44 protein-coding genes and 6 tRNA genes (2 of these 50 cut by a window edge) are annotated in these 57,671 nt (G+C 50.2%); 37 read left to right on the top strand and 13 right to left on the bottom strand.

What is annotated here, in order from left to right; genetic code table 11:
- From alaS to BZG80_RS03665, 19 genes are all read left to right on the top strand, one after another.
- A protein-coding gene (gene alaS / locus BZG80_RS03755; protein ID WP_077678769.1) for an alanine--tRNA ligase crosses the window boundary here: on the top strand, positions 1-2,328 show its 3' portion. 255 nt of this gene lie to the left of the window's left edge; only the last 2,328 of its 2,583 coding nucleotides appear in the window; the start codon falls outside the window, past its left edge; the stop codon is at positions 2,326-2,328.
- Positions 2,329-2,769: 441 nt separating this feature from the next.
- Positions 2,770-2,967, top strand: a complete 198-nt coding sequence (gene csrA, locus BZG80_RS03750) for a carbon storage regulator CsrA (RefSeq protein ID WP_021022078.1) — start codon at positions 2,770-2,772, stop codon at positions 2,965-2,967.
- 197 nt (positions 2,968-3,164) lie between these two features.
- A tRNA-Ser gene (locus BZG80_RS03745) sits at positions 3,165-3,257 on the top strand.
- A gap of 24 nt (positions 3,258-3,281) precedes the next feature.
- Positions 3,282-3,358, top strand: a tRNA-Arg gene (locus BZG80_RS03740).
- 8 nt (positions 3,359-3,366) lie between these two features.
- Positions 3,367-3,459 (top strand) — tRNA-Ser (locus BZG80_RS03735).
- Between the two features lie 42 nt (positions 3,460-3,501).
- Positions 3,502-3,578, top strand: a tRNA-Arg gene (locus tag BZG80_RS03730).
- Positions 3,579-3,634: 56 nt separating this feature from the next.
- Positions 3,635-3,711: transfer RNA gene (locus tag BZG80_RS03725), tRNA-Arg, on the top strand.
- A gap of 26 nt (positions 3,712-3,737) precedes the next feature.
- A tRNA-Arg gene (locus tag BZG80_RS03720) sits at positions 3,738-3,814 on the top strand.
- Positions 3,815-4,272: 458 nt separating this feature from the next.
- Positions 4,273-4,521 carry an oxaloacetate decarboxylase subunit gamma gene (locus BZG80_RS03715; protein WP_021022076.1) on the top strand — a complete coding sequence of 83 codons (249 nt, stop codon included), beginning with the start codon at positions 4,273-4,275 and terminating at the stop codon, positions 4,519-4,521.
- Positions 4,522-4,552: 31 nt separating this feature from the next.
- Positions 4,553-6,355, top strand: coding sequence for a sodium-extruding oxaloacetate decarboxylase subunit alpha (gene oadA / locus BZG80_RS03710; RefSeq protein ID WP_077678768.1), 1,803 nt, complete (start codon positions 4,553-4,555; stop codon positions 6,353-6,355).
- 9 nt (positions 6,356-6,364) lie between these two features.
- Positions 6,365-7,495: a sodium ion-translocating decarboxylase subunit beta gene (locus BZG80_RS03705; RefSeq protein WP_021022074.1), complete on the top strand. Its 1,131-nt coding sequence runs from the start codon at positions 6,365-6,367 to the stop codon at positions 7,493-7,495.
- Positions 7,496-7,703: 208 nt separating this feature from the next.
- Positions 7,704-8,660, top strand: a complete 957-nt coding sequence (locus tag BZG80_RS03700) for an NADP-dependent oxidoreductase (RefSeq protein WP_077459773.1) — start codon at positions 7,704-7,706, stop codon at positions 8,658-8,660.
- A gap of 5 nt (positions 8,661-8,665) precedes the next feature.
- On the top strand, positions 8,666-9,088 hold the full coding sequence (locus BZG80_RS03695) for a YqaA family protein (protein WP_021022072.1): 423 nt from the start codon (positions 8,666-8,668) through the stop codon (positions 9,086-9,088).
- A gap of 10 nt (positions 9,089-9,098) precedes the next feature.
- Complete coding sequence (locus BZG80_RS03690; protein ID WP_077678767.1) at positions 9,099-11,948, top strand: M16 family metallopeptidase; 2,850 nt, start codon at positions 9,099-9,101, stop codon at positions 11,946-11,948.
- A gap of 95 nt (positions 11,949-12,043) precedes the next feature.
- A complete protein-coding gene (gene gshA, locus BZG80_RS03685; protein WP_021022070.1) occupies positions 12,044-13,621 on the top strand; it encodes a glutamate--cysteine ligase in 1,578 nt (525 codons plus the stop codon).
- A 14-nt stretch (positions 13,622-13,635) separates the two neighbouring features.
- Positions 13,636-14,253 (top strand): transglycosylase SLT domain-containing protein, encoded by a 618-nt coding sequence (locus BZG80_RS03680; protein ID WP_077678788.1) that lies wholly within the window; start codon positions 13,636-13,638, stop codon positions 14,251-14,253.
- A gap of 28 nt (positions 14,254-14,281) precedes the next feature.
- Positions 14,282-14,800 (top strand): S-ribosylhomocysteine lyase, encoded by a 519-nt coding sequence (gene luxS / locus BZG80_RS03675; protein ID WP_021022068.1) that lies wholly within the window; start codon positions 14,282-14,284, stop codon positions 14,798-14,800.
- A gap of 281 nt (positions 14,801-15,081) precedes the next feature.
- Complete coding sequence (locus BZG80_RS03670) at positions 15,082-16,161, top strand: substrate-binding domain-containing protein (RefSeq protein WP_021022067.1); 1,080 nt, start codon at positions 15,082-15,084, stop codon at positions 16,159-16,161.
- Positions 16,162-16,164: 3 nt separating this feature from the next.
- Positions 16,165-18,798: a LuxQ periplasmic sensor domain-containing protein gene (locus BZG80_RS03665; protein WP_077678766.1), complete on the top strand. Its 2,634-nt coding sequence runs from the start codon at positions 16,165-16,167 to the stop codon at positions 18,796-18,798.
- A gap of 31 nt (positions 18,799-18,829) precedes the next feature.
- Here BZG80_RS03665 and BZG80_RS03660 read toward each other — a convergent pair whose 3' ends face one another.
- On the bottom strand, positions 18,830-20,116 hold the full coding sequence (locus BZG80_RS03660) for an HlyC/CorC family transporter (protein ID WP_077646079.1): 1,287 nt from the start codon (positions 20,114-20,116) through the stop codon (positions 18,830-18,832).
- A gap of 68 nt (positions 20,117-20,184) precedes the next feature.
- The gene (locus BZG80_RS03655) at positions 20,185-20,985 is read right to left on the bottom strand and encodes a cytochrome C assembly family protein (RefSeq protein WP_021022064.1); all 801 of its coding nucleotides are present in this window, start codon (positions 20,983-20,985) and stop codon (positions 20,185-20,187) included.
- Between the two features lie 181 nt (positions 20,986-21,166).
- Between BZG80_RS03655 and ffh the strand changes: the two genes are divergently transcribed.
- From ffh to BZG80_RS03620, 7 genes are all read left to right on the top strand, one after another.
- Complete coding sequence (ffh, locus tag BZG80_RS03650; RefSeq protein ID WP_077459766.1) at positions 21,167-22,549, top strand: signal recognition particle protein; 1,383 nt, start codon at positions 21,167-21,169, stop codon at positions 22,547-22,549.
- Between the two features lie 206 nt (positions 22,550-22,755).
- Positions 22,756-23,004 carry a 30S ribosomal protein S16 gene (gene rpsP / locus BZG80_RS03645; protein ID WP_021022062.1) on the top strand — a complete coding sequence of 83 codons (249 nt, stop codon included), beginning with the start codon at positions 22,756-22,758 and terminating at the stop codon, positions 23,002-23,004.
- A 28-nt stretch (positions 23,005-23,032) separates the two neighbouring features.
- Positions 23,033-23,560, top strand: coding sequence for a ribosome maturation factor RimM (gene rimM / locus BZG80_RS03640; RefSeq protein ID WP_021022061.1), 528 nt, complete (start codon positions 23,033-23,035; stop codon positions 23,558-23,560).
- Positions 23,561-23,585: 25 nt separating this feature from the next.
- Complete coding sequence (gene trmD / locus BZG80_RS03635; RefSeq protein WP_077576447.1) at positions 23,586-24,341, top strand: tRNA (guanosine(37)-N1)-methyltransferase TrmD; 756 nt, start codon at positions 23,586-23,588, stop codon at positions 24,339-24,341.
- Positions 24,342-24,369: 28 nt separating this feature from the next.
- On the top strand, positions 24,370-24,723 hold the full coding sequence (rplS, locus tag BZG80_RS03630) for a 50S ribosomal protein L19 (protein ID WP_021022059.1): 354 nt from the start codon (positions 24,370-24,372) through the stop codon (positions 24,721-24,723).
- A 244-nt stretch (positions 24,724-24,967) separates the two neighbouring features.
- Entirely contained in the window at positions 24,968-26,398 is a 1,431-nt protein-coding gene (locus BZG80_RS03625; protein ID WP_077678765.1) for a carbon starvation CstA family protein, read from the top strand.
- Positions 26,399-26,525: 127 nt separating this feature from the next.
- Positions 26,526-26,915, top strand: coding sequence for a DUF2799 domain-containing protein (locus BZG80_RS03620; RefSeq protein ID WP_077576449.1), 390 nt, complete (start codon positions 26,526-26,528; stop codon positions 26,913-26,915).
- Positions 26,916-26,936: 21 nt separating this feature from the next.
- Here the strand turns inward: BZG80_RS03620 and btsR are convergent, their stop codons facing one another.
- Together btsR and BZG80_RS03610 are read right to left on the bottom strand one after the other, a co-directional pair.
- Complete coding sequence (gene btsR, locus BZG80_RS03615; RefSeq protein ID WP_077646085.1) at positions 26,937-27,650, bottom strand: two-component system response regulator BtsR; 714 nt, start codon at positions 27,648-27,650, stop codon at positions 26,937-26,939.
- Entirely contained in the window at positions 27,647-29,344 is a 1,698-nt protein-coding gene (locus BZG80_RS03610; RefSeq protein WP_077459762.1) for a sensor histidine kinase, read from the bottom strand. The genes btsR and BZG80_RS03610 overlap by 4 nt, the downstream gene beginning before the upstream one ends.
- 178 nt (positions 29,345-29,522) lie before the next feature.
- Between BZG80_RS03610 and BZG80_RS03605 the strand changes: the two genes are divergently transcribed.
- Positions 29,523-30,599 (top strand): 3-deoxy-7-phosphoheptulonate synthase, encoded by a 1,077-nt coding sequence (locus BZG80_RS03605; RefSeq protein WP_021022054.1) that lies wholly within the window; start codon positions 29,523-29,525, stop codon positions 30,597-30,599.
- Positions 30,600-30,602: 3 nt separating this feature from the next.
- Positions 30,603-31,736, top strand: coding sequence for a bifunctional chorismate mutase/prephenate dehydrogenase (tyrA, locus tag BZG80_RS03600; protein WP_077678764.1), 1,134 nt, complete (start codon positions 30,603-30,605; stop codon positions 31,734-31,736).
- Positions 31,737-32,669: 933 nt separating this feature from the next.
- Here the strand turns inward: tyrA and pheA are convergent.
- From pheA to BZG80_RS03570, 4 genes are all read right to left on the bottom strand, one after another.
- Complete coding sequence (gene pheA / locus BZG80_RS03585) at positions 32,670-33,854, bottom strand: prephenate dehydratase (RefSeq protein WP_077678762.1); 1,185 nt, start codon at positions 33,852-33,854, stop codon at positions 32,670-32,672.
- 259 nt (positions 33,855-34,113) lie between these two features.
- A complete protein-coding gene (gene hpf / locus BZG80_RS03580; protein WP_021022049.1) occupies positions 34,114-34,464 on the bottom strand; it encodes a ribosome hibernation-promoting factor, HPF/YfiA family in 351 nt (116 codons plus the stop codon).
- 394 nt (positions 34,465-34,858) lie between these two features.
- Positions 34,859-35,890: a 2,3,4,5-tetrahydropyridine-2,6-dicarboxylate N-succinyltransferase gene (gene dapD, locus BZG80_RS03575; protein WP_077669410.1), complete on the bottom strand. Its 1,032-nt coding sequence runs from the start codon at positions 35,888-35,890 to the stop codon at positions 34,859-34,861.
- Between the two features lie 248 nt (positions 35,891-36,138).
- Positions 36,139-36,453 (bottom strand): YebG family protein, encoded by a 315-nt coding sequence (locus BZG80_RS03570; RefSeq protein ID WP_077660046.1) that lies wholly within the window; start codon positions 36,451-36,453, stop codon positions 36,139-36,141.
- 83 nt (positions 36,454-36,536) lie between these two features.
- Here BZG80_RS03570 and BZG80_RS03565 point away from each other — a divergent pair, with 83 nt between their 5' ends.
- From BZG80_RS03565 to recD, 5 genes are all read left to right on the top strand, one after another.
- Positions 36,537-37,220, top strand: a complete 684-nt coding sequence (locus BZG80_RS03565; RefSeq protein ID WP_021022046.1) for a DNA-3-methyladenine glycosylase I — start codon at positions 36,537-36,539, stop codon at positions 37,218-37,220.
- A gap of 134 nt (positions 37,221-37,354) precedes the next feature.
- Complete coding sequence (gene recC / locus BZG80_RS03560) at positions 37,355-40,735, top strand: exodeoxyribonuclease V subunit gamma (RefSeq protein WP_077678761.1); 3,381 nt, start codon at positions 37,355-37,357, stop codon at positions 40,733-40,735.
- Positions 40,736-41,225: 490 nt separating this feature from the next.
- Positions 41,226-43,472, top strand: coding sequence for a CehA/McbA family metallohydrolase (locus tag BZG80_RS03555; RefSeq protein ID WP_077678760.1), 2,247 nt, complete (start codon positions 41,226-41,228; stop codon positions 43,470-43,472).
- Positions 43,473-43,623: 151 nt separating this feature from the next.
- Entirely contained in the window at positions 43,624-47,223 is a 3,600-nt protein-coding gene (gene recB / locus BZG80_RS03550) for an exodeoxyribonuclease V subunit beta (protein WP_077678759.1), read from the top strand.
- Positions 47,220-49,061: an exodeoxyribonuclease V subunit alpha gene (gene recD / locus BZG80_RS03545; RefSeq protein ID WP_077678758.1), complete on the top strand. Its 1,842-nt coding sequence runs from the start codon at positions 47,220-47,222 to the stop codon at positions 49,059-49,061. Before recB ends, recD begins: the two co-directional genes overlap by 4 nt.
- Before the next feature lie 12 nt (positions 49,062-49,073).
- Here recD and argA read toward each other — a convergent pair whose 3' ends face one another.
- Positions 49,074-50,399, bottom strand: coding sequence for an amino-acid N-acetyltransferase (gene argA, locus BZG80_RS03540; RefSeq protein WP_198532916.1), 1,326 nt, complete (start codon positions 50,397-50,399; stop codon positions 49,074-49,076).
- Between the two features lie 218 nt (positions 50,400-50,617).
- On the opposite strand from argA, the gene BZG80_RS03535 reads away from it, so the two are divergent.
- Positions 50,618-50,968: a DUF2850 domain-containing protein gene (locus BZG80_RS03535; RefSeq protein ID WP_077459753.1), complete on the top strand. Its 351-nt coding sequence runs from the start codon at positions 50,618-50,620 to the stop codon at positions 50,966-50,968.
- Positions 50,969-51,068: 100 nt separating this feature from the next.
- Here BZG80_RS03535 and BZG80_RS03530 read toward each other — a convergent pair whose 3' ends face one another.
- Positions 51,069-51,293 carry a hypothetical protein gene (locus BZG80_RS03530; RefSeq protein WP_025744513.1) on the bottom strand — a complete coding sequence of 75 codons (225 nt, stop codon included), beginning with the start codon at positions 51,291-51,293 and terminating at the stop codon, positions 51,069-51,071.
- A gap of 236 nt (positions 51,294-51,529) precedes the next feature.
- On the opposite strand from BZG80_RS03530, the gene mltA reads away from it, so the two are divergent.
- Positions 51,530-52,609 carry a murein transglycosylase A gene (mltA, locus tag BZG80_RS03525; RefSeq protein ID WP_021022037.1) on the top strand — a complete coding sequence of 360 codons (1,080 nt, stop codon included), beginning with the start codon at positions 51,530-51,532 and terminating at the stop codon, positions 52,607-52,609.
- Positions 52,610-52,693: 84 nt separating this feature from the next.
- On the opposite strand, the gene BZG80_RS03520 is transcribed toward mltA, so the two are convergent.
- The 3 genes from BZG80_RS03520 to BZG80_RS03510 form a co-directional block, all read right to left on the bottom strand.
- Positions 52,694-53,665, bottom strand: coding sequence for a TAXI family TRAP transporter solute-binding subunit (locus tag BZG80_RS03520; protein ID WP_021022036.1), 972 nt, complete (start codon positions 53,663-53,665; stop codon positions 52,694-52,696).
- Between the two features lie 143 nt (positions 53,666-53,808).
- The gene (locus BZG80_RS03515) at positions 53,809-54,618 is read right to left on the bottom strand and encodes a 3-keto-5-aminohexanoate cleavage protein (RefSeq protein ID WP_158011524.1); all 810 of its coding nucleotides are present in this window, start codon (positions 54,616-54,618) and stop codon (positions 53,809-53,811) included.
- Positions 54,619-54,666: 48 nt separating this feature from the next.
- Complete coding sequence (locus tag BZG80_RS03510) at positions 54,667-55,995, bottom strand: aspartate aminotransferase family protein (protein ID WP_077678755.1); 1,329 nt, start codon at positions 55,993-55,995, stop codon at positions 54,667-54,669.
- Positions 55,996-56,093: 98 nt separating this feature from the next.
- Here BZG80_RS03510 and BZG80_RS03505 point away from each other — a divergent pair, with 98 nt between their 5' ends.
- Both BZG80_RS03505 and tcdA read left to right on the top strand, forming a co-directional pair.
- Positions 56,094-57,014, top strand: coding sequence for a LysR family transcriptional regulator (locus BZG80_RS03505; protein WP_198532915.1), 921 nt, complete (start codon positions 56,094-56,096; stop codon positions 57,012-57,014).
- 35 nt (positions 57,015-57,049) lie between these two features.
- Positions 57,050-57,671, top strand: partial view of a tRNA cyclic N6-threonylcarbamoyladenosine(37) synthase TcdA gene (gene tcdA / locus BZG80_RS03500; RefSeq protein WP_077678753.1) — the 5' portion only. It continues 188 nt past the right edge of the window; the window shows 622 of its 810 coding nt (coding positions 1-622); the start codon lies at positions 57,050-57,052; its stop codon lies off the right edge, out of view.

Below are 57,671 nucleotides of genomic sequence, written 5' to 3'. Positions count from 1 at the left end.
CGTCATCACACCTTTTTTGAAATGCTCGGTAACTTTAGTTTTGGTGACTACTTCAAAAAAGACGCGATTGCTTATGCGTGGGCGTTTTTGACCGAGACGATCGGTTTGCCAAAAGAAAAACTGTTGGTGACCATTTACCACACTGATGACGAAGCGTTTGATCTTTGGCATAACACCATCGGTGTACCGGCGGATCGCATTGTGCGTATCGGCGATAAAGAAGGCGGAAAGCCGTATGAGTCAGACAACTTCTGGCAAATGGGGGATACCGGACCTTGTGGGCCTTGCAGTGAAATTTTCTACGACCACGGTGAGCATATCTGGGGAGGACCTCCAGGTACGCCTGAAGAAGACGGTGATCGCTTCATTGAGATCTGGAACATCGTTTTCATGCAGTTCAATCGACAAGCTGATGGCACCATGGAGAACCTCCCTAAACCGTCAGTTGATACGGGAATGGGGATTGAGCGTATCGCCGCGATTAAGCAAGGCGTGCACTCCAACTATGAAATTGATGTTTTCCAGCAATTAATTAAGCAAGTGGCTGACATCATCGGAGTTGAAGACCTGACCAATCAGTCTTTGCGTGTGGTCGCTGATCATATCCGATCTTGTGCGTATTTGATTGTCGATGGTGTGATGCCTTCTAACGAAGGGCGCGGCTACGTGTTACGTCGAATTATTCGTCGTGCGGTGCGTCATGGTAATAAGTTAGGCAGCAAAGACACCTTCTTCTACAAGTTGGTGGGGCCGTTGGCCACCATCATGGGCACGGCCGGCGAAGATCTGCGTGCGCAGCAAACCATGGTTGAAAAAGTCCTAAAAATTGAAGAAGACAACTTTAGTCGTACTCTTGAACGCGGCATGTTAATGCTAGAAGAAGCGTTAGATAAAGTGGATGGCGATGAGTTGGATGGCGAGACCGTCTTCAAGCTTTACGATACCTACGGCTTTCCAGCGGACTTAACCAACGATGTCGCGCGTGAGCGCGGTTACCGCATTGATGAAGCCGGTTTTGAAGCGGCGATGGACGCTCAGCGTCAACGAGCGCGTGAAGCCGGTCAATTTGGCACCGATTATAACCAAACGATTAAAGTCGACCACGGCTCTGATTTCTGCGGTTACACAGGCACAGAGGCGAAAGGTCAGATCACTGAGATTTTCGTGGAGGGTGAATCGGTCGACCATCTGGCATCGGGCGATCACGCGGTGGTTATCCTCGACCACACCCCTTTCTATGCCGAAGCCGGTGGTCAGTGTGGTGATACAGGCATCATTGATACCGACCAAGGGCGTTTCACGGTAACGGATACCCAGAAGATCGGGCAGGCGATTGCTCATTATGGTGCTTTATCCGAAGGACAGCTAAGTGTTGGCGCGCAGGCAACCGCGCAAGTCGATGCCAAGCGTCGTCATGCGGTGGCCATGAACCACTCAGCCACGCACCTGTTACATGCAGCGCTCCGTGAGGTGCTCGGCGATCACATTGCGCAAAAAGGGTCCTTGGTGCGCGCTGATGGTTTGCGCTTTGATTTTTCTCACTTAGAGCCTGTGACTGCCGATGAGCTAAAAGCGGTAGAGCGTATCGTTAATGAGCAAATTCGCGCTAACAATGCAGTACAAACGGAAGTCATGGATATCGACGCTGCGAAACAAAAAGGCGCGATGGCATTGTTTGGTGAGAAATACGACGACGAAGTGCGCGTATTGAGTATGGGCGACTTCTCCATCGAGCTTTGCGGTGGCACGCATGCCAATCGTACCGGCGACATTGGTATGTTCAAAATCGTTTCAGAGGCAGGTATTGCAGCTGGAGTTCGTCGTATCGAGGCCATTACAGGTCAAGCGGCGATAGATAATGTGTACCAAACCCAAGCCGACTACGAGGCCAAATTGGATGAAGTGCATGGCAAAGCTAAAGGGTTGGAGAAGCAAATCCAACAACTGAAGCAAAAGCTCGCAGCACAAGAAAGCGCTGGATTGATTAACCAAGTGCGCGAAATCAATGGCACTAAGGTACTGATCAGCCAACTCGATGGGGCAGATAACAAGGCACTGCGTAGTATGGTTGATGATCTCAAAAACCAAATGGGGAGCGGGATTGTGCTTCTCGGCAATGTCGCCAATGATAAAGTAGGCTTGATTGCGGGTGTGACCAAAGATCTCACCGGTACAGTGAAAGCGGGTGAGCTGGTCAATGTTGTCGCGCAACAAGTCGGTGGTAAAGGCGGTGGTCGCCCTGATATGGCGCAAGCGGGTGGTAGCGATGTAAGCGCATTACCCAGCGCGTTAGCCGCTGTCGATGCTTGGCTTGCCGAACGGTTATAATTCGCTAAAAAGCATTTAAGAAAAGTCAAGAAGGTCGCCATGCGCGGCCTTTTTTTGTGATCTAGATTAATAATTGCACTTTTTTTTTGATTCTGTATAGTGCACGCCTTAGGCGATGTGTCGGTGCTGAGCGGTGATATCGCTTACATTTTATCGCTTTGCTGACCAGTGCAACACTGATTTCTCTTACTCTGTTGTCTCAGATCACGCGCCTTTATGGCTAACGGTATGATGATAAAACAGTAAATTTCTCTGCCCTTTTCTGGATATGGTGTGATAATTCGGCCATAGTGTGAAGTGCGGGTAACAAAACCTCCCGCATTGGCATCACGAGCAGGGAAATAATCCAACGATTGCAGATAGCGAGCCGATACGCTGGCGGGTTATCTGGCTCAGAAACTAATTGAATAAATAAAAGATTGATACTCAAGGAGTAGAAGCATGCTGATTTTGACTCGCCGTGTTGGCGAAACCTTGATGATTGGTGATGAAGTCACCGTCACTGTGTTGGGTGTAAAAGGTAACCAAGTACGTATTGGTGTGAATGCACCGAAAGATGTCTCTGTACACCGCGAAGAGATCTACATGCGTATTCAAGCCGAAAAAGGCGCGCCAGCCGGTAGTCAAAACGACTACTAACAAAGCAAAAGAGGTCGACCAGGGTCGGCCTTTTTTATGGTTGGTTTTCCCATAAAATCAAAATGAAACGGCGATAAAACCAACAATAAAAACACCTGGTGGGTGATAATTGTCCATTTGTTAGTAACAAGGCGACTTTTCCCCGAAAAGTGTTTGACATATATCTGGCTCAAAGTAATATGTGCACCCGCAGCGACGGTGAGGTGGCCGAGTGGCTGAAGGCGCTCCCCTGCTAAGGGAGTATACGGTTTGTAGCCGTATCGAGGGTTCGAATCCCTCCCTCACCGCCATGTTGTTGCAAGCAAGATAGATGCGCGTCCGTAGCTCAGCTGGATAGAGTACCTGGCTACGAACCAGGCGGTCGGAGGTTCGAATCCTCCCGGACGCGCCACTACTTGCGGTGAGGTGGCCGAGTGGCTGAAGGCGCTCCCCTGCTAAGGGAGTATACGGTTTGTAGCCGTATCGAGGGTTCGAATCCCTCCCTCACCGCCATTATCGACAAGCCTGCCTTGTGATAATTGCAGTAAAAGATGTGCGTCCGTAGCTCAGCTGGATAGAGTACCTGGCTACGAACCAGGCGGTCGGAGGTTCGAATCCTCCCGGACGCGCCATCACCTCCATGGAAGACCCGCAACACCGTTCAGGATGAACACAAGATTGACGACACGCGCTCGTAGCTCAGCTGGATAGAGTACCTGGCTACGAACCAGGCGGTCGGAGGTTCGAATCCTCCCGAGCGCGCCATCTTCAATCTATGCAAATCCGTCAGCGCGTCCGTAGCTCAGCTGGATAGAGTACCTGGCTACGAACCAGGCGGTCGGAGGTTCGAATCCTCCCGGACGCGCCATTTTGCATTACCTCTTCCTTCTCCTTATTTCCATTTCGCTATCTTTTCATTGTCACCCAAATCGACTTTTCTGTTTATTATTTTCGCTATCGCTATCGCTATCGCTATCGCTATTGGACAGCGTGTTGTGATACTGGAAAAACGCTTTTTCCAAAAATGGCATAGTGCGCCTCTATTAATAGCCAAACCGTCAAAACCCTCTATGTACCAGGACGTTTCATCGCGCGATTAACGGACTTGGACGAGATAAATACGCCCTTACGAGTGGCGGTTGTTCGCGTGCGATGAGTGCATCATGACCCGTGTTGTCAGGTAACAAAAACACAACACGAGATTGTCATTTATGCGAATTGTTAGTATTTTGAACGCCGATGATGAAATGGCCACCAAGATAAATGAATAATAACGGGCCATCCGCGCATCATTGCCAGTAAGAGTGAGTAACAAGGAAGACAACCATGGATTTAGGCCCGCTTTTAGAACAAGCACTGACGCTGATGCTGACCGGTATGGTTGTGGTGTTTGTGTTTCTTTCTACGTTGATTTTTTTGGTCCACCAACTAGAACGTTTTGGTGACCCGACCCCGCCAGCTGCTGCTAAGGCACCCGCTAAGCCTAACGCACAACCTGCATCGGAAAACGTATCGCCCGATGTCGTTGCCGCGATCACTGTCGCTGTCCAGCAGTACCGCCAACGCCATCGTTGAGTGGTAAGGCACATATAAAAAGGAGTTTGTTATGTCTACGCCGTTAGCTATTACCGATGTGGTATTGCGTGATGCCCATCAGTCGTTGTTTGCCACACGTCTGCGTTTGGACGATATGTTGCCGATTGCCGCCGAGCTCGATCAGATTGGGTTCTGGTCATTAGAAACATGGGGTGGCGCGACCTTTGATGCCTGTATTCGCTATTTGGGTGAAGACCCTTGGGTACGGTTGCGAGAGCTTAAAAAAGCCATGCCTAATACCCCGATGCAAATGCTTTTACGTGGGCAGAATCTCTTGGGTTACCGCCACTACGCCGATGATGTGGTATACAAGTTCGTTGAACGTGCTCATGCCAACGGTATGGATGTATTCCGCATCTTTGATGCCATGAATGATGTGCGTAACTTTCAAGCCGCTGTGGGTGCGGCAGTGGACGTAGGTGCCCACGCTCAGGGAACGATTTCTTACACCACTAGCCCTGTGCATACCATGGATACCTGGACCGATTTAGCCAAGCAGTTGGAAGATCTTGGCTGTCACTCTCTGTGCATCAAAGATATGTCCGGCCTGCTTAAACCTTATGAAGCGTATGAGCTCGTGAGCCGCATAAAATCGACCTGTGATATTCCCCTGTCGCTGCATTGTCATGCGACCACAGGGTTATCAACAGCAACGGCGGTTAAAGCAGTAGAAGCGGGGTTAGATGTCCTGGATACGGCCATTTCCTCAATGAGCCAAACTTATGGGCATACCCCGACTGAAACCGTTGTTGCGATGCTTGAAGGCACCGAGCGTGAAACTCATCTTGACCTGAATAAACTTGAATCGATTGCGGCTTACTTCCGTACCGTGCGGAAAAAATACGCCCAATTTGAAGGGCAGTTAAAAGGCGTCGACTCACGTATTTTGATCGCGCAAGTGCCCGGCGGTATGTTGACCAACATGGAAAGCCAGCTTAAAGAACAAGGCGCGGCTGACAAAATGGATGAGGTCTTAGACGAGATCCCGCGGGTGCGTGAAGACTTAGGATATATCCCCTTAGTTACGCCGACCTCACAAATTGTCGGATCGCAATCGGTCATTAATGTATTGACCGGCGAGCGTTATAAGAGCATTACTAAAGAGACTGCTGCGCTGTTAAAAGGCGAATACGGAAAAGCCCCCGCACCGGTCAATGCAAAATTACAAGCGCGCGTGCTTGACGGTGAACAAGCGATTACCTGCCGTCCGGCGGATAAATTAGCCCCCGAAATGGAAAACTTGACGCAGGCATTAACCGATAAAGCGTCGACAGAAGGTGTGAGTTTGGCGGAAGAGACGATTGACGATGTCCTCACTTACGCCTTGTTCCCACAAGTGGGTTGGAAATTCCTCCAAAATCGTGGCAATCCTGATGCGTTTGAACCGGTACCCACCGGAGACTCCACGCCGCCAGCAACGCCCGCGGCGAGCCCAGCGAGCCAAGTTGAGGTTGAAACTTACAGCGTGCGCGTTAATGGCCAGGTGTATCAAGTGGATGTCGGTCCCGATGGCGCACTAGGCGCGATCCAAACTGCTAACGATGTCGACAATGCGCCTACAGCACCGCGTGCCCCGGTGTCACAGCCGGCATCTACCCACGCAGAGCCAGTCACCGCACCGTTAGCGGGTAATATCTTTAAAGTCATGGTGACCGCCGGTGAGCATATACAAGAAGGTGACGTTCTGATCATCCTAGAAGCGATGAAAATGGAAACCGAAGTCAGGGCTGCGCATGCTGGCACTGTCCAAGATGTACAAGTAAAAGAAGGCGACGCCGTGACTGTCGGCATGCCGCTTTTACATTTAGGATAAGAGGGCAGCATGGAAGGATTAATGATCCTGTGGTCGGAAACTGGACTGGCGAATTTCCAGTGGCCACAGCTGGTGATGATGGCCGTCGGTTGTCTGCTGCTCTTTCTTGCGATCCGACGTGGGTTTGAGCCTTTGCTTCTGTTGCCCATCGGGTTTGGGGCAATCTTGGCGAATATTCCCAACGCGGGTTTTAACGAGCCGGGCGGTTTGTTGTATTACGTCTACCATGTCGGGATTGATACGGGGGTTTTCCCGTTATTGATCTTTATGGGAGTGGGGGCGATGACCGACTTTGGTGCCTTGATTGCTAACCCGCGTACCTTGCTTTTAGGGGCGGCGGCGCAATTTGGCATTTTTGCTACCTTGTTCGGTGCTATCTTGCTCAACTTGGTCCCAGGCATGGAATTTAGCCTTCAAGATGCAGCATCAATTGCGATTATTGGTGGTGCGGATGGGCCGACGGCCATCTTCTTGGCTAGCCGACTATCGCCGGATCTTCTTGGCGCGATTGCAGTCGCGGCCTATAGTTACATGGCGTTGGTGCCAATTATTCAACCGCCGATCATGAAGTTGTTCACCTCGCCACAAGAGCGCCAAATTGAAATGAAACAGCTGCGTCATGTCTCGAAAACGGAGAAAGTGCTGTTTCCTTTAGCGGTCTTGATGATGACGATCTTATTCTTACCCTCCGCAACGCCCTTGGTTGGTATGTTTTGTCTGGGCAATCTGATGCGTGAGTGTGGCGTCGTCGATCGGTTATCGAGTACTGCGCAGAATGAGTTGATCAACATTGTGACCATTTTCTTGGGGCTTGCCGTTGGTTCCAAGCTAGAAGCGGATAAGTTTCTTCAGTTTGAAACCTTGGGGATCTTGGTGCTCGGAGCGGTCGCGTTCAGCATCGGCACCGGAACGGGCGTCTTAATGGCGAAGCTGCTTAACCGGTTTAGCCGCGATCCTATCAACCCACTGATTGGTGCGGCCGGCGTCTCTGCCGTGCCAATGGCTGCGCGCGTGGTGAATAAGGTTGGACTGGATGCCAATCCACATAACTTCCTGCTGATGCATGCGATGGGGCCGAATGTGGCTGGCGTGCTTGGCTCTGCTGTCGCAGCGGGGATATTGTTGGCGTTAGTCGGATAGCCGTGCGATGTGAATGTAGAGACAAACCGTAGCAAAAACAAAACACGTGAACAGTGAAAAGAAAACAGCGGCAGGCATTGAGTCTGTCGCTGTTTTTGTTAAGACTAGGGGTTTACGCGTTGCGATGACCCTGTGCTTTTTTATTATCTGCGCTATCAAATTTATTACCTGCGCCATGAAAGCATAATGGCATGCGAAAGGAGTCAATATGTCGAATAACTTGTCTCTTGCGATTACCGAATTCGGTGCGCCAGAGGTTCTCTCCCCAGTAAACCGTGCTATCCCCTCACCGTCGGAAGAGCAGGTGTTAATTCAGGTAAAAGCCGCGGGCGTGAACCCGATCGATGCTAAAACCCGTGCCGGACTGGGTTGGGCGGCGGAACATAACCAAGATAAGCTGCCTTGGGTACCCGGTTACGATGTGGCCGGTGTGGTGGTGGCAAACGGCACCAACGAAAGTAAGTTTGATGTGGGGGATCGCGTGGCAGGAATGATTGGTTTCCCGACCGAGGGAGGGGGATATAGCCAGTATGTGGCTGCCGACGCCGGACTGCTTTCCACGGTACCACCCAGTGTCCCAATGGTGGATGCTGCCGCGGTACCACTTGCCGGGCTCACAGCGTGGCAAGCGCTCGAGCATGTCAAGCTCGCCCGTGACGAAAAAATACTGATTTTGGCGGGGGCCGGGGGAGTGGGCCACCTTGCGGTACAATTAGCAGTAAGAACGGGGGCTGAGGTGTATGCGACAGCATCGCCGGGCAACCATGAATTTTTGCGCCAGCTGGATGCGAAACCGATAGACTATCACCAGGCACATTGGGCGACAGCGCAGGGCGAGTTTGATGTACTGATTGATTTGGTCGGTGGCGATACGGGCATTGAAGCACTTGCGAGCCTAAAAACCGGTGGACGTGTGGTCACGGTGCCGACCAATACACGTGATATGATCACCGCTGCTGCGGCCGAGCGAGGATTAAAAGCCACGGGGATGCTGGTTGAGCCCAACACCTGGCAAACTCAGCGCTTGCTTGACATGCTTGATCAAGGCGAGCTTCATATTGATATTGCCGCTGTCTACCCTCTAGAACAAGGGGCGCAAGCCCATAAAGCGCTCGAGTCTGGTCATACACGCGGTAAGCGAGTATTAGAAATGCCGTCGTCGTAACAACCATGGACGACTGGTCGGCGTTGGCGACACTGTTTGTCACCAGCTTTTTGAGTGCCACTTTGTTGCCAGGTGGTTCAGAAGCGAATTTGGTTTACTTATTAACTCAGCAACAGTTTGCTGATGGCGTAATTGTAGCTATTGCGACCGTCGGAAACACCCTTGGAGGCATGACCAACTATGCTATCGGCCGTTGGATTCCGGATTATCAGCCGCACCAACGCTGGCATCGTCGTGCGCACTTGGGACTACAACGTTATGGTTATGCGGCTTTATTATTGAGTTGGGTCCCCATCATTGGCGACCCCTTGTGTGTGGTCGCCGGTTGGCTACGTTTGCGTCAATCATGGTGTTGGGCGGTTATCTTTATCGCCAAAGCATCGCGTTACATGGTTATTGTTTGGTCATTTAATTGGGTCACTGGGTAGGAATCATCATATGCAACGCTTATTGTTCGTCGCTGTTCTCGTTTTATCCGTTCTGACAGGGTGTCAGCGACTGGAAACATCGCCTCCTGCAACGCCAAAGGGGGTGACCTGGATAAAAACAGTCTCGCCACCACCGGGCAGTGCCCAAGTGCCTTATCAACAGTTTACGCTCGATAACGGGCTGACTGTTTTGCTGCACCAAGACCACTCCGATCCCTTAGTCAGTGTCGACATGCGCTATCATGTTGGCTCTGCGCGTGAGGAGCCTGGCAAATCCGGCTTTGCGCACTTTTTCGAACATATGATGTTTGAAGGCTCAGAGCACGTTGACGATCATGGTAAGCGTATCAAAGAAGTCGGTGGCTATAACAATGGCTCGACGAATCGCGATACTACCCAGTATTATCAAACGGTGCCGGCTAATGAATTAGAACGTGTACTTTGGTTAGAATCCGATCGCATGGGTTTTCTGTTGGATGCCGTGTCGCAGCGTAAGTTTGAAGTGCAGCGTGATACGGTGAAAAACGAGCGAGCCTTTCGGATAGACAATGTTCCCTATGGCCGCGTTAACGAAACCATTAATCAAGCGCTATACCCCGAAGGTCATCCTTATTCATGGCCGGTGATTGGTTACGTGGAAGATTTAGACCGCGTTGATGTCGATGACCTCAAGCAATTCTTCTTACGTTGGTACGGTCCCAACAATGCCACCTTGACCATTGGTGGGGATCTTGATGTACAACAAACCTTAGCGTGGGTGAAAAAGTACTTTGGTGACATCCCGCAAGGGCCAACTATCCCCGCGGCAGACCCTCAGCCTGTCACTCTGGAAGCCGATCGATTTGTCACTTTAGAAGATAAAGTGTCGCAGCCTGTTTTGATCATGAGCTTCCCCACCAGTACGCCTGAGACAGACACCAGTACGCGTCTGAGTGTCCTGGCCAATGTGTTGGGACAAGGGCGAGATAGTGTCCTTTACCAATCATTGGTGCAAACGGGAAAACTGCTTAGTGCAGGCGCATCGCATCAGTGCGGTGAGCTTGCATGCACCTTCGAAATTTATGGTGTCGGCAGTCAAGATCAGTCGTTAGCTGAGGTGCGCACGCTACTGCGCCAGAGCATGGCGACATTTGCGGCGCAAGGCGTTGACCAAGACGATATCAGCCAAATCAAAGCCATGGTAGAAGCGGATAACATTTTTGCCCTACAAAGCGTCGATGGCAAAGTAGAACAACTAGCCAGTGACTATACGTTGCATGGCGACGCAAGCATACTGACACAACGCCTAGCCCGTTTGGATGCTGTAACGCCTCAAAAGGTGATGGACAGTTATCAACAGTGGGTAAGCAATCAACCTGCGGTTAACCTCAGTGTGGTGCCTGAAGGGCGTCAAGATTTGGTCGCTCATCCGGCAAACTTTGTCTATCAGCGCCCTGATTATCGCCACGTCGCTAGCCAAAATAATGCGGATACACTGGCGTTACGCAACACGCCTGAACGCTTTGACCGCAGCCTGATCCCGCCCCCGAATGGAAGCGTGACTGTCCATGTTCCTACTATTTATCGCGCGGAGCTCGACAATGGTATTCACCTGGCAGGCACCGTCAGTCGCGAGACCCCCACGGTGACCTTGCAACTTCGCTTGCCGGCAGGTGTGTTGATGGCGCCGAATGATAAGCGTGGTATCGCCGAGCTCACGGCTAGTATGATCACAGAAGGCGGCGCGGGAATGTCGGCCGCGGAATTAACCCAAGCGCTAGATAAGCTTGGCAGTCAGATGAGTGTTAATCCAGAGGCTTATCATACGACATTGACCGTGACATCCTTGAAAAAGCATCTGGGAGAGACGCTTCAATTAGTGAATAAGGTGATCAGTGCACCGACGTTTGCGGAGCAAGATTTTGAGCGGCTCAAAAAACAAGCATTAGAGGGAATGGCGTCACGCGCCGACGATGCGGGCTGGTTGGCAGATCAGGCTATTAGCCAATTGCTTTATCAAGATGCAACCTTCCGTGCCCCGCAAGGTGGTGTGGCAGAAGACGTTGCCGCACTCACCCTTGCCGACGTTAAACGCTTTTATCAACAGCATTATGTGTTGAAAGAAAGTCAGCTTGTCGTGGTGGGTGATTTGTCCCGTGAGCATGCGATCAATCTCGCTAACCGGATTCAACCTTGGCAACCGACTCCTGAGGGGCATGCTCAAGTTGCAAGGCCCGTGCCTCGAGACGAAAAAAGTCCACAAATTTGGTTAGTGGATAAACCACAAGCGCCACAAACCAGTATTCGTATGATACGTCATGGCATGCCTTACGACGCAACCGGCCCCATGTTTAAAACCCGCTTAGCTAACTTTAATCTCGGCGGAAACTTTAATGCCCGCATCAACCAAAACTTACGCCAAGATAAAGGTTACACCTACGGCGCCCACAGTGCTGTGTATGGTGGTCGTCAAACTGGGACCATTGAAGTCGGTGCCGATGTGCGTGCGGATGCCAGTGCCGAGGCCATTAAAGAGCTTTGGAAAGAAATGGCCCACGCGCACGAAAATGGATTTACTGAGCAAGAGCTTGCCTATTTACGTCAATCGAGCGGCCAGCAGGATGCACTCAATTATGAAACACCGTGGGAAAAAGCGGGCTTGATTGCGCACATTGAGGCGTTTAATTTGGATGATGACTATCGTGAAGCCCAAAAAGCCATGCTGTATTCACTGACACGCCAACAACTAAATGCCCAAGCATCGCGCTGGTTCGATCCTAACGACTACCAAATCATCGTGGTTGGCGATGCAGAGCGTTTGGAAGGGGATCTGCGTCAACTTGGCTTGCCAGTCAATAGGCTGGCGTTAGATTACCGTTAATACCGGTTGGATAAACTTACCCCGCTGCGTGATGGCTTTTGAGCAATAGCTTGTTTATATTGACCACCACGCAGCATACAAATAAGAGATACATTTTGACTGATTTCACCCAACGGTTAGCGCGGTTAGCGCAAAACCCAGACGCATTAAAGGGGATAGCCCGAGGGCTCGAGCGTGAAGCACTTCGTATTACACCGAATGGTCACTTAGCGCAAACTGCGCACCCAGACGCACTTGGCGCCGCATTGACGCATCGTTGGATTACCACCGATTTCGCCGAGTCGTTATTGGAATTTATTACTCCAGTCAACACCTCGGTGAAAGGGATGTTAGACGAGTTGCAGGATATTCATCGTTTTACCTATCAACAGATGGATGATGAACAGCTCTGGCCGATGTCAATGCCTTGTGTGGTCGCATCGGAAGACGATATTACTTTGGCGCAATATGGCAGCTCGAATATTGGTCGGATGAAAACGCTTTATCGGCAGGGACTCAAACACCGCTATGGCAGTGTGATGCAAGTGATCTCGGGCGTGCATTTTAATATCTCACTCCCTGAGGCGTTTTGGCAGCACCTGTATCACTCAGAGACTGTTAGCCAAGCTGCGGTGACACAAGGCTATTTTGATTTGATCCGTAATTACTACCGCCATGGTTGGATGATCCCTTACCTGTTTGGTGCATCACCGGCTTTGTGTGGATCCTTTATCAAACATACTGACAGTCCGCTGGCGTTTGAGCACATGCCATCGGGAACCTGTTACTTGCCGTATGCAACGTCCCTGCGTTTGAGTGATTTAGGCTATACCAACAACGCCCAAGCCGACTTGAAAATAGGCTTTAATACATTAGAGCAATATTTAGAAGGATTACGTCGCGCTATTCGTACCCCTTCGCAGCAATTTGCACAGTTGGGGATTCGTGACGGTGAAACCTATCGACAACTCAATACCAATATGCTGCAAATTGAGAATGAGCTTTATGCTCCGATTCGACCAAAGCGTAATGCGGAAAGCGGCGAAAAGCCGACCGAAGCACTAAGCCGCGGCGGAGTAGAGTACATAGAAGTCCGCTCACTAGATGTGAATCCTTACAGCCCTATTGGCATTGAAGAAGATCAAGTGCATTTTCTCGATTTATTTGTGTCTTGGTGTGCGTTATCGCCCTCCGACCCCATGTCCGATCCGGAACTGAATTGCTGGCGGGATAACTGGAATAAAATTGTACTTGAAGGGCGAAAACCCGGCTTAACCTTAACCACAGGATGCAATGGCGGTACCTTAACTCAGGCCGAGTGGGGACGTCAGGTGATGGCAGAGCTGAAACAATTAGCCAAAGTGATGGACCAGACCGTTGGTGATAGCCGCTATGAGCGCGTATGCGACAAAATGATTGCGTGTTTTGATAACCCCGAACTAACCTTATCAGGGCGTGTGCTGGCAGACGTGATTGCACAAGGCGGAATTGGTGGTGTTGGCCTAAGCTTGGCGAGTGAGCACAAGAAGGCATTGGCTGATGTGCCGTATCAGGTTCACAGTGATGTCGACTTTCTCCGAGAAGCCGAAGACAGTATGGCACGTCAAAAAGCGGTAGAAGCCAGTGACACACAAAGCTTTGAGCAGTTTCTAAACGCTTATTTCAAAGATGTGCCGATGGCAGAAAGCTGGTAACTGGAATAATGGCGATGAGCAGGACGCGTATTCTCAACCGATTAGGGATAATCACCGCCATGATATTGTTACCCGGGTGCGCGACGCCGCCACCGGATAACCCCAGCAATGTCTGTGCGATTTTCGAGCAAAATCCTGACTGGTTTGAGGCGGCCGTCGAGATGGAAGACAGCTGGGGGACGCCTATTCAGGTCGCGATGGCATTTGTGAAGCAAGAAAGCGCGTTCGTTCACGATGCTTTGCCTCCACGTGACTATGTATTAGGCATTTTACCCTGGGGGCGAGTGAGCAGCGCATATGGTTATGCGCAAGCACAAGACCCCGCGTGGTCAGACTATCAAAAAGCCACAGAAAATGGCGGCTCTCGCACCGACTTTGCCGATGCGTTACAGTTTATAGGCTGGTACACATCAGAAACGCATCGTCAGCTTGGGGTGTCGCAATGGGATGTTTACCGGCAATATTTAGCTTACCATGAAGGAAGAGGCGGATTTCAACGTGGCTCATTTGAGCGAAAACCTGGGCTCAAACGGGTGGCGCGTAAAGTCGAACAACAAGCAAAGGACTACGGTTGGCAGCTAAAAGGGTGCCGGCAACGACTAGAAGACAATCTGAGCTGGTGGCCATTTTAAGGCCGCAGTGATGAATGAAGGAGGAAAGATGCCACTACTAGATAGCTTCACGGTTGACCATACCCGCATGAATGCACCGGCGGTAAGGGTCGCAAAAACCATGCAAACGCCCAGCGGTGACACCATCACTGTGTTTGATTTGCGTTTTTGTCGTCCCAATGAACAGCACTTAACCGAAAAAGGGATCCATACCTTGGAGCACCTTTTCGCTGGCTTTATGCGTAATCATCTGAATAGTGACAAGGTGGAGATCATCGATATCTCACCGATGGGCTGCCGCACCGGTTTTTATATGAGCTTGATTGGCGAGCCCCAAGAGTCGGAGGTTGCTAAAGCATGGGAGCTTGCGATGGAAGATGTCCTTATTGTTCCTTCGCAAGATAAAATTCCGGAGCTTAACGAATATCAATGTGGTACTTATGAGATGCATTCGTTGAATGAAGCCAAAGATATTGCTCGTGCAATCATAGATGCAGGTGTGACCGTCAACAAAAATGATGATCTATCGCTGCCCGAATCGATGTTGCAAACGTTGCGCGTCGATTAAAACGCGACCAGTCATCCCTCTGCGGTAACACTGCCTTCTGTGTTACCGCCCCCCCTCCCGATTTGAGTGTTCTTTTCATTATTTTTGTCTCAATAGCTAGATAAACCCAAGAGAAGTGTAGGCGTCGTTGCAGCTTTTTTGCCTGTTCAAGCACGCTTCTGCATTTTGTCGCTGCGTATTCGCCTGGGTTTCGCTAAGCTGACAACTGAAATCGACCATCAAAAAAGGCTGTGAAACCCAAAGTGAGTTTACGCACAAGACATCATATTCGGCCCATCAGTATGTATCATTACCTGCTAGGTATCATGTTGTTGGTGACGGTGCCGAGTGCGCAAGCGTCGTTAAATGGCTATTGGTCATATGACGAGTTTCTTGCACGGTATCCTGAGCAAAAAGCGCTGACGGCAACACTCGATAAACAAGTGCAAGCCGATCCTGCGCCAATGCAACGTGCGCTGGCACCGATAAAAATTTCAGTGGTCGTGCCGGGTCAACAAATCTCTGATTATTGGCAGCGTAATGTGCGAGCGTTCGAACGTCGCTTACAAGCGCTTAATATTCCTTATCAGTTAAAAGAAGTCACAACACGACCGAACAACGACATACGAGAACAAAGTGCGTCTTTGTATGCGGCACTGCGTGACGGTGCCGACTATCTTGTGTTTACCTTAAACAGTGTTCGTCACCGTAAGTTTATTAATCATGTGCTATCACAGAAAAAAACCAAGCTCATATTGCAAAATATCACCACACCGGTAAAAGCGTGGCAAGGTAATCAGCCTTTTCTCTACGTGGGGTTTGACCATCAGCGCGGCAGTCAGCTACTGGCTGATTATTATCAAACGCGTTATCCGAAAGGGGCGAGTTACTCGGTGTTGTTTTTTTCTCAAGGTTATGTGAGTGATGCACGTGGGGACACTTTTATTGAAACCATGAGTCGCCATGGTGATAGTCAATTGGTCTCGGCTTATTACACCAAAGGTGACCAACATTCTGGTTATCAGGCAGCCAAAGCCATGTTAAACAATAATCCGCAACTCGACTTTATTTATGCTTGCGCGACGGATGTGGCGTTTGGGGCAATCAAAGCGCTTGAAGAGTTGGGAAGAGAGGAAGTTGGTGTTAACGGCTGGGGAGGCGGGTCCGCTGAATTGGATGCTGTTATGTCAGGACAACTAGACGCAACCGTGATGCGTATGAACGATGATACCGGGGTGGCGATGGCTGAAGCCATCAAACGCGATCTACAACAAAAAGCTGTGCCTGTTGTGTACTCAGGTCGGTTTAACGTCGTCACTCAATATGATGATCCGGATCGAATAGAAAAACTTAAGCAACATGCATTTAGATACTCGGATTAGATCATGCCCACCTTTGGTTCACCTAAATTATCACTCTCGCAATTACTGACTCGCTTGATTGTGGTCTTCTTCTTATGTGTGACCGCGGGCGTTTACATACAAAGTTACCAGTTGACCTTAGCGGGGATTAATCAAGAGATTAGCCGTACTTTGGCACAAACTTCTCGTCTATTGCAAAACGTCTTTGATAGTCGCTTAACGGCACTGCAAATTCACCAAAATACCAATGCTGCAAGTATGACACTTCAGTCACTGGTCGCCAGTGAAGACAGTGACGCACTTGATGACTATTTTATCGAACAAGAGCAACAAGATGTTGCAAATACCCCTGACTTTCGTTTTATCGCTAAAGACGACCGTGTGTTATGGCATGATGGCAGTAGCTTGTTTCACGGTATTGATAATGAGGGGTTGGATCAGCTGCGTTTGCAATTACGAAGTATTAATCGTTGGACCTTAACCACTGTCACCACGGATACAGAGCAAGGTTATTTACTGATGCGGAAAACGCCGATCGTTTTTCAATCAAACGGTAAACTCGGCGGATATTTGTATGTGGTCGTGATGCTGAATGGCAACTTTTCGTTTGTGAAAAGTTTGCAGCGTGCCAGTGACACTCAGGCGGTATGGCTATCGGCAGACAATGCAACCTTAGCATCTACTCTTAGTGGTAACGATAACATAGGCAAGGCGTTAACGTTGCCGAGCGAGGAGAGCAGTCAAGCGTTTCGGCACTATTTAGTGAGCCAATCCAAGCTTCGCATCGGCGGTGAGTCGACCAAAATTTCATTGTTATCGGCGCAACGTAATGACAATGTTGTCACATTACAGCGGCAAATGGGCATCAACTTATTACTCACTACCCTAATTATTATTATCGCTGCTTTTTGGGTCAATCGTTTTGTGAAAACCCGGGTTGCGGATTCGCTCGATAGGCTAATGCGATATAGCCAAGGGGCGCGATCACGTCAACGTACCTTGCCGTTTGCCGGATCCGATATTGAAGAGTTTAATCACATCGGCAAAACTCTAGAGTCGACTTTTCATGCGCTGCACGAGAAAGAGCGCTCCCTACAAGATTTATTTGATTACGCGCTATCACCGATTATTGTTTGGGACACGGACTTTGCTATCACCCGTATCAATCCAGCAGCCAAGTTAAAGCTGAACTATGACGAACAAATCCATGCCTCAAGCTGGTTGTATGATCAGTTTATGTATGCCATCTCTCCTCATCTAAAGCGCGCGGTTAATGGGACCATCCTCAAAGGGGTCAATATTGAGATTGACCGTCGCGTTTACCGATGGAATCTTGCACCTTTAATGGTTGATAACCAAGTCAAAGCGGTGATCGGCCAAGGTCAAGAAATTACATCTCTTATCGAAGCCGAGCAACAAAGCCAGCGAGCCAAAGAAGCAGCGGAAGCCTCCGCGCGCGCTAAATCAGAGTTCTTAGCCAAGATGAGCCATGAAATACGCACGCCGCTTAACGGCATTTTGGGGATCACGCAAATATTAAATGATAGAGCCGAGGATAAGGCACAAAAAGACCTACTTGGTAGTTTATACCAAAGTGGTGAGCACTTACTCACAGTGCTCAATAATATCCTCGATTTGTCTAAGATCGAACAAGGTAAAATGACCATCGAGTATGGGGAGTTTTATCTCCAAGATATCATTCGCACGGTGGAGAACATTTACACACCGCTTTGTGAAAGCAAGTCTATCTTATTGAATATCGATGCACCGATTGCGGCTGATACCATGGTGCGCTCGGATCAGTCCCGCCTCACACAAATCTTATTCAACCTAATGAGTAATGCGATAAAATTTACTCATGCAGGGCAGGTTGGGCTGACGGTCACGCTAGCGCGACGTGAAGTAGAAAAAACAGACGAGAATGAAAATTCGTCAGATCAATCTACATTGCGTCAATATACATTGCGTCAATCTACATTGCGTCTCGTAGTGAGTGATACCGGGATAGGAATGAACCAGCAGGCGCTTGAGTCTTTGTTCGATCCCTTTGTACAAGCGGATTCCAGTGTGACGCGGACTTATGGTGGTAGCGGCCTGGGCCTGTCGATTGTTAAAAGTCTATTAGACTTACTGGAAGGTGACATTGATGTGACCAGTGAGCCAGATAAAGGCAGCCGCTTTGTGGTCGAGGTGCCGCTCACCTTGGTGGACAATAAACCGGCCAAGGCGCCAGAAAACGTGCCTTTCGATCCTGTGTCGCTCGGCATCAAGCGCGTCTTATTAGTTGAGGATAATAAGATTAATGCTATGGTCGCCCAAGCATTTTGCCATAAATATCATATTGAGGTGGAGTGGGTGAAAGATGGAGAACAAGCATTAGCGCGCCTTCAGCAAGTGCAGTATGACTTGGTGTTGATGGATAACCATATGCCCAATCTTGGTGGTGTGGAAGCAACGCAGGCCATACGGCAAACGCTCGGGTTAAGTGTCCCCATCTACGCTTGCACGGCCGATGCGTATGGCAGCGTGCATGACGCTTTTTACCAAGCAGGCGCGGATTACATCATCGTCAAACCGATTAAAGAAGCCAGCTTTATCGAGGCGCTCCGCCACTTAAAACTCCGCCACTTAAAACATGGCGCACACGCTGACTCATGAGTGTGAGAGTTAACGTTGTGCGCTGCATGGTCTAAACACTAATATTGGCGTCGGGTTGGTCTGTAGGGAGGACTTTGACTTGCTTGATCATATTGTCGGCAACATCGACAATTTCAATATGGTGACCATCAATTTCAATGCTCAAGCGGCTTTTAGGGATATCCTCCAAGTGCTCGAGAATTAAACCATTGAGGGTACGGGGGCCGTCAGTGGGTAAGGTCCAGTTAAGACTCTTATTCAAATCGCGAATATTGGCGCTACCTTCAATCAAATAGCCACCATCGGTCAATGACGTAATCTCTTCGGCCAAGCTCGGTGATAAAGAGGTGGTAAACTCACCCACGATCTCTTCGAGAATGTCTTCTAACGTCACCAGGCCAATCATGTCGCCGTATTCGTCTACCACTAAGCCGATACGTTGCTTATTACGCTGAAATTTAAGCATTTGTACGTTCAGTGGCGTGCCTTCCGGAATAAAATAGACTTCATCGGCGGCGCGAAGCAGCGTCTCTTTATTAAATTCGTTTTTCTCAACCATCAGGCGATAGGCTTTGCGGACGCGCAGCATCCCAACCACCTCGTCGATGGTATCGCGATATAACACCATTCTTCCATGCGGGGCATGCGTGAATTGGCGCATGATGGACTTCCAGTCATCATTGATATTAATCCCAGTGATCTCATTGCGTGGCACCATGATGTCATCCACGGTCACCTCTTCAAGCTCTAGAATTGATAGCAACATATGCTGGTGACGACGGGGGATCAAACTACCGGCTTCGTTGACAATGGTTCGCAGCTCTTCGGTGCTTAGATTATCTTTGCCGTCGGCTTTAGCGCCTATTCCTAACAAGCGCAAAAAACCATTGGTGATAAAGTTCACCAGGCTAACAAGCGGATAAAACACCTTCATTAGGATGGTGAGCAAATGGCTGCTAATAAACGATACGCGCTCTGGATAAAGAGCAGCCAGCGTTTTGGGCGTGACTTCGGCAAACACCAGGATCACCATCGTTAACACACCGGTTGCGATCGCAATCCCTGCGTCGCCATACAAACGTAACCCGAGGACGGTCGCGATTGAAGAGGCAAGAATATTTACCAGGTTATTACCGATCAGAATAAGCCCAATCAATCGGTCTGGCCGAGTAAGCAGTTTTTCGACCCGCTTAGCGCCACTGTGGCCTGATTTAGAGAGGTGGCGCAACCGGTACCGATTAAGTGCCATCATGCCTGTCTCAGACCCGGAAAAATAACCGGAAATGACGATAAGCAATACCAAAAGGGAAATCAATATTCCCGTCGATATGTCGTCCAACGAACTGTTCCTTACGTTTGTTTTAAAATCAGAGCGTGTGCTCGAGGGTTTACGCTAAATGCGCGTAATCAATAGCCTGCAATCAATATCTCACGAACAAACCGGCTACCAAAGTAGGCCAGAGTAAGGAGAAACGCGCCCACGATACTAAACCAGACCACCCGACGTCCACGCCAGCCGGACTGATAATGCCCCCAAAGGAGCACACCATAGACTCCCCAAGCGGCCATCGAGAGGAAGGCTTTGTGCGCTTTTCCTTGCGCGAACATGTCATCGACAAAGACAAAACCAGAGATTAGAGTGAGTGTTAATAATACTTGTCCGACTAAAATGATGTTGAAAAGCTGACGCTCCACCATCATTAAAGGAGGAACATTATGATTAATCACCTGGCGCTTTTTGTGTTTGAGCTGATAATCCAGCCAAGCCAATTGCAATGCGTACAGGGTAGCAATCATCAATGTTGAGTATGAAAACAGAGCCAGAGAAATGTGTAATAGCACCTCTGGGTGTGATTCAAGATGCGTAATAAAGGCACCGGGCAGCAGGGTCGCGCTCGCAAGGTTTAGTCCTGCAAAGGCGTAAACCACCGGCAGCAAGAACCATAGCCGCAATCGGAAAATTAGCCCGGTCGTCATCATCGCAATGATAAAACTCACCAAGGAGGCGACGTTGAGCATGCTAAGATTCTGCCCACTTCCTGATAAAATCAGATCTTTGAGCAGATAAGCATGTAACGCCAGCGCAGCCAGTGCGGTGAAAAAGACCGGCTTCGCACTAATTTGATTGTTGCTGGACAAGCCGGGGATGATCTGCAAAATGGCGGCCAGATAAAGCAGTGATGCCAACAAGGCTGTCAGAATTTCCATCGTCACCGATCAGTCAGTTAATCAATAAGAATGAAGGTGTGAGTATACCTTGCCTCAATCTCTGTCGCTATCGATACATGCAAGTGATGGGGGGATTGCGGTATAATCTCAGTAATTTCGCGACAGCGATTGCACCCAGATGAAAAATCATGGGCCAATAGGACGAGTGGGCGAGTAACGCATGTTTGAAAACTTATCAGAACGTTTATCCCGGACGCTCAAAAATGTGAGCGGCCGTGGACGATTAACGGAAGACAATATCAAAGAAACCCTGCGCGAAGTGCGTATGGCGCTACTGGAAGCCGATGTCGCGCTCCCTGTGGTTCGTGATTTTGTTAAACGCGTCAAAGAACGCGCCGTTGGCATTGAAGTCTCTAAAAGCCTGACCCCAGGGCAAGAGTTTATCAAGATTGTTCAAGCTGAGCTTGAAGCGGTGATGGGCGACGCCAATGAAAAATTGGATCTTGCGGCGCAGCCGCCCGCAGTGATTTTGATGGCGGGCTTGCAAGGGGCGGGTAAAACCACCAGTGTGGGTAAGCTGGGTAAGATGCTTACCGAGCAAGAAAAGAAAAAAGTGTTAGTGGTGTCTGCCGATGTGTATCGCCCGGCGGCGATCAAACAGTTGGAGACCTTGGCTAGCGAAGTGGGGGTTGACTTTTTCCCGTCCAGCACTGACCAAAATCCAGTCGATATTGCTCAATCCGCGGTTGAGCACGGCAAGCTAAAATTTTATGACGTAGTGATCGTCGATACGGCGGGTCGTTTGCATGTCGATGACGCCATGATGGGCGAAATCAAAGACGTTCACCGCGCGATCAACCCTGTTGAAACCCTGTTCGTAGTAGACGCCATGACAGGCCAAGATGCGGCGAACACCGCCAAAGCCTTTAACGATGCATTGGCATTGACGGGTGTGGTTCTGACCAAGGTTGATGGTGACGCCCGAGGTGGTGCCGCACTGTCGGTGCGTCATATCACCGGTAAACCGATTAAGTTCTTGGGTGTGGGTGAAAAAACAGACGCACTTGAGCCTTTCCATCCTGACCGGGTGGCATCCCGTATCTTGGGGATGGGCGACATGCTGTCGCTTATCGAAGATCTCGAGCGTAATGTCGATCAAGACAAAGCCGAGAAAATGGCCAAGAAGTTCAAGCAGAAGAAAGGCTTCGACTTGGCCGATTTTCGTGATCAGCTTGAGCAGATGAAGGGCATGGGTGGCATGATGGGCATGATGGATAAGCTGCCTGGCATGTCCAATGTGCCTGATAACGTGAAAGATAACGTTGATGATAAAATGTTCTTGCAGATGGAAGCGATCATTAACTCGATGACACCGCGTGAGCGCCAGCGTCCAGAAATCATCAAAGGGTCACGCAAAAAGCGGATTGCCGCCGGTTCAGGCACCCAGGTGCAAGACGTCAACCGCTTGCTTAAGCAGTTCACCCAAATGCAGAAGATGATGAAGAAAATGCAAAAAGGTGGCATGCGCAATATGATGCGCCAAATGAAGGGCATGATGCCACCCGGTGGTGGTCCCGGCGGCCCTGGCGGATTCATGGGTTAATCCGATTCGATATTTTGCTTGTTAGCCCAGTGCTAGCAGGCTTGATAACTCGCTGTGAGGCTGGGGACAGCTGGTGGAAATTTGACTAAACCAGTTGCATTCACAGCAATAAAGAGTAAAATTCCCGAGCTTTATTTTGGCACGAGGCCCCGCATTGCTTACGCGAAACGGGGCCAATTTTATTAAGTAATGCAAATGAGGACGATATGGTAACCATTCGTTTGGCACGTCATGGCGCGAAAAAACGCCCATTTTATCAAATCGTTGTAGCTGACAGCCGCCAGGCGCGCGACGGTCGCTTCATCGAAAAAATTGGTTTCTTCAACCCTGTTGCTCAAGGCCAGGAAGAGAAACTACGCCTTGACCTGGATCGCGTAAACCACTGGGTTAGCGAAGGCGCAACGGTTTCTGACCGTGTTGCTAAGCTAGTCAAAGACGCAGCGCAAGCGGCGTAATTGATCAGTGTCAGGGTTAAAAGAAGAAATGAGTGAGCAAGAGACGATTGTCGTTGGCAAGCTAGGCTCGTCGTACGGCATACGAGGCTGGCTCAAGATTTTTTCTTACACTGAAGATGCTGAAAGCATTTTTGCCTACTCACCCTGGTTTATCCAGGTGCGCGGGCAGTGGCAACGTTTCGAGGTTGAAGACTGGAAACGCCACAATAAAGGGTATGTCGCCAAACTTACGGGGCTGGATCAGCGCGAAGACGCGCAGATGCTGACCAACGCTGAGATTGCAGTCAGTGCACAAGCGCTTCCTGCTTTATCAGATCAAGAGTTTTATTGGCGTGAGCTGTTTGGTATGGACGTGGTGAATGCAAAAGGCTATCACCTCGGCACTGTGACTGACATGCTTGAAACAGGCTCGAACGACGTGCTTGTCGTTAAAGCCAACCTGAAAGATGCTTTTGGTAAAAAGGAACGCTTAATTCCGTTCCTTGAAGAGCAGGTCATCAAGTCGATTGATCGCACTGCTCAACGGATCGAAGTTGACTGGGATCCTGGTTTTTAAACTCCAACAGTAAGCGAGCGGAAATATGTGGGTTGGCATTATCAGCCTGTTTCCAGAAATGTTCCGAGCGGTCACTGATTTTGGAGTCACGGGCCAAGCGGTAAAAAAAGGGCTGTTAAACGTCGAAACGTGGAATCCGCGTGATTTCACCCACGACAAACACCGTACGGTCGATGACCGACCTTACGGCGGTGGCCCGGGCATGTTAATGATGGTAGAGCCTTTGCGCGATGCGATTCATGCCGCTAAACAAGCCGCAGGCGATAAAGCGAAAGTGGTTTACCTCTCTCCGCAAGGGCGCAAGCTCGATCAAGCGGGGGTCGAGTCGCTGGCGAGCAATGATAAACTTATTTTGATTTGTGGCCGGTATGAAGGGGTAGACGAGCGCATTATTCAAACTCACGTTGACGAAGAATGGTCAGTGGGAGATTTTGTGCTTAGTGGGGGCGAGCTGCCCGCGATGACGTTAGTCGATGCTGTTGCTCGGTTTGTACCGGGTGTGCTAGGCGATATGGCGTCAGCAGAGGAAGATTCCTTTGCCAATGGGTTGTTAGACTGTCCACACTACACGCGTCCTGAAGTGTTAGATGGGTTGGTGGTACCAGAGGTGCTAAAATCCGGTAATCATAAGGACATTCGTCGCTGGCGATTAAAACAATCGCTAGGTCGCACTTGGTTACGACGACCAGAGCTCCTGGAAAACCTAGCTCTGACTGACGAACAGGAATCACTACTTGCCGAGTTCATCAAAGAACATCGTGCAAGTGCCGAATCAAATTGAGTTTCAGTTTATTCTAGGGTTATAAATAATGAGTAACATCATCAAGCAGCTCGAAGACGAGCAAATGAAAAAAGACCTGCCTGAGTTTCAAGCAGGTGACACTGTCCTGGTACAGCTTAAAGTAAAAGAAGGTAACCGTGAGCGTCTGCAGCCATATGAAGGTGTGGTTATCGCTAAGCGCAATCGTGGTCTACACTCTGCATTTACCGTACGTAAAATGTCTAGCGGTGAAGGTGTAGAGCGTACTTTCCAAGCCCATTCGCCAGTTATCGACAGCATTACTGTTAAACGTCGCGGTGCAGTACGTCGTGCCAAACTGTACTACCTGCGTGAGCGTTCTGGTAAGTCAGCTCGAATCAAAGAGCGTCTTAACAAGAAGTAATCGCCCCTATGGCGTTTATTGCTCAAAAGCCCGTCCTGTAGGACGGGCTTTTTTAATGGCCAATCGGCTCATTCACACCTCACCCTTCACCGCCCTCACCACTTAATCCTGTTTACAACCGTTTATCTGCACCGGCGACCACTCGCCGTTAAAGCGCGTGTATTCGACAACGCAATCGGCAAAATGGCATCTGTCCCCTACTAAAAGATTGGCAGCAGCGCTGCTAACGACACGGAGAGCAATTATGTCCTGGTTTTTACTTTGCGTAGTGACCTTGATTGTCGGCTACTTTACCTACGGCACTTTCATTACCAAAATTTTTGGGCCAAAACCGCAAAAAGCGACCCCGGCCATGAGCATGAACGATGGTGTCGACTTTGTGCCACTGTCAGATAAGAAAGTATATCTGATTCAACTGCTTAATATTGCAGGCCTCGGTCCGATTTTTGGCCCAATACTCGGTGCGTTATATGGCCCTGTTGCCATGCTATGGATTGTGTTTGGCTGCATTTTTGCCGGCGCCGTGCATGATTATTTCTCTGGTATGCTCAGTGTGCGTGCCAATGGCGCATCTGTCCCTTCTGTCGTGGGCGAGCATCTCGGTAACTTCGCTAAACATTTTATGAACTTCTTTGCGGTGTTACTCTTGATGCTGGTGGGCGTGGTGTTTGTGCTCGGTCCAGCCAAGTTGTTAGGTAGTCTGTCAGAAATGAGCGTGGCGCTGTGGGTGGGCATTATCTTTGCCTACTATGTATTGGCCACCGTGGTGCCGATAGACAAAATTATTGGCCGTTTTTATCCTATATTTGGCGCTTTGCTTGTCTTTATGTCGGTGGGCTTGATTATCGGCTTGGCCGTGAGCGATCACAGCTTCTACAGCCAAGGGCTCGATTTTGCCACCAACTTCCATCCGACCGATCTGCCACTATGGCCATTACTGTTTATCACCATCGCTTGTGGTGCGGTATCAGGCTTCCACGCCACCCAATCGCCATTAATGGCGCGTTGTATGCAGAATGAAAAGTCAGGCCGGTTTATCTTTTATGGCGCCATGATTGGTGAAGGTGTGATTGCGCTTATCTGGTGTAGTCTGGGCTTAAGCTTCTATGAATCGAGTGACGCGCTTAATCAAACGCTCGCTAACGGTGGCCCGGCAGCGGTGGTGCATGAGGTTTCCACCTCGCTACTTGGCACGGTCGGCGGCATTATGGCGGTATTAGGGGTGATTGTGTTGCCGATCACTTCTGGCGACACTGCTTTCCGTTCTGCGCGTCTGATTATCGCCGACTTTCTGAATATTCAGCAAAAACCGATGGTGAAGCGCCTGATGATTGCGATCCCCATGTTTGTGGTCGGCTTTTTGATCACCAAAGCGGAGTTTGGCGTGATTTGGCGTTACTTCGGCTGGGCTAACCAAACTACCGCGATGATCATGTTGTGGGCCGCGGCAGCCTATCTTATTAAGCGTGATAAGCTGCACTGGGTATGCACCATTCCTGCGATGTTTATGACCGCGGTAACTGTCACTTATTTGGCCAATGCTGAAATCGGTTTTAGCTTACCGATGAATATCGCTACCATGATTGGTGTCGGGGCAACCGTTGTCGCCACAATTGGGTTCTTTATCGGTTATAAACCCAATTCGCAGTTAATCGCCAATGAAAAGCAGTTATAGGTAAGGCGTTATAGCTGATGGGTCTGCGCTCAGCTATATGACTGGTCTTCAAGCAATATTCAGTCAAATACGCTAAGATCTAAGCCTCAGTATTTACTGAGGCTTTTTTATGAGGGTAGGACAGGGCATGAAACAGACGTTTTTTTTATTATTCGCCGTTTTACTTTTGGCCGGGTGCGCTGCTTCTACCACCCAAGGCTTGGTTGACGATCAAAATTGGTATGGCTTGGGGGAGCAAGATGGTCAGCGTGGTTTGCCACAGCGATCCGTGAAAGATTTACAAACCCTGGCAAGTAAAGCGACTGGGCCGATGAATGCAAATTATCTCGACTACGAGCAAGGCTACATCCATGGTATTGATGATTACTGCGATCCTGCTCATGCCTATCAGCTTGGGCTAGACGGAAATCCGTATATGGGCGTATGTGAAAGTCGGCCAGGATCTCAGCGTTTTAGAATGGAATGGCAGCGTGGTCATCACGATTCTCAAAGCCAATCTAATAGCCTATTTTATTGAGCACTGGCGTATAAGTCTGGGTTAGTTAAGCCCCAATTGATTTTTTAACGCTTTTAAGTAACGTCGGCTCACCGGCACAACATGCGCTGAGGAGGTAATCACCTCAGCAAGGCCATTGTCGAGTAAGCGGATTTCGCGGATAGCGGCGGGGTGAATCAAGTATTGGCGATGACAGCGTATTAAGGGGGTTTTGTCCTCCAAGACCTTGAGTGATAGGTGCGTGGTAGACTCGCCTTTTGCGGTGAGCAGTGCGACGCCACTTAAGGCGGTCCGCGCAACTTCGACCTCTTGATGTGGGATCAATGTAATCCGACTGTGTCCCGCACAGGGAAGCAAATCCAACGTTGGTGTCATTGCTCGGTAGTCGTTTTTCTGGCGTAGCTCACGAGTGAGTTTTTCCAAGGATTTTTTTAATCGCACGGTTTCAACGGGCTTTAACAGGTAGTCGAACGCATTTTCTTCAAATGCTTGTACCGCATATTCATCATAGGCGGTGACAAATACCACCTTGGGCATGGTATCGGGATCGAGCATGGCTAACAGCTCTAATCCCGTCACTCGCGGCATTTGAATATCTAAAAACACCACGTCTGGACGGGTTTGATTGATGGCTTTCAGTGCGTCAATGGCATTGTTGCATTGCCCTATGATGTCAACACCGCCTACCGCTAGCAACTCGTCTTCCAACGCCTCGCGGGCGTGCAGCTCATCATCAACAATCAATGCCTTAATCATGCCTCTCTCTCCTTATTGGGCGTTTGATACGTGAAGGGCAAAGTGACGGTTGCCCGTGTCCATATATCAGGCTGACAGGTCATTTTTAGCGCATATTGGCCGCCAAACAACCCTCGTACACGCTTATCAACAATACGCATGCCGAGTCCTGAGTGTTGTGCTGCGGGTTGGTAAAGCCCGGCATTGTCTTCCACTTGTAAATACAGGCATTCGCCTTCTTGCCAGCCACGAATAATAATTTTGCCGTCTGCCATCAATTGGCTGATCCCATGTTTCACCGCATTCTCGACCAAAGGCTGTAAGGTAAAACTTGGGATCACCGCGTGTAAGATAGCGGGATCAATCTGCTTCTCCACACTCATGCGATCGGCAAAACGGGCATGTTCGAGCTCTAAATAGGCATCAAGGTGATTCAGCTCTTGCTCAAGCGAGACGGTCTCGCGGTTTTGCTTAAGGTTACTGCGAAAAAAAGTCGATAGATGTTGGATCAATTGGCGTGCCCGCTCTGGCTCGCGTTTGACCACCGCACTAATCGTATTTAAGGCATTGAACAAAAAGTGCGGATTGACTTGGGCGCGTAATAAGTTTAATTCGGCCTGGGTGAGCAAACTTTGTTGACGCTGATAACGGCCGGTTAAAATCTGGTTCGAGAGCAATCGGGCGATCCCTTCGCCCATGGTGACATTAATGGCCGAAAAGAGCTTACGTTTTGGCTCATAAAGCTTCACCGTCCCCAGTACATAGCCATCGCCTCCGCGTAGTGGGATCACCAGTACTGATCCCAACTTGCAATAAGGAGAAAGTGAGCAGCAATAGGGGATATCCGCACCATCAATATAGATCAGCTGATCATCGGCAATCGCGCGACGGGTGTAATCAGAGGCAATTGGCGTACCGGGGAGATGGTGGTCATCGCCAATACCGGTAAACGCAAGGATCTTTTCTCTATCGGTAATCGCCACCGCCCCAACGCCGGTTTCTTGCTGAATAATGGCAGCGACTTGTTCACTGCTTTGTTGATTAAACCCGCTGCTTAAAAGGCCGACCGATCGTTCAGCAATTTTGAGTGCTTTGCTGGAAAATGCCGCTGAATAGCGCTCGAACAGGGTTTTCCGGTCGACAATTATGCTCATAAACATCGCCGCGCCAATAGAGTTAGCAATCACCATGGGGGCGGCAATCGCGCTAACCAGTTCATACGCGCGGCTAAAGGGTTCAGCGACCGCGAGGATAATCGCCATCTGCACTAACTCGGCAACGAAGGTTACCCCTAACACGACTGTGGGAGAGAATAAACGGCTGGTTTGATTGCGCGACACCAAATAGCGATGCATTACACCACCAATCAAGCCCTCTGCCGTGGTCGAAATGGCGCAAGCCAAGTCAGTAAAGCCGCCTAAACTGTAGCGATGTAAACCGCCGGTTAGCCCGACCAAAAAGCCCACAAATGGGCCGCCTAGTAATCCGCCCATGACCGCGCCGATCGCACGGGTGTTGGCAATTGCATCTTGAATCCCCAAGCCAAAATAGGTACCGAGAATGCAAAAGCCAGAGAAAAGAAAATAACAAACAACTTTATGCGACAGTCGCCCCGAAATACTCAGCAGTGGCATAAATGCCGGTGTTTTACTGAGCAAATAGGCGATAACCAGATAGACGCTCATTTGCTGAAGAAGTGAGAGAATCAGTGCCATAACGACCCACACAAAAAAACCAATGCGCTATAGTAACGGTTGCCGTTGTAAGACTCTATTGTAATCTCTAGTGTAAATTATTACTTACAGAGTAAATAAATAAGTACAGTTTGTATTGCTTTTAAAATATAGGCTGGTATTGTTTGTGTAAAACATGATGAACATTAAAGGCAAGGCTATGCAGCAAGATTCGGTGACCAATATTCATATCCGTGATGAGCAGGTGCTCTTGACGCCAGAGCAGCTTCGCGCGCAGTTCCCTATTGAAAAAAGTACCCGGGCTGCTATCAGTGAGGCACGCGAGACAGTGGCGGATATTATTCATAAACGCGATCATCGCTTGTTGGTGGTGTGTGGTCCTTGCTCTATTCATGATGTTGAAGCGGCGAAAGACTACGCGCGTCGTCTGAAAGCCTTGTCGGATGAACTCAGCGATCACCTGTTTATTGTCATGCGGGTGTACTTTGAAAAACCGCGGACCACTACTGGCTGGAAAGGGTTAATCAACGATCCGCATCTGGATGGCAGCTTTGATGTGGAATCTGGCTTAAAGCAAGCGCGTGGTCTGCTCACGGATTTAGCACAAATGGGGATCCCGTTGGCCACTGAAGCGTTGGACCCAATCAGCCCGCAATACATTGGTGATCTGTTTAGCTGGGCGGCGATTGGCGCACGTACCACCGAATCACAAACCCACCGTGAAATGGCCAGTGGTTTGTCGATGCCAATCGGCTTTAAAAACGGTACTGATGGCAATCTGGCCACCGCCACTAATGCGATGAAAGCCGCCGCGTCTGGGCACCGGTTTATGGGGATCAACCAAGCGGGCCAAGTGGCACTGCTTACAACGCAAGGTAACCCTAATGGGCATGTGATCTTACGTGGTGGTAAGCAAACCAACTACGATTCAGTCTCCGTCGCCGAATGCGAGCAGCAAATGGAAGCTGCGGGACTCAACCCGTCCCTGATGGTGGATTGTAGCCACGCGAATTCACGTAAAGATTACCGCCGCCAGCCATTGGTGGCAGAAGATGTGATCCATCAAATCAAACAAGGTAACCGCTCTGTCATTGGTCTGATGATCGAAAGCCATCTTAACGCGGGTAACCAATCGGCGGATTTGTCTAAAGATGAGATGGAGTACGGTGTGTCGATCACGGACGCTTGCATTGATTGGGCGTCTACCGAACAATTGTTACGTCATGCTCACCAAGAGCTGGCAACCTCTCTTCAACAACGTACTCAACAGGACTAAACCATGGTGGCGGAACTCAGCCGACTGCGCGATCAAATAGACGATGTCGATAAACAAATGGTGAGCTTGCTCGCGCGCCGTTTAGAGCTGGTAGCAGAAGTGGGGGAGGTGAAAAGCCAGCATGGCTTGCCCATTTATGCACCGGACCGTGAGGCGGCGATGCTCGCTTCGCGTCGTCAAGAAGCACAGTCGCAAGGGGTGCCACCGGATTTAATTGAAGATGTGCTGCGTCGCACCATGCGTGAGTCTTACAGCAGTGAAAATGACTCTGGCTTTAAGTGTCTAAACCCAGATTTACGTCAGGTGGTGGTGATTGGGGGTAAAGGCCAGCTGGGTGGCTTATTTGCTCGCTTGTTCCGTTTGTCGGGTTATCAGGTTGCGGTGCTGGATAAAGAGGATTGGGAGCATGCCGATGCCCTGCTGGCCGATGCGGGGATGGTGGTGGTCTCGGTGCCGATTGACGTCACGGAAACGGTCATTAGTAAACTGACCCAGCTGCCAGACGATTGCTTATTGGTGGATCTCACTTCGGTGAAATCCGGTCCGCTACAAGCGATGTTATCCGTGCACTCCGGCCCAGTGGTTGGCCTGCACCCCATGTTTGGCCCAGATGTGGCCAGCCTTGCTAAACAGGTAATGGTGTATTGCGATGGCCGACAGCCTGAGGCATACCAATGGCTGCTCGAGCAATTTCGTATTTGGGGCGCAGGGTTAAACCGGATCAGTGCCATTGAGCATGATGAAGGCATGACGCTGATCCAAGCGCTACGTCACTTTACGTCGTTTGTTTACGGGGTCCATCTGGCAGAAGAAAACCCCAATCTCGATCAGCTTACTGCGCTAAGCTCACCGATTTATCGCTTAGAGCTTGCCATGGTGGGGCGTCTGTTTGCCCAAGATGCAAGCTTGTATGCGGATATTATTATGTCCTCACCGCAAAACTTGGCGATGATCAAGCGTTTTTACCAGCGTTTTGGCGAAGCGATTGATTTGCTTGAACAACACGACAAAGCCACTTTTGTCGATGCGTTTGCGCAAGTGGAAAACTGGTTTGGCGACTATGCCCCACGTTTTTTACAAGAAAGCCAAGGCCTGTTGCGACAAGCCAACGATGCGACTCACCGCACCGCGACCTAGGCTTATATAAACCGCTCCGACAATCGATGATAAATCTATACCGAAACCAGCCGCTTGGCTGGTTTTTTGATAGCGTAGAAATACCTTATCTGTCATAGATAGCAATGGAATAAAAATAATGAGGTCACTAGAGTGAGATCTTGATCCTAAAAAACATCATATCTTCAGTGAGGAGTGATTTTTCAATCGATTTTGTATTTATATATTGGTAGTGTTTTTCGGTTTTTTTATTGTTCCTTTACCTAAATACTAATTTAAATAAGACTTTTATGCAGAATAGATATTTTCCGTTAGTGGGTTTCATCTATATAGTGTTCAGCTCTTCTTTGTTATTTTCAATGTCTACAGTTGGAGACTATGTTGAGCACGCTATTAATTTCATATCACCTGTTGTGATGTTTTTTGTCATTATCGCATTATATTCAAAGTATCGAAATATAGTCATTTTTAGCGATTTAGAGTGTAGAATTATCGCTTTATCATATGTTGCAATAACTATTGCTGACTATTTATACCCCATTTTAAGATATTGGGATCAGAGCTTTAGTTCTAGTCATTATTCTCTTTTTTTAATCGAGGTTGGCATTAATGCTGCGATAGCAAAGGTCATTATAAAATGAGTATGAATTCTAAGTCACTTTTAGGCTCTATATCTAAAGCATCTCCTTTGGCTACACCTTTGGAAATGATGTNATACTACATGATGCTTTATCGCGCGGGTGTCGATTTGAGTCTAAGGAAATACAATCAATTGTTAAAATACTTAGAGATATGCCTCCTGCTGGAGCTAGAAGAAATAATTTTAAAAAATTATACTTGAAGGATGAATACACGTTAAGAAAACTGCCTAAGGACGCCAGAGATATTCCATATGGACATTGGTATTAATAATTAAAGCCCACATCGTAGGCTTTTTTTATCGGTAACTTATGATTATTCGTTGCTGTCCGGCAGCGATACCTCGGTGGGAGAAATGGTCTCTGACGGGTAGCAGCCGAGCACCTTTAGATAACGGGTAAGAGTAGTGAGTTCGTCCAGCGCACTTTGCATCAGGTTGCTAGCCATATTGGCCTCAACATCGACGTAAAACATCTCTTCCCACGGGTTACCGAGCACGGGCCGAGATTCAAGCTTGGTCATATTGATGCCACGCTCGCGCAATACCATTAAACACTCCACCAAGGAACCCGCTTGTTGTGACGTCGACATAATAAAGGTGGTCTTGGCAGGGGTCAGTGATGATACTTTAACCGGCTTACGAGCCACGACAATAAAGCGAGTGTGATTTTGCTGTTGGTTGGCAATCTCGCTCTTAATCGCGGTTAAACCGTAAAACTCACCACTGGCAGCATGGCCAATCGCGGCCACATTAGGCTGGTTTAAATCCGCTACTTGTTGCATGGCTTCAGCGGTGCTGGAGCAATAAATCTTCTTCACTTTACCCAAAGTATCAATGTATTCGCTGCATTGCTGGTGCGGTTGCGGGTGGGCATACAAGGTATCAATTTGGCTTGGGTCTTGGTCGCCGACAGTCAGCAGGCAGTGGTCGATAGGCAGCGTAAGCTCACCGACAATCGATAAACGTGTGTGCTGCAGCTGATCGTACACTTCGTTGATTGAGCCAGAGCTGGTGTTTTCTACGGGTAAGATACCATAGTCGGCATGGCCGGTTTCTACCGTTTCGACTACTTGTTTAAAGCTGTCACAGGCCATCTCCACCAGTTCGGTTTGCTTGCGGCTAAAATACTGGCGCGCGGCGAGGTAGGAGTATGAGCCTTGGTTGCCCAGGAAAGAAACTCGTGCCACCGGACGCTGATTGTCGGGATTAGCGAGGTTTTGTAAATAGCGTTGCTGAATCAGCACCGAGTCTTCGATAATGGTGTGAAACAGGCTCAGCACATAGTGAGCATCTAACTGGTGATCTTGCGCTTTGGTCACCAGCTTTTCTAATAAGGCTTGCTCACGGGCTTGATCGCGAATCGGTTTTTGCACCGCGACTTTGTTTTTGGCGACGTCTAGGCTTAAGCGACGGCGCTCGGCCAATAGTGTCAGCAGCTCTTGATCAAGCTGGCTTATTCGCGTGCGTATCTCATCCAGTGGGCGTGGTGTGTCTGACATAAATTATCCTTGTTCTAATACAAAAAAACCTCCCGGTTGGGAGGTTAGTGCGCCAGGCTGATTGGGCTTAGCACGCTTCCTCCCGCGTTGGCGAGATAAAAAAGAAGCGAAAAAAACGAGCGTCAATCAGCATTGGGCGTTGTGTTGTTATGTTTGCGTATGGATTAACCATATGGGGCGCAGGCTGGCGTGTCAAGGATCAAAAAGCCCCGCGAAGACGGGGCTAACATGTTTAGCGATTTAGGTGTTGCGCTGAGGGTTAGATTTCCTCATCGGTTGGATTTTCTTCCATCGCAACCGTCGCAGCAGATTTATCATTGCGACGTGCTTCGCCTTTGTGTTGGACCTTATTCAGTTGCTTCTCGAGCTTTTGGCCCACATCATTAATTGCTTTGTACATGTCATCGCTTTCTGCTGAGGCAACCAGCGTTGAGCCCGGCAACCCAGCTTTGGCTTCGACTTTAAACTGGTGGTTTGGCTCTTTACTGATCACAGCGTGAGGATTGATGAGTGCCACCTGCCACTTGGCCAACTTATCAAAGCGGCTTTCGATGCGCTCACGGATGGCGGGAGTGATTTCGATGTTTTTGCCTGCAATTTCCACTCTCATACTCGTTCCTCTTTGTTCCCCTGTATTAGGTTCATCTTTAGATTACCGCTTTACGCTATTGATAACGTGACTTGGCTCATGTTTAAAGGGGGGAGAAAAAACGAAAAGTTGAACTGTGAGCCTTCACGGATCCTGACATTTGTTAAGCATGAAATCCCTTGAACTTAAAGACAAAAATGCTACCTTGGGAGAGGTCACGAATGCTGATTTACCCGCCAGTCAGGGCCGCGTCGCGCCTGTGTCTTTTCCTATTTTTCCCTGTGGTTAAAAATGTGCCACAAATCAGCTTGTGCTTTTTGGTGCACTTCGGTGAAACGAGAGTGGCTCAAGCAAACTGGGCATAAAAAAGACGACCATGATGGCCGCCTTTAAAAAACGCTAGAAGCGCGCTTAATTAGTTATTGGCGTGTAGCTCGTGGTTGAGCTCGACCGCACTTTTGTTGGTCAGACACTCAACCGCTCCTGTTTTTGAGTTACGGCGGAACAGTAGATCCGCTTTGCCCGCCAAATCACGCGCTTTGATACTTTCTACTGCTTTTCCATCAGCATCTAGCATGGTTACCTTAGTGCCCGCGGTGACATACAGGCCTGACTCGATGGTGCAACGATCGCCCAATGGGAAACCAAGACCCGCGTTGGCACCTAATAGTGAATTCTCGCCAATCGATACGACAATCTGGCCGCCGCCACTGAGGGTACCCATAATCGACGCGCCACCACCAATATCACTTCCTTGACCGACCATTACACCCGCAGAGATGCGGCCTTCAATCATGCTTTTGCCTTCGGTGCCCGCATTAAAGTTGATAAAGCCTTCGTGCATCACTGTGGTGCCTTCACCGACATGGGCGCCCAAGCGAACGCGGGCGGTATCGGCAATACGCACACCGGCAGGTACCACGTAATCGGTCATTTTCGGGAATTTATCCACGCACTCAACGGTCAGCGTTTCGCCTTTCAAACGCGCTTCCATCTGACGCTCAGGCAACTCTGGCAAGTCGATCGGGCCTTGGTTGGTCCAAGCAATGTTGTGTAGCAGACCAAAGAGTCCGTCAAGTACCACACCGTGTGGTTTCACTAAGCGGTGTGAGATCAGTTGAAGCTTCAAAAAGCCTTCTGCAACCGATGCAGGCTTGCTGTCATTTTCGAGGATCACCAGCACCAGCGGTTGGGTAGTTTGTTGTGCCATGTTGGCGAAATGAGCGGCCTCTTGAGCGCCAGCCGCCGCGAAGGCTTCACTGATAGCACTACAGGTTTCTGGTGCAATCGCTACTACCTGATTACCCGCGTCGTAATCTGTCAGCGCGCTTAATGCGCGGACAAGATCATCGCTCGGGTTAAGAAGCGGAGCCGGGAAAAAGGCTTCAATGATTTTTCCGTCCTGGTTTTGGGTCGCGGTACCGAGTGCCAGAGCAAAGCTTGCCATTGGGGGAGATCTCCTTATAGATATTTGGGCTTAAAACATCGAACGCTTCATCTTAAAGACAACCGCCAGCGGTTGGAAGTACTCAACTGAACACCAAGGTAAAATCCCACACAGGTCGGGGCACTGATTCGTGTTGATGCATAGCGTGGGTGATACCTTGCGAGTGAAATACAGGTTCAGCGTATAAAAAAAGCAAGCCAAGTGGGCTTGCTCTTTCGCGGATGCCAACAGGATCAGCAATGGGAGTACTAGGCAGCGTCAGCGTCTTTGCTGTCGTCGCTACTTTCATCCGTTTTACTGTCACTCGCTTTCGCCGGTTTTTTCTTGACGGCTTTACGTTTGGCGCCCAGCGCCTCGAGGACCGAGTCTTTGTGTTGAGCAAGGTATAGCGACAAGGCTTCACGCTTTTCTTCGTCGTCTACTAGTTCGCTTTCTCCAATCAAGTCGAACATCGCATCTGCCATATCCAACATTTTATCGTAGGCATCGGCTTCGGCTTTGGAGGTAAATGTCATCTTTTCTTCTCCCTCGCGTTCGACCACGTACTTGACGATAACGGCCATAATTACCCTCTCTTCGTTGATTTACTGTCTTTTTATACAGTAGGATAAGGGCCATTGTCTACCGACCCTGCCGTGATTGTGACATGAGAGAAAAATTTAGCACCATTTATCAACGTGCCGCCGATCGCAAAGGTGGTCAACGAGAATTAGAACGCATGCTGGTGGCACCGCTTGAACATCAGGCGCTGTGTGAAATACCGGATGATCGCTGGTTAGCAGCGTTTAGCCAGAAGGTATTTCAATCGGGCATTAGCTGGCAGGTGGTACGCAAAAAGTGGCCGGGATTCGAAGAGGTTTTTTGGGGATTTGATATCGACAAAATGTTGTTGATGCCGCCAGAAATGTGGGAAGAGAAAGCGACGAACCCCGCGATCATTCGCCACTTAACCAAGGTGATGACCATTCCACACAATGCGGAAATGATCCACCGCGTGCAGCAATCGCATGGCAGTTTTAGCCAGTTTGTCGCCGATTGGCCCAGCGAAGATATTGTTGGTTTATGGCAGTATTTAAAAAAGCACGGTAAGCGATTGGGCGGTAATACGGGTGCTTATACCTTGCGCCGAATGGGCAAGGACACCTTCTTGTTCACCCGCGATATTGAGCACTATCTGCGCGCGACTAAAATCGTTGATAGCGGCCGAGAGACCAAGCGGGCGATGCAAGCCGCGCAACAGGCATTTAATGAGTGGCAGCAAGAGTCGGGCCGTTCACTGAACCATATCAGCCAGCTGATTGCCTTCAGTGTGGGTGATAATCGCGTTTAATCGCTCAGCGATTTGCTGTGCTATCACACAGTTAGCAAGTCGTGTGCAAGGTCGCGGCGTGTCGGTGGCGGTTTGCGCTTATCACGGCAATCGGCCACAATCGATGCCAGTTATCTTTCCCATGTGAGCGCCTTGTGTTTACTGTTTATCACTCTAATCAGCTCGAACTGTTGAAATCGCTGTTGGTCTCCCTGATCCAACAGCGTCCGCTGTCTGACCCTTTTCAAAAAGAACTTATTCTGGTGCAAAGCCCCGGCATGGCGCAGTGGTTAAAAATGGCACTCGCTAACGAGCAGCAGATTGTCGCTAATGTCGAATTCCCGCTTCCCGCTACCTTTATCTGGCAGCTATTTGTGCGAGTGTTGGATGGTGTGCCTGAGCGCAGTGATTTCAACAAAGAGGCGATGACATGGAAGCTGATGGACATCTTACCCAGCTGTCTGGATGAGCCTGAGTTCGCTGATTTAGCCGCGTATTTAGAAGATAGCCAGGATCAGCAGCGTGCTTATCAGCTGGCCGAAAAAGTGGCCGATATTTTCGATCAGTATTTGGTCTATCGCCCCGAGTGGGTGCTGGCATGGGAGCAAGAACAACCAGTGCCAGAGCTTGACGATGTGCAACCTTGGCAGCAAAAACTGTGGCGCCGCTTATACGATCACACCTTGGCGTTGGGCCAATCGCCTTACCATCGCGCCAATTTGTATCAAGAGTTTATCGATACCTTAACCAGTCATCAGCACAAACCTGCGGGACTGGCTGATATTGAGCGGGTCTTTGTGTTTGGCATCTCCGCGCTCCCACCACGCTATCTGGATGCGTTACAAGCACTGGGTGAGCACGTAGAGGTTCACTTTATGTTCACCAATCCATGCCGTTATTATTGGGGCGATATTCGCGACAAGCGCTATCTGGCTAAACGTGCCGCATTAGCGCGGGATAAAATCAGCCGAATTGAAGACATCCCCGCCGAGAGCCAATTGGCACTGGGGCTTGATGAGCCCGAGCATGGTGAAGTAGGGAACAGTTTGCTGGCGTCGATGGGAAAACTGGGGCGCGATAACTTACTGCTGCTCTCGGAAATGGCCTGTAATGAGATTGATAGCGGCTTTGTTGAGGTTAACCGCGATAATCTGCTGCATCACATCCAAGCCGATATTTTGGATTTGAACGAGCCGGGCGATCCCAAGCAAACCGAGATCAGTGCGGCGAAAACAGAAATCAAGCCAGATGACGCTTCCATCGCAATCCATGCCTGTCACAGCCCGATGCGCGAAGTCGAAGTGCTGCACGATCAGCTACTCGCGATGTTTGAGGCTAACCCATCACTTAGCCCCCGTGATGTGATTGTGATGGTGGCGGATATCAATGCCTACAGTCCAGCTATTCAAGCGGTGTTTGGTAATGCGCCTCGCGAGCGTTTTATTCCTTTTTCCATTTCAGATCGCAGCGCTGATCAAGAAAGCCCGGTGTTAGCCGCCTTTTTGCGTCTGCTCACCCTGCCTGATAGTCGATGTAGTGCGGCGGAGCTTTTGGAAATTCTTGAGGTGCCGGCGGTGTCGCGCCGTTTTGCCATCGACAGCCAACAGTTTGATCAGATTAAGCAGTGGGTGGAAGAAACCGGCATTCGCTGGGGGCTTGATACCCATACCGCGAGTCAATTTGCCTTGCCTGAGCAGTATCAGAATACGTGGCTATTTGGCCTGAAACGTATGTTACTTGGCTATGCGATGCCGAGTGAGGCTGGATTGTTTGCAGACACCGTGCCTTATGATGAAGTCCAAGGGCTTAATGCGGAGCTTGCTGGGCGTTTAGGGCTGTTTATCGACACCTTGATTTACTACCAGCAGCAACTGGCGATTGAATGCGATGGCAAGACGTGGATGGCGCGGTTGACCCAAATGCTGGATGACTGCTTTGCCATTGAAGGCGATGAAGAGTTAGCGATAAAGCTTATCCGCACCCAGTTGGACAGTTGGCTGACACAGCTCAGCGATGCTGCATTTACCCATACGCTAACCTTGCCCGTGGTGCGCGATTACTTTAATGGTCGCCTCAATAACGAGCGAGTCAGCCAGCGCTTTTTGGCCGGGCAGGTTAACTTTTGTACCTTGATGCCAATGCGCTCCATTCCCTTTGATGTGGTGTGTCTGCTGGGGATGAACGATGGCGTGTACCCGCGCACTGTGCCCAGTGTCGGCTTTGATTTGATGGTCGGTCGCACGCGGGCGGGGGATCGCTCGCGCCGCGACGATGATAGATACCTATTTTTAGAAGCGCTGCAGTCGGCACAGCAGCGTTTGTATATCAGTTATGTCGGTCGCTCAGTGCAAGACAACAGCTTAAAAGTCCCATCGGTACTGGTCACCGAGTTGCTTGAGTATTGCACTCAGGGCTACTGTTTGGCCGGTGATGGCGATTTACCCGAAGCGCAGTCACGCCAGCGGTTGGAAGAAAAGCTTATCCAGGCTCATCCACTGACGCCCTTTAGCCCACAGGCGTTCGCTCATGGTGGTAGCTACGCGCAAGAGTGGCTACCGGCTGCTCAAGGACAAGGGACACAACTGCCGGCATTTATTGGCGATGCGTTAAGCCCTGATCCGGACAGCCACCAGGATCCTGTGATTGAGTTAGCTGAGTTGCAGCGCTTTTGGCGGTTGCCCGTGCGCTATTTTTTCCAACGCCGCTTGAAAGTCTTCTTTGAGCAGTTAGAAGCGCCGCTAGAAGAATTCGAACCCTTTAGTTTAGATACCTTGCACCGCTTTCAGCTGCGTGATCAGCTGTTAGCGCACTTTATTGAAACCGATGACAGTCCCCAAAGTGTGCAGGATTTTATGGCCCGACAGCGTGGCCAGGGCAAGTTGCCTTTGGCGTACTTTGGCGAACTGACCTTGGATACGCAAGTCACGGTGATCCGTGATATGTACCAACGTTTAACGCCTTTGCTCGCCGCGCCGCGCCCCGATCTTGAACTAAATTTGACGCTCACCACCGCGCTAGGTGAGGTGCAAGTGCAAGGTTGGCTTAATCGGCGTTATCAAGACAGCTTGGTGCGGTTTCATTGCGGCGATCTGACCGTGCGTCATCAGCTTGCGGTATGGATCGATCATTTATGCCAATGCGCGATGGGCGAAGCGGTGCCGAGCACGTTGGTGGGCGTGAAAGAAACCATCGAGTTTTCCCCACTCAGCAAAGGTGACGCGCTTGCACATCTACAAGCCTTGGTTGAAGACTATCAAAATGGCCTGAATCAGCCGCTTACTTATCTGCCAAGTACGGTCGGGGCCGGGATAAAAGCCCGAGATGGCAAAAAAGGCTTCGATAACAGTGACACCGGCCAAGACAAAGCGCTGAAAGCGATGCGTGATGCCTTTATCGGGGGCTTTAATCCTGGTGAAGCCCAAGACCCTTATGTGTATCGCGTATGGCCGCAATGGCACGAGAGTCTCGGTCAAGCGCTATTAGCAACAGGCGATCAACACGTACTGCCGATGCTTGCGCAGCGACAAAAACGCTAATCACCAAAGGCGCCTCATAGGAATAGTGCGGCGCCGTTTCCCCCTCTATCCACTCTCTTTCCCACTCTTCTCCCTGTTAGCCAAGTCTATGCATGGCTCTTTTGTGGTTATTTACTCTTARTTTTTGACTTTATATTCATTTTGAGAAATTAACTACTAGGATAGAGAAAATGGGTGGCTCGTCGATAAAACCATCTTTTTTGTCATGTTTGTTACCATTGTGTTGGTTAAAGATTGCACATTACGTTGCTCGTTAGGGGTCAATCTATTTGGGGTCTAAATATTTTTTAAACGATCATTTTAATGCAGAGTTACATTTTAATTGTAATTAAAATCATTATCTTATCTTTAATTTAATGATTAGAGGGCATCGTTTTTGTGTTGTTTATAGAGGCCTTTGTTCTGTTTTTTATTTGAACGTGTAATTAACTTAACGCACAATGTCATCGAAAATTCATATAACAAACCATGAAAAAAAGGATGTGCCTTCATGCATAAATTCTCAAAAAGCGCGGTGGCGACCTTGGTCTCTGGCCTTTTGCTGGGTGCCTCAGCGCACGCCGACGTCAGCATTACTCAAGGTAAGACTGCAATCCCAGATGGTGAGGCAACGCACGCCCAAGACATCACTGTGAAAAACGAGCATGTCGCGTTCGCATTGGCGGTTGAGTCCGCGCCACCATGGGGCGTGCCACGTGGTACCTTGGTGGATCTCGCGGCGGTGAAAAATGGCAAAATTGATCTAGACCGAGTCGCTTTTGCAGATTTCATCCCCAACAGCTGGTCAGCTTGGCCGAACGATCGCAAGTCGATTGAGATTGTTGAAGACAGCGATGAAAAAGCAGTGATCAAAGTGAGCCGTAACTTCGACAAAGTCGACATTACTACTTGGTATACCTTGGCTGCAGGCTCTGACGCGATTGCTCTTAAAACCGTGATGAATAACCAGGGTGAGGATGATCTCGAGCTAGAATCTGGCCACACGATCTGGCCGGATACGGGTTATCAGTTCGCGGTGCCGGGCCTTGAAGGCAATGAAGAAGCGATGGCGGACAATGCCCTCGCCGATCGCATGGTCGCGTATGACCGTGACTGGGCGTTCGCACTGCATGCGCCTTACTTTGACCGCATTAAATACAACGGTCGCGATATGTATCTGGGTCACACGCTCAAAGCCGGTGAAAGCCGTACGTTTGAGTCTCAGCTACAGGTTGTCCCGAACGGTGACATGGCGCCGATTGTCAAAGCCGAAGCCGAACGTCATGGTGAAGCGACAGGTACCATTGAAGGTAAATTGCGCGCTGATAATGGGCAAGTGCCAAACGATGCCTTGGTAATGATTGAAAAAGACGGTCACCCTTACGCGTGGACGCTTGCCAAAGATGGCCAGTACAGCATGGAGCTACCAGCCGGCGAGTATCAGGTTTATGGTACGGCAACCGGCCATGCCAACAGTCAGTCGCAATCCATTAATGTGAGCGCTGATGGCGAGCAAACACTGAATTTCACCTCGCTAAAAAGCCCTGCGACCCTTGCGCTTAACGTAGAAGAAGCGGTGTCTGGCGTGGCTAAAGACGCACGTGTGACTATCATTGAAGGCCAAGCGCCACCGGTTGAATTCTTGGGTAAACGCACCTTCTTTACTAATTTGCTGCCAGCTGGCCATGCGGAGCTAAATCTGGCACCGGGTGAATACAAGCTGGGCATTAATGCCGGTGCAGGCTTTACTGCAGAATCACAAACCTTGGATGTAACGCTCGAATCGGGCAAAACCAACAAGCAGTTGGTTAAGATCCCACAGGTAACCTTCCCTAATCGCCACCAATGGTACGGGGCAGACTTGCACCACCACGGCAATGTGCTGGAAGGGGTAACCCCACCAGAAATCGTGGTGCGTGCTCAGTTGGCAACCGACTTGGATCTGACCTTCATCAGTGATCACGACTCCACCATTAATCACAAAGTGTTTGCTGATTTATCAGCAAAACGTGGTGTGCCTTTCATTCCATCGATTGAGATCTCGCCATCATGGGGTCACATGAACCCGTTCCCCATCGACAATGGCGCGGCGCTGACGGTCGATCCGGGTACTGATGACGTGCATACTCTGATTGATGCTGCACATGAGATGGGTGCAGAAGTGGTGCCGATGAACCATCCATATAACGATTATGGCTACTTCACCAATATCGCTAAGGATGCGGTGCCGGGCGGTAAGACCGACCGTTTCGACCTGATGGAGCTTAACGCACGTGTCGATAACGAGCCGACGCTTGAAAAAGCGCACAAGCTTTGGGATCAAGGCGAAGCCATGTACCTCACAGCCGGTACCGATACCCATGATGCGTGGAACCAGCTCACTGGGCGTATTCGTATGATGGCCAATGTTGATGGTGAGCTAACGCCGCTCGCCTTTGCCAAAGCGTTAAAAGCCGGTCACGGCTATGCCACGCAGGGGCCAATCCTGTACCCACAAAACATCATGTTTGGTGAAACCGCCAAGGCAGGTGATAAATGGGATATTAATGTGGTCGCCGCTGATGGCCTCAAAGAAGTGCGCTTAATCGGCCAAGGTGGTGAGGTGCTAAACAGCATCACCATTAACCCTGAAGAGAGCACACAGCGTCTTGAGCTATCACTGCCTATTCCTGCGGATGCAGAGGGTTGGATCAATCTAGAAGTGGAAGACAAAGACGGCAGCACGGCATGGACCAACCCAGTTTGGCTTCAGTCGTAAACGTCGAGTCTCAATCAATGAACCAAGGCCAGCGATGCTGGCCTTTTTTGATCGTGATGTTAACCGGCGCAGATTGATGGCCTTGGTTAGAATATGTTTTACCCCAAGGGGTTGCTACAATAGCGGGCAGACTAGGCGATGAAATAATGATATGGAACCGCAGATCCTCAACCCGCTCACCTTGCCACTTGATGGCGTCCGATTAATCGAAGCCTCCGCCGGCACCGGCAAGACGTTTACCATTGCTGGCTTGTACCTGCGATTGTTGCTTGGGCATGGCCGCGCAGCGCCGTGTCGGGTCGAGCAAATACTGGTGGTGACTTTTACCGAAGCTGCAACCCAAGAGTTAAAAGACCGTATTCGGCGTCGCATTCATGAGGCGCGTTTTGCCTTTATGTGCGGTGAGAGTGACGATCCCATCATTGAGCCTTTGCTGGCAGAGATTAGCGATCATAAAACCGCGGCGCAGCGTCTGTTAGAGGCCGAGCGGCAGATGGACGAAGCGGCTATCTATACCATTCACGGTTTTTGTCAGCGGATGCTGACCCAAAATGCGTTTGAGTCGGGCAGCCTGTTCAGTCATGAATTTGTCACCGACGAGCGACAGATCAAAGCGCGCGCGGCGGCCGATTTTTGGCGTCGTCGTTTTTATCCGCTGCCAAAATCGTTAGCCGGTGTGGTGAGCAGCTACTGGCCCGCGCCGGAGGCCTTATTAAAAGAGATTGCGCCCTATTTATCCGGACCGGCTGTCACGGTTAAGGCGCCTGATCTCGGCGAAGATCTCATGGCGGCACACCAAGCGGCGATAGCCAAAATTGACGGGGTAAAGCGAGCATGGCGCGAGGCGGGGGAGCAGATCACCGAGCAGCTCAGTGCCGCAAAACTCGATGGCCGTAGTTATCGCAAAGACCATCTGGCGAACTGGCTGAATGCGATGGAACAATGGGCCAATGCCGAGACGCTTGATTACCAGTTGCCCGACAAATTGGAAAAATTCGCCAAACAGACGTTGGCGGACAAGAGTAAAGCTGAGCCACCGAGTCTAGCGCTATTTGATCACATACAGGCATTGGTTGATCAGCCGCCGACGTTAAAACCGGGATTGACCGCGCTGGCGATCAAAGAAGTGAGGCAGCTGCTCCGCCAAGAAAAACGCCGTCAAGGGTGGCTCTCGTTTGACGATCTCCTTTCTCAACTTGCCAGCGCACTTGACCAAGATAGCCAAGGCCAGTTGGCTGCACGTATTCGCAGCTTATATCCGGTAGCAATGATTGATGAATTCCAAGACACCGACCCGCTGCAATATCAGATTTTTAGCACTGTCTATCAGCCGCCAGTGGCGGACGATGCCCCTGTATTCGCAGACACGGAGGAAGAGACAGACACAGAGGAAGAGGGGGAGCGCACCGGTTTAATGATGATTGGCGATCCTAAACAGGCGATTTATGCCTTTCGTGGCGCCGATATCTTCACCTATATTCATGCCCGTGCACAGGTGAGTGATCACTATAACCTTGCCACCAACTGGCGCTCGACAGATGGCATGGTGCGCGGGGTCAATGCCTTGTTCTCGCGTGCTAAGGCGCCGTTTGTTTATCAAGACAGCATTCCCTTTTTAGAGGTAGCCTCTTCGCCTAGCGCCAAACAAAAGGCGCTGGTGGTGGAGGGAAACGAGCAGCCCGCGCTCACCTTTTGGCATCATTGCCCGGATGAATTGTGTAGCAAGCAAGATTTTGAACAGACCTTGGCGGTGAGTACCGCAAAGCATATCACGCAAATGCTCAACCAATCGGTGGCGGGCAATAGTTATTTGCAAACTCCGTCCGGCCGAGCCGACATTCAGCCGCACAATATCGCCGTGTTGGTGCGCACCGGCCGCGAGGCACAGCTGGTCAAGCAAGCACTGGCCGAAAAAGGCGTGGCGTCTGTGTATCTTTCTAACCGTGATAATGTGTTCGCCAGCCCCGTCGCCAGCGATATTGAGCGCATTTTAGTGGCGGTGATGCAGCCTGAAAACGAGCGTAAGTTGCGGGCAGCGCTAGCCAGCCCTTTATTTGGCCTGACCGCTGAGCAGCTGGCGTTACTCAATCAAGACGAAGCCTTGTGGGAGCAAGAGGTGGTGGCCTTTAGCCATTACCGTGATACTTGGCAGCGCCGTGGGGTGATGCCGATGCTTCGCCAAGTCGCCAGTGCTCGCCAAGTGGCAGAAAACTGGTTGGCGATGCCGCAAGGCGAGCGCTGTGTGACCGACTTTTTGCATATCGCGGAGTTGCTGCAAAGTGCCAGCCAGCAATTGGACAACCCACACGCGCTGATCCGCTGGTTACAAGAGCGAATGGCCGAGCCGGCTCAACAATCGGAAGAGCAGCAGGTGCGGTTGGAGTCGGAGCGTGATTTGGTGCAAATCGTCACCATCCATAAATCGAAAGGCTTGGAATACGATCTGGTTTACTTGCCGTTTGCCTGTCAGTATCGCGAAAGCAGCCAACCGTTTTATCATGATGAACAGTATCAGCCGGTGCTGGCGCTGGATAATGTCGATGAAGGCAAAGAACGCGCTGAAAAAGAGCGGCTGGCTGAAGATATCCGCTTGCTGTATGTGGCGGTGACCCGTGCCGTGTATGGGTGTTTTATCGGCTGTGCGCCCCTTAAACAAGGTAACAGTCGGCAAAAAGACTCGGCCTTGCACTTAACGGCCCTCGGTTATTTGCTCCAGCATGGAGAAGCCGGTGATGCTAGCCTGCTGGCCGAGAGTTTAGCTGGGTTGGCGAGCGCGAGCGATGCGGTGACTGTGGTTGCGCCACCGGAGCCGGATGATAGCCGTTATACCCCTCAAACGGGGGCGCACGAGGCGCTAAGCGCGCGTCAGTTTGACGGCAAGATTGACCGTCAGTGGCGGCTAACCAGTTACTCAGGGCTGTTAAAACAAAGCCATCATGTCAGCGCCTTGCCAACATTAGCCAGTTACGACTTGGACGCGGACGATGACCTCGCCGATGAGGAGACGCCGGATGTGGCGGTGGATCCTTGGTCGGTTTTTGCGTTTCCCAAAGGCGCGCGAGCCGGTACCTTTTTACATACCTTGTTTGAAGAGGTGGACTTTACCGCTGATTTGATGAGTGAAGAGGTCGCTGAGCTTATTACCCATCACCTTAGCTTGGAAAACTATAACCCGCAGTGGTGCCCGATATTGCAGCAGTGGATGACACAGGTATTGAAACACCCGCTAAATGAACAAGGGCTGATGCTGAATCAAATTGACAACGCCAGTCGGTTAACGGAGATGGAGTTCGTGATGCCTTTGGCTGCACTCGACTGCCAGCGACTGAACCGACTCGCCGCACGATATGATGCACTGTCAGCGCGTGCTGGCCAGCTCTCCTTTGAGACAGCGCGCGGGATGTTAAAAGGTTTTATCGATTTAACCTTCCGCGCCGATGGCAAGTATTACGTGCTGGATTGGAAGTCGAACCATTTAGGGGACAGTGTGGCCGATTACCATCCTGATGCGCTTAAAGAGGCGATGATCGCGCACCGATACGACTTTCAGTATCAGATCTATACCTTGGCGCTGCACCGCTTTTTGCGCCAGCGGATCCCCGATTATGATTACGACACCCATGTGGGGGGCGTGTTTTATTTCTTTTTACGGGGCGCCAGTGATAGCGGCGAGACCGGTGTATTCGCGCATCGCCCCGACAAGGCGCTGATTGACGCCTTGGACAACCTCTTTGCTGGAGAGTCGGTATGAAACAAGCATTAATGGCACTATACCAGCGCGGGGAATTGCGAGCGATTGATGTGCAATTTGCTTGTTTGATGGGCGAAGAAGAAAACCAATTAGATAAGGCTGCTATCACCGTATGGGCGGCGCTGCTGAGTCGCGAAGTGGGCAAAGGGCACGTCTGCCTTGACTTAAACCAGTGGCAGCCACCCACTGACGTCGCTTGGCAGCCTTTATTGGCGCACATTGATAGCCAAGCGCCAAGCAAGCAATTGGCGCAGGCCTCAGTCGTGTCCGATGGGACGCAGGCGACGCCCTTGGTGCTTGCCGAACACCGATTGTATTTGTATCGCTACTGGCATGCCGAGCAGCAAGTGGCGGAGCATATTCGCCAGCGTCTCGCGGCGCTGCCGGTACCGGATGAGGCCAGCCAAACCCTAGATAATTTATTTGCCGCCTCACAGGTAGAGATAGACTGGCAAAAAGTGGCGGCAGCCACCGCGTTGACCCAGCCTTTTGCGGTGATTTCGGGTGGGCCGGGTACGGGTAAAACCACCACTGTCGCCCGTTTGTTGGCGGCGTTGGTGGCGTCGCACCACGCCGAGCGTACAACGTCTGCTGCGCTCACCATCAAGCTGGTCGCTCCGACCGGCAAAGCGGCCAACCGATTGACTGAATCACTAGGACGGGCGATTGCCGCCTTGCCTGTTGATCATGACGTGAAAGCGGCGCTGCCGACCCAAGCCAGTACCATTCATCGGTTATTAGGGGCGATTCCGCAGCGAGTGGCGTTTCGCCATCATAAGAATAATCCCGTGCATGCGGATGTGTTGATTGTCGATGAAGCCTCGATGGTGGACTTGCCTTTGATGGCACAGCTGTTCGATGCCTTGGCGCCCTCAACACGCATTATTTTGCTGGGGGATAAAGATCAGCTTGCCTCTGTGGAAGCGGGGGCGGTGCTAGGCGATATTTGTCAGTACGCCGAGGCGGGCTATCCAGCGGCGCAAGCAGCGCGTTTAAGCCAACTGACAGGCTTTGACGTACCCGAAAACCCGCACGCGCCAGCGATTGCCAGTGCTTTGTGTTTATTGCGCAAAAGTTATCGCTTTGATGCCCAATCCGGCATCGGTCAGCTCGCCTTTGCGGTGAACCGAGGAGAGATGGCCGAGGTGGGGGCGGTGTTAAAACGCGGCTATGGCGATATTGCCCACCATGTGTTGAGTGATAACAGCTATCAGACCCTGATGCTTCAAGCGGTGGCGGGGTATCGCGACTACCTAACGGCACTCGATCATTCGACGCTCGAAAATCAGCGGCCCATGGCCGACGTGCTGAGTGCCTTTAGCCAATTTCGATTGTTATGCGCATTGACCGAAGGTCCATTTGGCGTCGCTGGCCTCAACCAAGCGATTGAACAGCATTTAGCGTCGGCGGGGCTGATAGCTAAAGAGCGTGACACCTGGTATCACGGCCGGCCGATCATGATTATGCAAAACGATCATGCACTGGGTTTGTATAACGGTGACATTGGCATTGCGGTGCAGCAAGCGGGGATCACCCGGGTGGCGTTTGAAACCCACGATGGCGAGGTGCGCTATTTGCTTGCCAGCCGTCTGCCCGCCCATCAAACCGCGTTTGCGATGACGGTGCATAAATCACAGGGCTCGGAGTTTGCGCACACAGTCCTGGTATGTCCGCCCACCATTTCACCGGTGATCACCCGCGAGCTGATTTACACCGGCATCACGCGGGCGAAGCACCAGCTTGATCTTTACGCGTCTTGGCCGGTGCTGCGCCACGGTGTGGGCGCACGCACCGCAAGGTATAGTGGTTTGCCGGATGCCTTGTTGGCGCCCTTATAATGGCGAGGTCAGCTAAAGCGCTAAGGTTAGTACCTTAGACCGGCGCTGATAGTTGTACAGCTCTTGGCGGGTGTTGGGGAGCGCCAAGACATCGGAAAGCAAAAAGCCTTGCTCCAAAAACCAATGCAAACTGTGGGTGGTGAGCACAAAGATGGTTTCAAGCCCTTTGGCTTTGGCGCGTTGCTTGAGGTGATTGAGGAGCATGACGCCGCGGTCGCCATCACGATAGTCTGGATGAATGGCGACACATGCCATCTCGCCGGTGCGCGCTTCACTAAACGGATAGAGTGCGGCGCAGCCTATCACTAACCCATCCCGTTCGATGATGGTAAAGCGTGGGATTTCTTGCTCCAATTGTTCTCGCGAGCGGCGCACCAGGATCCCTTGTTGCTCCAACGGTCGGATTAAATCCAAGATCCCACCGATATCGTCAATCTCAGCTTGGCGCACTTTTTCGGCACGCTCCATCACGATCTGGGTGCCGATCCCTTCAATCGAGAACAGCTCTTGGATCAAGGCGCCGTCTTTTTTATAGCTAATCAAATGACTGCGAGTGACTCCCGCGCGACACGCAGCAATCGCGCCCCGTAAAAAGCGACTGGTGCCAGAGCCAGTATCGCCAGCGGCTTCTCTCACTTCTAGAAGTGGCTGGGCTTGCGTGGGCAGTAACTCAGAAATCACTTCATTGTCTTGGTTTAAGACCCCTTGTTCGGAGCAAAAGCCAATCAACTTGTCTGCGCGTAACCGAATTGCGACTTGAGTCGCCACTTCTTCGGAGGTGAGGTTAAAGCATTCCCCTGTCACTGAACTGGCTACTGGCCCCATCAGCACAATCGCGTTTTGATCCAGTTGGCGTTGAATACCGTCGGTATCAATACGGCGAATTTTGCCACTGTGACAATAATCAATCCCCTCGTCGACACCCAACGGTTGCGCGATAATAAAATTGCCACTGATCACATTAATCTGAGCACCCGCCATTGGGGTGTTGTTAAGCCCCATGGATAAACGCGCGGTGATGTCGAGCTGCACTTGGCCGGCGGCTTGTTTGACCACTTCAAGCGCGTGGCTGTCGGTGATGCGTATTCCTTTGTGATAAGGCGTTTCCAGTCCGTACTGATTGAGCGCGCGATTGATTTGCGGGCGGGCACCAAACACCAATACTAGCTTCATGCCAAGGCTATTGAGTAGCGCGATATCATTGACGATATTTTTAAAGTTCTCATCCGCCATCGCCTCGCCACCCAGCATGATCACCGCGGTTTTATCTCGGTGAGCATTTACATAAGGTGCAGATTGGCGAAATCCTTTAACCAGTGCGGTACTTCTTATCTTCACGCGCATACCCGTTTATTTATTCACTTTATATGCCTTTTTATTCTTTTTTGGGTCTGAGTGTCAAGTCCTGTGCGGTGTCAGTGCGCATGTGAAACGATAAGAATTAGCTCCCATACTCGATGTTGGCCGATGAAGCGAGATCACAATCTGGCGTTCAGCGTCTAAAGTAAAGTGATGAGTCAGTTATGCTGGAATAAAAAGCACTGAGGGGTAAGCGCGTGCGAAAAACGAAACAAGTGGTTCTATTAGTTCTATTTATATTATTTGGTGGAACGGGATTTTTAGTGGCGACCCAGCCTGCAATTTTTGCGCCTGACGTGACGCAAACCGATTTGTATGGCGAATGGGTTGAAACAGAGGTCGCGCCCTATGCAGCTGATCGTTTTGAAGTCCGCAAAGACGGTATCTATACCAATGGCAGCCGGGTTACGACGAGTTATCAGTTTGATGGTGATAAGCTAAGTTATTCGATTGGTACGCAAACGTACGTGTATCGTGTCGAAAACAAAAGTACCTTAGAACGCTTATCGCCCGCGCATTACACGTCTTTTTTTGCGAAAGACGACTAGATGTTGGCATCCAATGGAGTTATTAGGTTACGACGGCACAAGTAGGGACGCCCAGAAACTCTCCGAGTAGGCACAAGGATGCAGAGTGCTCAGATCGTGATTAATATTTCACAGACTCTATTGTCGACAATAACTCATTGACCGAGCATTGCTTGGTGGCTACTCGGCGTAAAAGATCGGCAGTTTCCGAGTCGCCACCTAGGCAACGCTGAATACTGGTATTGATCACATTATGGGTACAACCTTCACTGGCCATCATGCGGATCCATTGATATTCCACCGCATCGCTATCAAGTAACGTCGAACGCCCAACTTTCAAGTCCATGGTAATCATTACTCCTTTTTTGTTGCATTTTCTATGCATTTTTGTTTCATGCATAGTACATAACAATTATATGACAGTTTGATGAATGACCAAGCAGTTACTAGGATAATCTGAATGACATCACAATTGAACTGTATTATTTTGCAGGCATTTACAGTCTGATAATGATAAGTGATTGCCAAATTCATCGCTTTTTGCGAGCCTTAGCGCTACAAACTAACTGATTGGATGATGGTGTGAAAAAAGCGTTAGTCGTGATGGCGTGTGTGGCGGTACTCGCAGGGTGTGTTAGGCCGACTGATCGTGGTCAGCAGTATCGAGATGGGCGGTTTGAACGTATTTTAACCCCAGTATCTCAGGTGGTGTCGGAAAGTCCGCGCGACTTTAGTTTATTTCAGGAGCAGCTTGCAGAAGTAGAAGCAAAATCTCCCTCGTTAGTGGTCAAGCATCAAGCGGTATACCAGCGCTTGCAGGCATGGCTGGACGCAGGAGGCAATGTGGACACGCTCGCTGAGTTTGGCCTGAGTGTTAACCAAATGGGCGGTGGCGATGATTTCGGTAACGTGATGTTTACCGGCTATTTCTCACCCGTGATTGAAATGCGCCATCAACCCGATGCCTTATTCCGTTATCCAGTTTATGCCAAACCGCCTTGTGATGAAGACTGCCCTGATCGTCAAGCGATTTATGACGGTGCTTTAGAAGGGTTAGGGTTGGCGTTGGGTTACAGCGCGTCTCGCATCGATAACTTTATTATGGAAGTGCAGGGCAGTGGTTTTGTCCATTTTGGTGACAATGATCAGCTCGAGTATTTTGCCTACGGCGGTAAAAACGGTCATCCGTACGTCAGTATTGGTAAGGTATTAATTGAAAATGGTGAGGTAGCCAGAGAGGATATGTCGTTACGGGCGATTCAAGATTGGGTCGCGGCGCACGATGAAGAAGAGGTTCGGACCTTACTGGAACACAACCCGTCGTATGTGTTCTTTACGCCCAAAGCGGCGGATCCTGTCAGTGGGACGGCGGGGATCCCGTTAAAAGCGGGCGCCTCTGTGGCGGCGGATCGACGTTACTTACCTATGGGCAGTGTATTACTTGCTGAAGTGCCACAGCTTGATGACCAGGGTAAATGGACGGGAGAGCATGTGCTCAAGCTTTTAATGGCGTTGGATACCGGTGGGGCAGTGAAAGAAAATCACCTGGATTTATACCATGGCATGGGTAATAAAGCAGGCGAGCAAGCCGGTCATTACAAACACTTTGGTCGGGTTTGGAAACTGGAACCGTTAGCGCCACAAATGGTGAATCAGCCCTAACGGCTAAGATTAAGACTCATCCTTGAAGCAATAAAAAAGCGAGCGTTTGACGCTCGCTTTTGCATTTAAGCCAACGAAGTATGATTACTCAATCAAACCCGCTTCACGATAGTAGCGTGCTGCGCCTGGGTGCAGGGGAGCAGACAGACCATCTTTTACCATTTCTTCTTTCTTCAAGTTGGCAAACGCTGGATGTAAGCGACGGAAATCATCGAAGTTCTCAAACACCGCTTTCACGACGTTGTAAATGACGTCTTCAGAGACTTGGCTTGAGGATACAAACGTAGCACCCACACCAAAGGTCGTCACATCATTATCGTTACCCCGGTACATACCTCCTGGCAATATCGCTTGACGATAATAATCGCGCTCGCTGATCAACTGTTTAGCCGCATCGTTAGCGACTTCAACCAATACGCTATCACACGCAGTCGTTGCCTCTTGGATCGCACCACTCGGGTGGCCTACGGCATAAACCATGGCGTCAATTTTATTGTCACAGAGGGCTTTTGATTGCTCAGACGCTTTCAGCTCGGAAATTTGGCCGAACTTATCCATGTCCCAACCCATTTGATCCATCAATACTTCGATGGTGCCACGCTGACCTGACCCTGGGTTACCAATGTTAACGCGCTTGCCTTCGAGGTCATCAAAGGTTTTTACGTTTGCATCAGCACGAGCGACCACGGTAAAAGGTTCTGGGTGGATAGAGAAAACCGCGCGCAGATCTTTAAATTCGCCTTGATCTTCAAACTTGCTGGTGCCTTTGTAGGCATGATATTGCCAGTCGGATTGTGCGATCCCCATATCGAGCTCGCCAGCACGAATGGTATTGATGTTGTAGATAGAACCGCCTGTACTCTCTACAGAGCAGCGAATGCCGTGGTCATCTTTACTTTTGTTAACCAGACGACAAATTGCACCGCCCGTCGGGTAATAAACACCCGTCACACCGCCAGTACCAATGGTTACAAACTGATTGGCTTGAGCCGTTGCTGCGGTTCCTAGTGCAGCGGAAAAGCTGAGCGCAATCAGAGTCGGTTTCATCGCTTTCATGCTTAAGATTCCTTTTTAAGTTAGAGGTTGCTATCCGGGCGCACCCTCGAAGATGGTATGACACTCGATGTAAATATGACAATAACGTGTCACCGCGCTATTTTTTCAATCTTTTAACAATATTTGCAAGCAATAGTATTGGGTTAAAACGATTGGGTCATGGTTTGTCTTAGTGCTTGTACAGGTTTAGTACAATATCCCAGGTTTTCCAGTGTGTTGCGCAAATTTGTGATCTGTGATGCGTTATCGTGTGCTTGGCTTTGATCGATGTGTTGGGTGTTGTTTTCAAAGCCGATTCGAACGTCACCGCCCAGTGTCGCGGCTGTCGTTAAGCAGCGACTTTCATGACATCCAAATGCGCAGACAGACCAAGGAATAGTGCCATCGGCGTGAAGCGCATGATACATGGCGGCGACATCTTCGGGCATACCTCGGGGTGGAGTCCGATCTCGCCCTGCAACAAAAAGCAAGTGATGACCTCGTGAGGGTAAAATACCTTGTTCGCGCAGCGTGTAGTAGCGTGCCAGCTCTCTGGGATGATAGAGAATAAACTGACTATAGATCCGAGCTTCAACCGTCCAAGCAAAAAAATCTGTTACCGCTTTGCTTGGAGGCTGATGATCAGGGATAAGCTCTCGTAGCGCAAAGGAAGCGGCTTCGGGTTTGACGGCTTTAATCAGCGCCATTTGTTGCTGGGGGGAATAGCGGCCTACGGCTTCGGTGGTGAGTTGAATCACCATGCGATCGCCGACGGCATCTATTACTTGCTGATATAGCGCTTGGTTTAGCGCGGGATCAAGGCTATGGGTTCCCTGTTGATCGCGGGCGTGGATGTGGGCCATGGTTGCGCCTGCCTCGGCGCATTCGTGCAGGCAGTGAATAAGCTGTTCGCCGGTGATAGGCACACGCGGATGGTGCACGGGCTGTAAGTACGCACCATTGGGGGCAACCATGATCGTCCTTGCGTCTCGCATTCTTTTCCCTCGCTTCTGAATCTGTCGTTATTGGTGAGGCAAGCACATCTCTAATGTCAGTGCTAGCTTGTCGGTGATGGCCGCGATATGAGTTGATTCAATAATATACGGCGGTGCGAGTAAGATGTGATGCCCCTGCTTACCATCAATAGTACCGCCCATGGGATAACACATGAGTCCGTTATGCATGGCGGTTTTTTTTATTGTTTGATGGAGCGTAAGTTCAGGCGAAAAGGGACGCTTGCTGGTTTTGTCTGCCACCAGCTCCAACGCTAAAAATAGCCCACGTCCGCGAATGTCGCCGACAAAAGGGTGAGAATCAAACTGATGGTGTAACGCCGATTTAAGCGCCTTTCCTTGTTGCTCAGTGGCGTCAACTAATCCTTCTTGCTGAATGGTGGTGAGTGTTGCTAAGGCAGCGGCACATGCCGTTGGGTGAGCCATGAAGGTGTGGCCATGTTGGAAAAAGCCTGACCCAGATGCAATTGCTTGATAGAGACGATCCGAGACCAAGGTGGCGCCAATGGGCTGATAACCAGCAGCCAGTCCTTTAGCGATGGCGACAATATCCGGCACGATGCCTTCATGTTCAAAAGCGAAAAAGCGACCGGTGCGCCCCGTGCCGCACATGACTTCATCGAGGATCAGCAAAATATTGTACTGATCGCAAATTGCGCGAATACGAGAAAAGTATCCCGCTTCCGCGGTCAATGCACCGGCTGTCGCCCCCACCACAGGTTCTGCGATAAACCCAATGACGGTTTCCGGCCCTTTTTCTAACAGCATGGCTTCAAGCTCGTTGGCCACCCGCTGACCATACTCGTAAGCGGTCTCATCGGGACGTTGATCGCGATAGGCGTAACAAGGGGCAATCAAACTGGTATCCATCAACAACGGGGCAAAGGGAGCGCGTCGCCATGCGTTGCCACCCACGGACAGCGCCCCGAGTGTATTACCATGGTAGCTTTGGCGGCGTGCGATAAAATGTTGTCGTTGGGGTTCACCGACTTCCACCCAGTACTGGCGAGCGAGTTTTAGCGCGGTTTCCATCGCTTCCGATCCACCACTGACTAAATAAGCGTGATTTATCGAGGGAGGCGCAAGGTCGGCCAACATCTTGGCGAGCGCTTCACTGCTTTCTGAGGTAAAAAAGCCGGTATGCGCATAGGGAATCGCATCAAGCTGACGGTGGATAGCGTCTAATACGGCAGGGTGGTTGTGCCCAAGGCAAGAGACGGCTGCGCCTCCGCATGCATCGAGATACTCGTTACCTTGAGTGTCGATTAAGTACATCCCATTACCACTGGCAATGGTAGGGGGAAGATGATGACAGTGACGGTGAAAGACATGACTCATACGAGGGCCTCAATGCAAGCGTGATAACTCAGTATGGTGAACTTGTGTTTTAAACCGCAAAGGATATATTTTCACCAGGTATGCAAAAAAGGAATGAGATGATGAATGTGCGTTTGCCGTCGATGCGTTCGCTTCAAACATTGATTGCGGTGGCTCAAACAGGAAGTTTTTCAGAAGCCGCGAAGGTATTGCATGTCAGCCAAAGTACGGTGAGCAAGCAAATACAGCAGCTCGAAGAAGGAATTGGTCAACCACTCTTTGAGCGACATGCTGGGGGAGTAAGACTCAACAGAGTCGGAGAGCCTTATTTAACTATGATATCGGCCAGCGTCAATGATATCGCCAATGCCACGGCGCAAGCGCGTCAGCAAAGTGCAAGGCATGAGTCCGTCAGCTTATTGGTGCCGCCCTCGTTTGCTAGCCTTTGGTTAATTCCTCAGCTGCCAGCGTTTAAATCGCAGCATCCTGATATTTCTGTGGTGGTCAGTGCCAGTGACTATGTGCCCCAAGGGAAAGAAAGTGAACTGGATATTTTAATCCGCTGTCAGCCTCATCAGCAGGCAGGCGCGCAAGGCAGATGCTTGGTCAACGAGCATTTGTCGTTATTGGCATCAGCGACACTACTTCCAGAGCCACTCGAGCGAACAGCGTTGTTATCGGAGGTGCCGGTTTTATCTCATTTGACGCGCCCTTCACTGTGGGAGCAGTTTTGGCAACAATTTGGGCTGGCTGACAGTAATCCGCAATATGGCGCAGGCTTTGAGCACTTTTTTATGGCGCTTGAAGGCGTGAAACAGGGTATGGGCATGGCGTTGATCCCCACCTTTATGGCCTCAGCCGCCCTGTCAAACGATCAGATTGTAAATCCCTTGGGGTTAAGCATAGACAGCGGCTATGGCTACTACCTTTATAGTGCGCGGTATAAGCAGCGTTCACCCGCTGTCATGCATGTGATCAACTGGCTGTGTGACGCCCTCAAGGTGGATGTGGCTAGACATCCTATCAGCAAGTCGGTATAACGCCTGTCAGCGCGATCAACGAAGACAATAGTTATATGACACATCCCCTATCAGAATCCTATCTGCAACGTTTTGGCGGTACGGCTCGTTTGTATGGACGCCGTGCGCTAGAGGTGTTTCACCAAAGCCATATTTGTGTCATCGGTATTGGTGGCGTGGGATCGTGGGCAGTGGAATCGCTGGCTCGCACAGGGATTGGGGCGATCACACTGATTGATATGGATGATGTGTGTGTCACTAACACCAATCGACAAATTCACGCGCTGAAAGCGACCATCGGCCAAAGCAAAAGTGAGGTAATGGCTGAACGCGTGGCAGCGATTAACCCGGAATGCCGAGTCACTGTGATTGATGATTTTATCTCACCGGATAATATTGCTGAGTATATCGATAAGCGCTTTGATTATGTGCTTGATGCGATCGATAGCATTAAGCCCAAAACCGCATTATTGGCTCACTGCAAGCGGCACAAAATCAAAGTTATTACCGTCGGGGGCGCGGGTGGGCAGATTGACCCGACGCAAATCCAGGTGGCGGATCTCACTAAAACCATTCAAGACCCCTTGGCGGCCAAGCTACGCAATAATTTGCGTCGCTTTTATGGTTTTACTAAAACTCAAGGTCGAAAGTTTGGGATTGACTGTGTTTACTCCACCG

Origin of the sequence: Salinivibrio sp. MA440, assembly GCF_001996265.1 — a bacterium.
GTDB lineage: Bacteria > Pseudomonadota > Gammaproteobacteria > Enterobacterales > Vibrionaceae > Salinivibrio > Salinivibrio costicola.
This window is presented reverse-complemented; position numbering and strand designations above follow the sequence as displayed.

Coding starts and splice junctions, on each gene's coding strand:
- csrA (WP_021022078.1), top strand. CDS start 2,770: ATGCTGATTTTGACTCGCCGTGTTGGCGAAACCTTGATGATTGGTGAT.
- BZG80_RS03715 (WP_021022076.1), top strand. CDS start 4,273: ATGGATTTAGGCCCGCTTTTAGAACAAGCACTGACGCTGATGCTGACC.
- oadA (WP_077678768.1), top strand. CDS start 4,553: ATGTCTACGCCGTTAGCTATTACCGATGTGGTATTGCGTGATGCCCAT.
- BZG80_RS03705 (WP_021022074.1), top strand. CDS start 6,365: ATGGAAGGATTAATGATCCTGTGGTCGGAAACTGGACTGGCGAATTTC.
- BZG80_RS03700 (WP_077459773.1), top strand. CDS start 7,704: ATGTCGAATAACTTGTCTCTTGCGATTACCGAATTCGGTGCGCCAGAG.
- BZG80_RS03695 (WP_021022072.1), top strand. CDS start 8,666: ATGGACGACTGGTCGGCGTTGGCGACACTGTTTGTCACCAGCTTTTTG.
- BZG80_RS03690 (WP_077678767.1), top strand. CDS start 9,099: ATGCAACGCTTATTGTTCGTCGCTGTTCTCGTTTTATCCGTTCTGACA.
- BZG80_RS03680 (WP_077678788.1), top strand. CDS start 13,636: ATGAGCAGGACGCGTATTCTCAACCGATTAGGGATAATCACCGCCATG.
- luxS (WP_021022068.1), top strand. CDS start 14,282: ATGCCACTACTAGATAGCTTCACGGTTGACCATACCCGCATGAATGCA.
- BZG80_RS03670 (WP_021022067.1), top strand. CDS start 15,082: ATGTATCATTACCTGCTAGGTATCATGTTGTTGGTGACGGTGCCGAGT.
- BZG80_RS03665 (WP_077678766.1), top strand. CDS start 16,165: ATGCCCACCTTTGGTTCACCTAAATTATCACTCTCGCAATTACTGACT.
- BZG80_RS03655 (WP_021022064.1), bottom strand. CDS start 20,985: ATGGAAATTCTGACAGCCTTGTTGGCATCACTGCTTTATCTGGCCGCC.
- ffh (WP_077459766.1), top strand. CDS start 21,167: ATGTTTGAAAACTTATCAGAACGTTTATCCCGGACGCTCAAAAATGTG.
- rpsP (WP_021022062.1), top strand. CDS start 22,756: ATGGTAACCATTCGTTTGGCACGTCATGGCGCGAAAAAACGCCCATTT.
- rimM (WP_021022061.1), top strand. CDS start 23,033: ATGAGTGAGCAAGAGACGATTGTCGTTGGCAAGCTAGGCTCGTCGTAC.
- trmD (WP_077576447.1), top strand. CDS start 23,586: ATGTGGGTTGGCATTATCAGCCTGTTTCCAGAAATGTTCCGAGCGGTC.
- rplS (WP_021022059.1), top strand. CDS start 24,370: ATGAGTAACATCATCAAGCAGCTCGAAGACGAGCAAATGAAAAAAGAC.
- BZG80_RS03625 (WP_077678765.1), top strand. CDS start 24,968: ATGTCCTGGTTTTTACTTTGCGTAGTGACCTTGATTGTCGGCTACTTT.
- BZG80_RS03620 (WP_077576449.1), top strand. CDS start 26,526: ATGAAACAGACGTTTTTTTTATTATTCGCCGTTTTACTTTTGGCCGGG.
- btsR (WP_077646085.1), bottom strand. CDS start 27,650: ATGATTAAGGCATTGATTGTTGATGATGAGCTGCACGCCCGCGAGGCG.
- BZG80_RS03610 (WP_077459762.1), bottom strand. CDS start 29,344: ATGGCACTGATTCTCTCACTTCTTCAGCAAATGAGCGTCTATCTGGTT.
- BZG80_RS03605 (WP_021022054.1), top strand. CDS start 29,523: ATGCAGCAAGATTCGGTGACCAATATTCATATCCGTGATGAGCAGGTG.
- tyrA (WP_077678764.1), top strand. CDS start 30,603: ATGGTGGCGGAACTCAGCCGACTGCGCGATCAAATAGACGATGTCGAT.
- pheA (WP_077678762.1), bottom strand. CDS start 33,854: ATGTCAGACACACCACGCCCACTGGATGAGATACGCACGCGAATAAGC.
- hpf (WP_021022049.1), bottom strand. CDS start 34,464: ATGAGAGTGGAAATTGCAGGCAAAAACATCGAAATCACTCCCGCCATC.
- dapD (WP_077669410.1), bottom strand. CDS start 35,890: ATGGCAAGCTTTGCTCTGGCACTCGGTACCGCGACCCAAAACCAGGAC.
- BZG80_RS03570 (WP_077660046.1), bottom strand. CDS start 36,453: ATGGCCGTTATCGTCAAGTACGTGGTCGAACGCGAGGGAGAAGAAAAG.
- BZG80_RS03565 (WP_021022046.1), top strand. CDS start 36,537: ATGAGAGAAAAATTTAGCACCATTTATCAACGTGCCGCCGATCGCAAA.
- BZG80_RS03555 (WP_077678760.1), top strand. CDS start 41,226: ATGCATAAATTCTCAAAAAGCGCGGTGGCGACCTTGGTCTCTGGCCTT.
- recB (WP_077678759.1), top strand. CDS start 43,624: ATGGAACCGCAGATCCTCAACCCGCTCACCTTGCCACTTGATGGCGTC.
- recD (WP_077678758.1), top strand. CDS start 47,220: ATGAAACAAGCATTAATGGCACTATACCAGCGCGGGGAATTGCGAGCG.
- BZG80_RS03530 (WP_025744513.1), bottom strand. CDS start 51,293: ATGGACTTGAAAGTTGGGCGTTCGACGTTACTTGATAGCGATGCGGTG.
- BZG80_RS03520 (WP_021022036.1), bottom strand. CDS start 53,665: ATGAAAGCGATGAAACCGACTCTGATTGCGCTCAGCTTTTCCGCTGCA.
- BZG80_RS03515 (WP_158011524.1), bottom strand. CDS start 54,618: ATGGTTGCCCCCAATGGTGCGTACTTACAGCCCGTGCACCATCCGCGT.
- BZG80_RS03510 (WP_077678755.1), bottom strand. CDS start 55,995: ATGAGTCATGTCTTTCACCGTCACTGTCATCATCTTCCCCCTACCATT.
- BZG80_RS03505 (WP_198532915.1), top strand. CDS start 56,094: ATGATGAATGTGCGTTTGCCGTCGATGCGTTCGCTTCAAACATTGATT.